Annotated in this window: 60 protein-coding genes, 1 tRNA gene and 1 pseudogene (1 of these 62 only partly in view); 22 read left to right on the top strand and 40 right to left on the bottom strand. The window is 60.6% G+C overall.

The window, feature by feature from the left end; all coding sequences use genetic code 11:
* Window positions 1–101 precede the first annotated feature (101 nt).
* The 7 genes from AC1DV9_RS19540 to AC1DV9_RS19570 all read right to left on the bottom strand — a co-directional run bounded on the left by AC1DV9_RS19540 (window position 102) and on the right by AC1DV9_RS19570 (window position 4,259).
* Window positions 102–497, bottom strand: a complete 396-nt coding sequence (locus AC1DV9_RS19540; RefSeq protein ID WP_477949741.1) for a hypothetical protein — start codon at window positions 495–497, stop codon at window positions 102–104.
* An 89-nt stretch (window positions 498–586) separates the two neighbouring features.
* The gene (locus AC1DV9_RS19545; RefSeq protein ID WP_477949742.1) at window positions 587–814 is read right to left on the bottom strand and encodes a hypothetical protein; all 228 of its coding nucleotides are present in this window, start codon (window positions 812–814) and stop codon (window positions 587–589) included.
* A gap of 205 nt (window positions 815–1,019) precedes the next feature.
* The gene (locus AC1DV9_RS19550) at window positions 1,020–1,538 is read right to left on the bottom strand and encodes a hypothetical protein (protein ID WP_477949743.1); all 519 of its coding nucleotides are present in this window, start codon (window positions 1,536–1,538) and stop codon (window positions 1,020–1,022) included.
* Window positions 1,538–2,014, bottom strand: coding sequence for a hypothetical protein (locus tag AC1DV9_RS19555; protein ID WP_477949744.1), 477 nt, complete (start codon window positions 2,012–2,014; stop codon window positions 1,538–1,540). The genes AC1DV9_RS19550 and AC1DV9_RS19555 overlap by 1 nt, the downstream gene beginning before the upstream one ends.
* Window positions 2,015–2,080: 66 nt before the next feature.
* On the bottom strand, window positions 2,081–3,580 hold the full coding sequence (locus AC1DV9_RS19560; RefSeq protein ID WP_477949745.1) for a hypothetical protein: 1,500 nt from the start codon (window positions 3,578–3,580) through the stop codon (window positions 2,081–2,083).
* Window positions 3,571–3,861: a hypothetical protein gene (locus AC1DV9_RS19565; RefSeq protein ID WP_477949746.1), complete on the bottom strand. Its 291-nt coding sequence runs from the start codon at window positions 3,859–3,861 to the stop codon at window positions 3,571–3,573. The genes AC1DV9_RS19560 and AC1DV9_RS19565 overlap by 10 nt, the downstream gene beginning before the upstream one ends.
* A complete protein-coding gene (locus tag AC1DV9_RS19570) occupies window positions 3,861–4,259 on the bottom strand; it encodes a hypothetical protein (RefSeq protein WP_477949747.1) in 399 nt (132 codons plus the stop codon). The genes AC1DV9_RS19565 and AC1DV9_RS19570 overlap by 1 nt, the downstream gene beginning before the upstream one ends.
* A gap of 80 nt (window positions 4,260–4,339) precedes the next feature.
* Between AC1DV9_RS19570 and AC1DV9_RS19575 the strand changes: the two genes are divergently transcribed.
* The 3 genes from AC1DV9_RS19575 to AC1DV9_RS19585 all read left to right on the top strand — a co-directional run bounded on the left by AC1DV9_RS19575 (window position 4,340) and on the right by AC1DV9_RS19585 (window position 5,565).
* Window positions 4,340–4,498 (top strand): hypothetical protein, encoded by a 159-nt coding sequence (locus AC1DV9_RS19575; protein ID WP_477949748.1) that lies wholly within the window; start codon window positions 4,340–4,342, stop codon window positions 4,496–4,498.
* A 354-nt stretch (window positions 4,499–4,852) separates the two neighbouring features.
* Entirely contained in the window at window positions 4,853–5,359 is a 507-nt protein-coding gene (locus tag AC1DV9_RS19580) for a hypothetical protein (protein WP_477949749.1), read from the top strand.
* Between the two features lie 2 nt (window positions 5,360–5,361).
* A complete protein-coding gene (locus tag AC1DV9_RS19585) occupies window positions 5,362–5,565 on the top strand; it encodes a hypothetical protein (protein ID WP_477949750.1) in 204 nt (67 codons plus the stop codon).
* 59 nt (window positions 5,566–5,624) lie between these two features.
* Here AC1DV9_RS19585 and AC1DV9_RS19590 read toward each other — a convergent pair whose 3' ends face one another.
* From AC1DV9_RS19590 to AC1DV9_RS19605, 4 genes are all read right to left on the bottom strand, one after another.
* Window positions 5,625–7,019 (bottom strand): primase-helicase family protein, encoded by a 1,395-nt coding sequence (locus tag AC1DV9_RS19590; protein WP_477949751.1) that lies wholly within the window; start codon window positions 7,017–7,019, stop codon window positions 5,625–5,627.
* Window positions 7,012–7,494, bottom strand: a complete 483-nt coding sequence (locus tag AC1DV9_RS19595) for a hypothetical protein (protein ID WP_477949752.1) — start codon at window positions 7,492–7,494, stop codon at window positions 7,012–7,014. The genes AC1DV9_RS19590 and AC1DV9_RS19595 overlap by 8 nt, the downstream gene beginning before the upstream one ends.
* Window positions 7,495–7,618: 124 nt before the next feature.
* On the bottom strand, window positions 7,619–7,813 hold the full coding sequence (locus AC1DV9_RS19600) for a helix-turn-helix transcriptional regulator (protein ID WP_477949753.1): 195 nt from the start codon (window positions 7,811–7,813) through the stop codon (window positions 7,619–7,621).
* A 197-nt stretch (window positions 7,814–8,010) separates the two neighbouring features.
* Window positions 8,011–9,309, bottom strand: coding sequence for a hypothetical protein (locus tag AC1DV9_RS19605; protein WP_477949754.1), 1,299 nt, complete (start codon window positions 9,307–9,309; stop codon window positions 8,011–8,013).
* 144 nt (window positions 9,310–9,453) lie between these two features.
* Here AC1DV9_RS19605 and AC1DV9_RS19610 point away from each other — a divergent pair, with 144 nt between their 5' ends.
* The 3 genes from AC1DV9_RS19610 to AC1DV9_RS19620 all read left to right on the top strand — a co-directional run bounded on the left by AC1DV9_RS19610 (window position 9,454) and on the right by AC1DV9_RS19620 (window position 11,246).
* Complete coding sequence (locus AC1DV9_RS19610) at window positions 9,454–10,707, top strand: O-antigen ligase family protein (RefSeq protein WP_477949891.1); 1,254 nt, start codon at window positions 9,454–9,456, stop codon at window positions 10,705–10,707.
* Between the two features lie 31 nt (window positions 10,708–10,738).
* Complete coding sequence (locus tag AC1DV9_RS19615) at window positions 10,739–11,032, top strand: helix-turn-helix transcriptional regulator (protein WP_310298331.1); 294 nt, start codon at window positions 10,739–10,741, stop codon at window positions 11,030–11,032.
* 64 nt (window positions 11,033–11,096) lie between these two features.
* A complete protein-coding gene (locus AC1DV9_RS19620; protein WP_477949755.1) occupies window positions 11,097–11,246 on the top strand; it encodes a hypothetical protein in 150 nt (49 codons plus the stop codon).
* Window positions 11,247–11,250: 4 nt separating this feature from the next.
* Here AC1DV9_RS19620 and AC1DV9_RS19625 read toward each other — a convergent pair whose 3' ends face one another.
* A complete protein-coding gene (locus AC1DV9_RS19625) occupies window positions 11,251–11,463 on the bottom strand; it encodes a hypothetical protein (protein WP_477328495.1) in 213 nt (70 codons plus the stop codon).
* Window positions 11,464–11,639: 176 nt separating this feature from the next.
* Here AC1DV9_RS19625 and AC1DV9_RS19630 point away from each other — a divergent pair, with 176 nt between their 5' ends.
* Complete coding sequence (locus AC1DV9_RS19630) at window positions 11,640–11,873, top strand: DUF982 domain-containing protein (RefSeq protein WP_310298322.1); 234 nt, start codon at window positions 11,640–11,642, stop codon at window positions 11,871–11,873.
* Window positions 11,874–11,886: 13 nt separating this feature from the next.
* Here AC1DV9_RS19630 and AC1DV9_RS19635 read toward each other — a convergent pair whose 3' ends face one another.
* The 9 genes from AC1DV9_RS19635 to bcsN all read right to left on the bottom strand — a co-directional run bounded on the left by AC1DV9_RS19635 (window position 11,887) and on the right by bcsN (window position 23,638).
* Window positions 11,887–12,108 (bottom strand): hypothetical protein, encoded by a 222-nt coding sequence (locus AC1DV9_RS19635; protein WP_477949756.1) that lies wholly within the window; start codon window positions 12,106–12,108, stop codon window positions 11,887–11,889.
* Between the two features lie 252 nt (window positions 12,109–12,360).
* Window positions 12,361–12,437 (bottom strand) — tRNA-Pro (locus AC1DV9_RS19640).
* An 87-nt stretch (window positions 12,438–12,524) separates the two neighbouring features.
* Window positions 12,525–13,139 carry an HAD family hydrolase gene (locus tag AC1DV9_RS19645; protein ID WP_405049642.1) on the bottom strand — a complete coding sequence of 205 codons (615 nt, stop codon included), beginning with the start codon at window positions 13,137–13,139 and terminating at the stop codon, window positions 12,525–12,527.
* A 96-nt stretch (window positions 13,140–13,235) separates the two neighbouring features.
* Window positions 13,236–14,276 carry a trans-3-hydroxy-L-proline dehydratase gene (locus tag AC1DV9_RS19650; RefSeq protein ID WP_477949757.1) on the bottom strand — a complete coding sequence of 347 codons (1,041 nt, stop codon included), beginning with the start codon at window positions 14,274–14,276 and terminating at the stop codon, window positions 13,236–13,238.
* Window positions 14,277–14,331: 55 nt separating this feature from the next.
* A complete protein-coding gene (locus AC1DV9_RS19655; RefSeq protein ID WP_477949892.1) occupies window positions 14,332–16,779 on the bottom strand; it encodes a cellulose synthase in 2,448 nt (815 codons plus the stop codon).
* Window positions 16,776–17,822: a family 8 glycosyl hydrolase gene (locus AC1DV9_RS19660; RefSeq protein ID WP_477949758.1), complete on the bottom strand. Its 1,047-nt coding sequence runs from the start codon at window positions 17,820–17,822 to the stop codon at window positions 16,776–16,778. The genes AC1DV9_RS19655 and AC1DV9_RS19660 overlap by 4 nt, the downstream gene beginning before the upstream one ends.
* Complete coding sequence (locus tag AC1DV9_RS19665) at window positions 17,819–20,386, bottom strand: cellulose biosynthesis cyclic di-GMP-binding regulatory protein BcsB (protein WP_477949759.1); 2,568 nt, start codon at window positions 20,384–20,386, stop codon at window positions 17,819–17,821. Before AC1DV9_RS19665 ends, AC1DV9_RS19660 begins: the two co-directional genes overlap by 4 nt.
* A complete protein-coding gene (gene bcsA / locus AC1DV9_RS19670) occupies window positions 20,386–22,584 on the bottom strand; it encodes a UDP-forming cellulose synthase catalytic subunit (protein ID WP_477942008.1) in 2,199 nt (732 codons plus the stop codon). Before bcsA ends, AC1DV9_RS19665 begins: the two co-directional genes overlap by 1 nt.
* A gap of 52 nt (window positions 22,585–22,636) precedes the next feature.
* On the bottom strand, window positions 22,637–23,638 hold the full coding sequence (bcsN, locus tag AC1DV9_RS19675) for a cellulose biosynthesis protein BcsN (protein WP_477949760.1): 1,002 nt from the start codon (window positions 23,636–23,638) through the stop codon (window positions 22,637–22,639).
* A gap of 306 nt (window positions 23,639–23,944) precedes the next feature.
* On the opposite strand from bcsN, the gene AC1DV9_RS19680 reads away from it, so the two are divergent.
* The gene (locus AC1DV9_RS19680; RefSeq protein ID WP_477949761.1) at window positions 23,945–24,166 is read left to right on the top strand and encodes a hypothetical protein; all 222 of its coding nucleotides are present in this window, start codon (window positions 23,945–23,947) and stop codon (window positions 24,164–24,166) included.
* A gap of 66 nt (window positions 24,167–24,232) precedes the next feature.
* Window positions 24,233–24,550 carry a DUF1236 domain-containing protein gene (locus AC1DV9_RS19685; protein ID WP_477949762.1) on the top strand — a complete coding sequence of 106 codons (318 nt, stop codon included), beginning with the start codon at window positions 24,233–24,235 and terminating at the stop codon, window positions 24,548–24,550.
* A gap of 85 nt (window positions 24,551–24,635) precedes the next feature.
* On the opposite strand, the gene AC1DV9_RS19690 is transcribed toward AC1DV9_RS19685, so the two are convergent.
* From AC1DV9_RS19690 to AC1DV9_RS19715, 6 genes and pseudogenes are all read right to left on the bottom strand, one after another.
* Window positions 24,636–25,226, bottom strand: a complete 591-nt coding sequence (locus AC1DV9_RS19690) for a MerR family transcriptional regulator (protein ID WP_112389606.1) — start codon at window positions 25,224–25,226, stop codon at window positions 24,636–24,638.
* A 110-nt stretch (window positions 25,227–25,336) separates the two neighbouring features.
* Window positions 25,337–25,675, bottom strand: a complete 339-nt coding sequence (locus AC1DV9_RS19695; protein WP_112389605.1) for an integration host factor subunit alpha — start codon at window positions 25,673–25,675, stop codon at window positions 25,337–25,339.
* A 110-nt stretch (window positions 25,676–25,785) separates the two neighbouring features.
* Window positions 25,786–26,757, bottom strand: coding sequence for a beta-ketoacyl-ACP synthase III (locus tag AC1DV9_RS19700; protein ID WP_112517011.1), 972 nt, complete (start codon window positions 26,755–26,757; stop codon window positions 25,786–25,788).
* A gap of 19 nt (window positions 26,758–26,776) precedes the next feature.
* Window positions 26,777–27,823, bottom strand: coding sequence for a phosphate acyltransferase PlsX (gene plsX, locus AC1DV9_RS19705; RefSeq protein ID WP_112389603.1), 1,047 nt, complete (start codon window positions 27,821–27,823; stop codon window positions 26,777–26,779).
* A 101-nt stretch (window positions 27,824–27,924) separates the two neighbouring features.
* Entirely contained in the window at window positions 27,925–28,479 is a 555-nt protein-coding gene (locus tag AC1DV9_RS19710; RefSeq protein WP_112537476.1) for a YceD family protein, read from the bottom strand.
* Window positions 28,480–28,489: 10 nt separating this feature from the next.
* Window positions 28,490–29,079: pseudogene (locus tag AC1DV9_RS19715) on the bottom strand (ubiquinol-cytochrome C chaperone family protein).
* Window positions 29,080–29,270: 191 nt separating this feature from the next.
* Here AC1DV9_RS19715 and AC1DV9_RS19720 point away from each other — a divergent pair.
* Complete coding sequence (locus AC1DV9_RS19720; RefSeq protein WP_112389600.1) at window positions 29,271–29,795, top strand: outer membrane protein assembly factor BamE; 525 nt, start codon at window positions 29,271–29,273, stop codon at window positions 29,793–29,795.
* A 78-nt stretch (window positions 29,796–29,873) separates the two neighbouring features.
* Here AC1DV9_RS19720 and AC1DV9_RS19725 read toward each other — a convergent pair whose 3' ends face one another.
* The 3 genes from AC1DV9_RS19725 to ribH form a co-directional block, all read right to left on the bottom strand.
* Window positions 29,874–32,015: a sodium-translocating pyrophosphatase gene (locus tag AC1DV9_RS19725; protein WP_112389599.1), complete on the bottom strand. Its 2,142-nt coding sequence runs from the start codon at window positions 32,013–32,015 to the stop codon at window positions 29,874–29,876.
* Between the two features lie 201 nt (window positions 32,016–32,216).
* Entirely contained in the window at window positions 32,217–32,699 is a 483-nt protein-coding gene (gene nusB, locus AC1DV9_RS19730; protein ID WP_112517016.1) for a transcription antitermination factor NusB, read from the bottom strand.
* Window positions 32,696–33,157, bottom strand: coding sequence for a 6,7-dimethyl-8-ribityllumazine synthase (gene ribH, locus AC1DV9_RS19735; protein WP_112389597.1), 462 nt, complete (start codon window positions 33,155–33,157; stop codon window positions 32,696–32,698). The genes nusB and ribH overlap by 4 nt, the downstream gene beginning before the upstream one ends.
* A 334-nt stretch (window positions 33,158–33,491) precedes the next feature.
* On the opposite strand from ribH, the gene AC1DV9_RS19740 reads away from it, so the two are divergent.
* From AC1DV9_RS19740 to AC1DV9_RS19750, 3 genes are all read left to right on the top strand, one after another.
* Window positions 33,492–33,851, top strand: a complete 360-nt coding sequence (locus AC1DV9_RS19740) for a hypothetical protein (protein WP_477949763.1) — start codon at window positions 33,492–33,494, stop codon at window positions 33,849–33,851.
* A 118-nt stretch (window positions 33,852–33,969) separates the two neighbouring features.
* Entirely contained in the window at window positions 33,970–34,473 is a 504-nt protein-coding gene (locus AC1DV9_RS19745) for a cupin domain-containing protein (protein WP_310298276.1), read from the top strand.
* Between the two features lie 19 nt (window positions 34,474–34,492).
* Window positions 34,493–35,026 (top strand): GNAT family N-acetyltransferase, encoded by a 534-nt coding sequence (locus AC1DV9_RS19750; RefSeq protein ID WP_477949764.1) that lies wholly within the window; start codon window positions 34,493–34,495, stop codon window positions 35,024–35,026.
* On the opposite strand, the gene AC1DV9_RS19755 is transcribed toward AC1DV9_RS19750, so the two are convergent.
* From AC1DV9_RS19755 to AC1DV9_RS19775, 5 genes are all read right to left on the bottom strand, one after another.
* Window positions 34,989–35,609: a riboflavin synthase gene (locus AC1DV9_RS19755; protein WP_112517018.1), complete on the bottom strand. Its 621-nt coding sequence runs from the start codon at window positions 35,607–35,609 to the stop codon at window positions 34,989–34,991. The two genes, AC1DV9_RS19750 and AC1DV9_RS19755, sit on opposite strands and share 38 nt — an antisense overlap.
* Entirely contained in the window at window positions 35,609–36,892 is a 1,284-nt protein-coding gene (ribD, locus tag AC1DV9_RS19760; protein WP_477949765.1) for a bifunctional diaminohydroxyphosphoribosylaminopyrimidine deaminase/5-amino-6-(5-phosphoribosylamino)uracil reductase RibD, read from the bottom strand. The genes AC1DV9_RS19755 and ribD overlap by 1 nt, the downstream gene beginning before the upstream one ends.
* 3 nt (window positions 36,893–36,895) lie before the next feature.
* Entirely contained in the window at window positions 36,896–37,372 is a 477-nt protein-coding gene (nrdR, locus tag AC1DV9_RS19765; RefSeq protein ID WP_112389591.1) for a transcriptional regulator NrdR, read from the bottom strand.
* Between the two features lie 9 nt (window positions 37,373–37,381).
* Window positions 37,382–38,680 carry a serine hydroxymethyltransferase gene (gene glyA, locus AC1DV9_RS19770; protein ID WP_112517020.1) on the bottom strand — a complete coding sequence of 433 codons (1,299 nt, stop codon included), beginning with the start codon at window positions 38,678–38,680 and terminating at the stop codon, window positions 37,382–37,384.
* A gap of 305 nt (window positions 38,681–38,985) precedes the next feature.
* On the bottom strand, window positions 38,986–40,293 hold the full coding sequence (locus tag AC1DV9_RS19775; RefSeq protein WP_112389589.1) for a L,D-transpeptidase family protein: 1,308 nt from the start codon (window positions 40,291–40,293) through the stop codon (window positions 38,986–38,988).
* A 632-nt stretch (window positions 40,294–40,925) separates the two neighbouring features.
* On the opposite strand from AC1DV9_RS19775, the gene AC1DV9_RS19780 reads away from it, so the two are divergent.
* The gene (locus AC1DV9_RS19780; protein ID WP_477949766.1) at window positions 40,926–41,195 is read left to right on the top strand and encodes a hypothetical protein; all 270 of its coding nucleotides are present in this window, start codon (window positions 40,926–40,928) and stop codon (window positions 41,193–41,195) included.
* Window positions 41,196–41,411: 216 nt separating this feature from the next.
* Here AC1DV9_RS19780 and ldtR read toward each other — a convergent pair whose 3' ends face one another.
* Both ldtR and AC1DV9_RS19790 read right to left on the bottom strand, forming a co-directional pair.
* Window positions 41,412–41,927, bottom strand: coding sequence for a transcriptional regulator LdtR (ldtR, locus tag AC1DV9_RS19785; protein ID WP_112389587.1), 516 nt, complete (start codon window positions 41,925–41,927; stop codon window positions 41,412–41,414).
* Window positions 41,928–42,057: 130 nt separating this feature from the next.
* Window positions 42,058–42,495, bottom strand: a complete 438-nt coding sequence (locus tag AC1DV9_RS19790) for a DUF6163 family protein (RefSeq protein WP_112389586.1) — start codon at window positions 42,493–42,495, stop codon at window positions 42,058–42,060.
* Between the two features lie 132 nt (window positions 42,496–42,627).
* Between AC1DV9_RS19790 and hemB the strand changes: the two genes are divergently transcribed.
* The 4 genes from hemB (at window position 42,628) to AC1DV9_RS19810 (ending at window position 45,438) form a co-directional block, all read left to right on the top strand.
* The gene (gene hemB / locus AC1DV9_RS19795) at window positions 42,628–43,641 is read left to right on the top strand and encodes a porphobilinogen synthase (protein WP_477949767.1); all 1,014 of its coding nucleotides are present in this window, start codon (window positions 42,628–42,630) and stop codon (window positions 43,639–43,641) included.
* A gap of 70 nt (window positions 43,642–43,711) precedes the next feature.
* Complete coding sequence (locus tag AC1DV9_RS19800; protein ID WP_112389585.1) at window positions 43,712–44,170, top strand: RDD family protein; 459 nt, start codon at window positions 43,712–43,714, stop codon at window positions 44,168–44,170.
* Window positions 44,171–44,337: 167 nt separating this feature from the next.
* Window positions 44,338–45,114: an arginyltransferase gene (locus tag AC1DV9_RS19805; RefSeq protein WP_477949768.1), complete on the top strand. Its 777-nt coding sequence runs from the start codon at window positions 44,338–44,340 to the stop codon at window positions 45,112–45,114.
* Window positions 45,115–45,186: 72 nt separating this feature from the next.
* Window positions 45,187–45,438 carry an AbrB/MazE/SpoVT family DNA-binding domain-containing protein gene (locus AC1DV9_RS19810; protein ID WP_477949769.1) on the top strand — a complete coding sequence of 84 codons (252 nt, stop codon included), beginning with the start codon at window positions 45,187–45,189 and terminating at the stop codon, window positions 45,436–45,438.
* Here AC1DV9_RS19810 and AC1DV9_RS19815 read toward each other — a convergent pair.
* Both AC1DV9_RS19815 and parC read right to left on the bottom strand, forming a co-directional pair.
* Entirely contained in the window at window positions 45,435–45,890 is a 456-nt protein-coding gene (locus AC1DV9_RS19815) for an SRPBCC family protein (RefSeq protein WP_477949770.1), read from the bottom strand. The two genes, AC1DV9_RS19810 and AC1DV9_RS19815, sit on opposite strands and share 4 nt — an antisense overlap.
* A gap of 161 nt (window positions 45,891–46,051) precedes the next feature.
* Window positions 46,052–48,310 carry a DNA topoisomerase IV subunit A gene (parC, locus tag AC1DV9_RS19820; protein WP_477949771.1) on the bottom strand — a complete coding sequence of 753 codons (2,259 nt, stop codon included), beginning with the start codon at window positions 48,308–48,310 and terminating at the stop codon, window positions 46,052–46,054.
* Window positions 48,311–48,526: 216 nt separating this feature from the next.
* Between parC and AC1DV9_RS19825 the strand changes: the two genes are divergently transcribed.
* Window positions 48,527–49,714 (top strand): hypothetical protein, encoded by a 1,188-nt coding sequence (locus AC1DV9_RS19825; protein ID WP_477949772.1) that lies wholly within the window; start codon window positions 48,527–48,529, stop codon window positions 49,712–49,714.
* A 138-nt stretch (window positions 49,715–49,852) separates the two neighbouring features.
* Here AC1DV9_RS19825 and aspS read toward each other — a convergent pair whose 3' ends face one another.
* Complete coding sequence (gene aspS, locus AC1DV9_RS19830; protein WP_112517028.1) at window positions 49,853–51,643, bottom strand: aspartate--tRNA ligase; 1,791 nt, start codon at window positions 51,641–51,643, stop codon at window positions 49,853–49,855.
* A 242-nt stretch (window positions 51,644–51,885) separates the two neighbouring features.
* On the opposite strand from aspS, the gene AC1DV9_RS19835 reads away from it, so the two are divergent.
* The 3 genes from AC1DV9_RS19835 to rnd form a co-directional block, all read left to right on the top strand.
* Window positions 51,886–53,277, top strand: a complete 1,392-nt coding sequence (locus AC1DV9_RS19835) for a multicopper oxidase family protein (protein ID WP_477949773.1) — start codon at window positions 51,886–51,888, stop codon at window positions 53,275–53,277.
* 287 nt (window positions 53,278–53,564) lie between these two features.
* Complete coding sequence (locus AC1DV9_RS19840) at window positions 53,565–53,690, top strand: hypothetical protein (protein WP_310298238.1); 126 nt, start codon at window positions 53,565–53,567, stop codon at window positions 53,688–53,690.
* Between the two features lie 99 nt (window positions 53,691–53,789).
* Window positions 53,790–54,126, top strand: the start of a protein-coding gene (gene rnd / locus AC1DV9_RS19845) for a ribonuclease D (protein ID WP_477949774.1). The gene runs 809 nt beyond the window's last position; only the first 337 of its 1,146 coding nucleotides appear in the window; it begins with the start codon at window positions 53,790–53,792; the stop codon falls past the right edge of the window.

Genomic DNA, 54,126 nt, shown 5'->3' on the forward strand with positions numbered 1-54,126 from the left:
GGCTTGTTAGGAAGAAGCGGCTGGATAATGCTCCATTCGAAATCAGTCAGGTCGAACCGGCGACGGGTCATCTGAGGCCTCCAAATCAAAGCCTCATTGAATCAAAGCCATGCCCGCGTGTGAACCCCGTTTATGAGTGCAGGGCCTAGGCGGATAGGATCATTCGTCGCTGCCTGTTGCGGCGTGGCAGTTTCAACGCGAGAAATCTGAAACGTACCGGCATTGCCATCGGCAAGGCTCCATCGCCCTAAAATGCTTCCCTGCTCGACAGTATCGAAGTGTACTGTCAGAATAACAGGTCCATTATTATTTCCGGTGATAACACGATTATCGCCAGCGGCAACCCCAGTTACATCGCCGGTCAGAACGGTCGCTGCGCCACCGCTCCCGAACCGAAGCGTTATTTCGTTACGACCACCCACGTCGGAAAACTCCACATAGAGATTCCCACGAATTGTTCCGAAAAGATCGCCGATCCAATTACCTGTTATTGCCATGATTTAGCCCCGTCGTTGCAGACAACCTGAAGTACAGGCATCGTCACGACAAGTTGGCGGCAACAAAAATTGCGAGATTTCAACTGGAATTATTTGGACCGCCGCAACGCGCTAAACTCCGCCCCCCAATCGGTCAGCGCCGTTTCAATTCTCCGACGCTCCTTGCGCACAAGCGTCAGGGTGTCCTTGACCTGATCAACCGTGGCGCCGAAACGCTGCCCGATCATTTCGACACGGTAACCCGCCAGATACAGGTCATAGATTTTCTCTCGCTGTTCATCGGTAAGCATATCTTCGGCGCGCTGTTTCTTGGCCATTTTGCTACTTCGTCCGGAAATGGGAACGCCCGGAGATGCGAAGCCCCCGGGCGTACCGACCTTAAAAACGTGGGTTCGTGAGCACGTTAGGTCGGATAGACGACGGGTGGTGGTCAACATGTCCAAACCACCGACCCGCCTCACGTGTGCCGCGCGTATCGCAAAAATGGGATCAACCACTTTTCGCGCGGCACGCTTCTGAATCTCAGTAGCTAACGTCGTTTCCCTCACGCAAGCGAGCGGCAAGCGCGGCGCGTTCGTCAGCGTCGTACGCGGCAGCGAGGCCGGACTCGCTAGGCTCTTCGGCGAGTTTAGCGAAGGCTTCACGCCTGGATTCGCCGGTCTTCTCGATACGGGTGCGGAGAAGACGCTCAAAGTTAGATTCATTGCTCATGTTGGCGGGTTCCTTTTCATGTGATTTTGAAATCGGTTCAATCTTCATCGCGGCGAGCATTGCCGCCGCGATGCGAGAGGTCGCAGCTTCGTCGCCCTTGAAGACCGGCTCTTCGGCCTTGGCGATAGCGACCCTGCTGAATTGATTGGCGCCCGCCGGGACGATGGAAAGTTCATCCAAACGGATGTTCACGAGCTTGGTGACCGGCTTGATCTGGTGACCGTCTGCCGACTTCATGATCCGGACCGTTGCTTCTTCGACAGCTGGCGTGCCAACCGCGCTGACTTCAGCCAGAACCAAATTCTTGATGATCTTCCGTTTCGGCGTCATTAGGCACCGCCTGTCAGGGCGCCAATGTACCGGGTATCAACCTCGTGCAACCTTTGGCCGCCGCGCGGCGACATTTCAGCGTAAGCGTGCAATCCTGCCGCAACGAATGAACCCTGCGTTACACGCCGGTGCTCGAAGATGTTTCCGAAGGCTTTTACGCCGGGGTGGTCCGGAGCGATCCGGCGGATTTCGCGGGACACCTCGACACGTTCGCGAAGCACGCGGAATAGCTCGTCGCAAAGATCATCTGCCCGTTTCGATACCGTCAGTAGGTGCGTCGCCTGTTCGGCAACACGGGCGTAGCGTTCGTCGCGGGCGGAGTTCTCGGCGGCGATGCGCTTTGCAGCCTCGTCAGCTTCGACCTTAGCAAGCTTTTCTTCAAGCTCCCCACGCCGATCCGTGTAAAACTTTTCGAGATTCTCAAGCTCAGACCGTACGTCCGGGTTACTTGACTTGCCAATGGTGGTGTTTTTCACGATGATGCTTCGCCTTTTCAACAATCATCGTGAAATTAAACGCCAGATACGCCATTGAATAGAGCATTACATTAAATGTCCGTAACCTAGATTGACAGGTGGCGACATATTATATTCGCTTACCGAATCTGTTCCGTCTTTTATCTTGATGAATTCCGGTGCAGCGAGCATCAGTGCAGGTGCTTGGGGCTTCACTGCTAGCAGCGCCGCACCACAGACAGACACAGCGACGTCGTCGTGACCGCCGGGCGGGTGGCCTATCTGATCACGTCCGCCGCGCGAAGTTCGACGTTCCAGAGCCGCAAGCTCACGGACAACGGTCGCACTTTCCGTGATGGCGATCGTCTTCGAATTGAACAGTGGCACGGCAGCATTGAAGATTTCGGACGCTGTCTTTTGCGATAGCCGATATTCTACACCCCGCTTCCGGAACTGTTCGCGCGGCCATTCCCCCGCATAGCGGTCGCCTGTGACATGCTTGATGCGGTAGAGCGCGAGAAGGTCACAAAAGTCGGAGACAACCGCTTCCGGGCTGAACGGTGGCTTACGCTCGCGAATGGCGTCAATGACGGCGACGGTCTTTTCGCCGTGTGCGATAGCCAGCGTAAAGCTGTCGTTCGAACCGCCCGACGGGTCAACGAACGCAACGTAGTTCTCACCATCTTCGGGCGGACGCTCGACCGTCCCGTGATCGATCGCAGCGTCGATAATGTCTGCCGTCAGAAGCTGTGAAATTCCGTCGCGGAACTCGGCGCCATATTCGGCGGCAGCGCGGAATGCATCCTTATCGTAAGCACGGTCAACGACGCGTTGCGGTAGGGTCGGATTGAACGTTCGTGACGGGCCTTTGGCGACAAGCACAGTCGGATCACCGTTCGGGCCGAAGTTCTTCCGGTAGGCGGTCCATAGCTCGCCACGCTTCGCCCATGGCGAGCTGTACATATACAAAAGACCACCAGTCGTTCCGAGTGCCGGGCGGGCAGCGTTCAGGATTTCGACGTCAGCGTTTGCGGAGTGCTCATCGTTGTACCATGTCGACACCTCGTCGGCGCATACGAGCGGACTGGTCAACCCCCGGATTGTGCGAAACGACGCCGTCCGCACGACCAGATCGCAGCGGTTTGAAAGCTTTATCGTCTCAGTATTTGACGTTTCGACCTGCTTCGATAGCAGGGGCGACTCTTCAATCACGCCCAATACGGCCTGAAATGAGTTTGCCGCCTGAATAGTCGAACCGGCAAGGATTGGGATCACCGCACGCTCACCGGCGGCAAGGTACGCGTGATCACATAAGCACGCCACAAAGGCCGCTAACGTCCCGGCTGAACGCGTTTTGCCAGCGCGACGGCCAAGCACCGCCACAAGCTCGTCAACCTGCTCCATTGGCTCGCGCTCGCGCCCTGTGATGGCGGTGAAGACGGTCCGTTCGGCGGCTGTCAGTTCTTCGCCCATCGCAGCGATAAGCAAGGCACGATGAGGCAACCACGTGTCACCGGGGAGCGCTTTACCTAGAAGGGCGTCGTCTTCCAAGGCTTCACGGATGGTGATCAGCTTCTTCAAGGGCATTGTGCAGCCTCCCGACGCTTGCGGGCTTGATACTCTTCAACTGCCATGCTTGCCGCCGAAGCGCTCGATTCATCGCACCACAGAAGCTCACGTTCGACGCGTTCTTCAATGAGCTTCAAGCGTCGCATCGCTTCGCCATGATGGCCGATTGATGCTGCCGACTTTGCCTCCTGAAGATGGACGTTTGACGCCCATAGCCCGGATGGATGGATCGTGTCGGCGTGCTGGTCGATTAGGGACGCGTATACCTCGATAGCGAAGTGGCTGTTCGTGACGGTCATTAGCGTTCGCCCCGCAGATAGTCGGTCAGCGTCAGTTCCTTGACGTTGCGCGTGAAGCCAAGCGTCTTCAGCATGCGAGTCACGCTGTTGCAGGCCGTGGTGTACGTGGCAATCTCCGGCACCATCTCACCAGCGGCAAGACGTGCCTCCACTGCCTCGCACCATACGGACAGGGACGCGGCACGGCGGACTAACTGCTTCTGTGTCTCGGTTAGGTCACCGCCAAGGTCTGCGCTGATGGCCCCGATAAGGTCACGGTAGCGTCGTCCTTGAGCGGTGCGCATGTCCGTGGGTTCAGCGAACAAGCGCGTTCCGTTGGCGACAGCCGAGCGCTGTGCCGCCGTTGTCGGAGCGTTGATGATGTCCACACCGGGCAAACCGCCCGCGAATTCCGTCATTTCAGTGCCTCACTGGTTACTGTTGGGCACTATTCTACGGAGAACATTGGGGATTGCCTATTGTTTACAGGTGTTTACCCATGTCCATCGGCGTTCAGCAAACGCCTTTCAAGAGCGTTGTCGGCGCGTACGGGCAGGAAGATCACGGCAGCGGTAAAAATGATCGGTTTGCGCTATATGTACAGGGTGGGCGAAACAACGGGCCGATTACCGTGAATCAACGGATGACCCGTACGTAAAGATATATACGTCTGAGACATGCGACCCCCCTCACCCCTCACTTTCCCCATGTCGTCTGTATTGCCGTATTTTCCCTATTTTATATTGTTCTCTGACTTAACCCATAGAGCAGGGGATAAGGGGTGAAATTGTCTCTTTATTCAACAAAGACATGACGTTGCCGCTTACCCCTTCTGCCGCAATGTGTGGGGTATTACGCGGGGAAAAGGGGTAAGTTATTCAATGACGGGACGATATACCCCCTCGCCCTACCCACTCACGACGGGAGTGAACTGTGAAAAGCATAATTTGCGGTTGTCGTTCTGCGCTGGTTCAAGCATATGTGCTGAACAACTTGAACGGGTTAATCGGACTTGAACGCTTTTACTGCAGCCAAAGCTAGGTATTCTCAAAATCGGTTCGACGCCTGTCATAAGGCTGTAGCGAACCTGCGATCACTACTTGGCGTCGAATTCCGTATCTCTGAACTTAGCCGCAGTTCGATTCAGGCGATTAATGATCAATGGGGAATTTCCCAATTTGATTGGCAGCAAATCCACGACAGCTACAGAGAGCCGGATTGCATTAAAATCGGAATATGGGTTGATGAGGCGTTGTGCGGAGCGTCGATCGGCACTACATCTGGCCAAACGCTGAAACTTCGTTTTGTCGAACGGGCGCCGCACGAAGACTGCCCCCTTAAGGGCTATGTGATTTTGATTGCATTGGAAGTCATGGCGCTTTATGGTCAGCTGAGAGGCAAGCGTGAGCTCGTCTTGGAACCAATTAACGAAAAGCTCATTGACTTGTACCAACATTCATATGGGTTTGAAGTGGTTCGTCCTGCAAAGGGAACTCCTTTTTGCAGAAAGGGGATTTAGAGATGGAAACCGTCAAGAAGCTGCAAGCTGCTGTTTCGCGTCGCCTATGGTTTGTACAGAAAGCTCTGCCTGAACCTGAGCCTACGTATGGAAAGTCGCGTCCTGCGACAGGCTTTTTCGCGAACCTTACTGACGATCAGAAAAAGCGCGCGCTAGCCTATCGCGGTGATGAAAACCACGGCGATCCTAGATTTGCGCGTGGGTGACGCGTTAAGTTACGTCGTGTTGAACAAAGCCCCAGCTTCCGCCGGGGCTTTTATTTTGCCTATACCGTCACGCCGGGAAGCCCTAGCAGTTTCGGCGGCAGAGCCGCCATTAAGTGCCCGATCGGATCATCGATTAAAGACCCGTTCTTTTCAGCTTCCCTTTTGATCTCCGGACCGCTCTTCATCTTCCAATGAGCGGCCATCTGATACGACGAGGCGTAGACTGTCAGCTTGTGTGACTTGTCACCCGTTTTGACCTCGATCCGGCCATCACCGCTCTTCACGACGAATGCCTTCTTGGTAAAGACGTTCTTGATACCCGAGAGCAAGTCAGGCGAGATCTTGCCACGAAGCTTGGCCGTGACCTGGGCGATCGTAAAGCACTTCCCTTCGAAACCCTCGATCACATCCATGACGGCCGATTCAAGGTCCGTCACGTGTGTCTGCATCATCGATTTCTTTGCATCGGTCTCAAGAGGCTGTTGCGGATCAAAGCCGCTGACGTTCATGGTCTGGAAGTGCTCGTAGAGCTCGCCAATCGCGCCCTGATCGCTGATTACGGTGTAAATGTCTTCGGCCAAGCCCGGTACGTTCTTGAGCTTGTCGCCGTTGGCGATGACCGTGAACCGACGATCATCGGCGGGCAAATACATCGCATCAGGATCATTCGTCGCCATCAGCGTCGAGAAAAACACACGCTTCTTCGCGCCGGTAACGCCTTTGCGGGTAACAGTTTTTGCGCTCGCTGCCGGGTCAACTATATCCTTTATGTGGGTGTAGATGTTCCGATTGTTCAGATGGCGCCCCGGCCCGGACTGAGCCGATAGCTCATCGATGCAGACGACAAGAAGTTCTTCCATCCATTCGTTGAATACCGACTGTGAGCTTGATCCGCAGAAAAGATCAAAGCCGATCGAACGGACATAATCTTCACCCATCAGTCGTTCCACGATCTTGAAGAGCGTACCGCGTCCAGTGCCTTGAATGTTGGCGGCGAGGAAAAGCACCGCAACCATTCGTTCGCCGGGATGTTGGACCTTGTACGCTAGCCATTTTTGAAACCAGACGCGTTCCTGATCGCCCGGTATCAAATGTCGAATGAAGCGCCGCCACACGTCCACGGCAGTTCCGTCACCGCGCGCGCTATGGACCGGCGGACGATAGGTGTTGAGCATTGACCCGCCGTGATCTCCGGGAAAGTAGCCGACCGGCTGATCAGGTCTGAGCGCGACACCCTCGATTTTGTGAGCGTTGGTGATCCAGTCTTCATAGAGCAGTCGGGTATTTCCGGAGTCCAGTCGAAACCGGTTCTGAATTGCGAGCTTGAAGTTTTGGACAGTCATACCGTCTGCGACGCTCCGCGCAGTGTGCGGCACAACCGGCTTGTTGCTGGACGGCAGGAACAGATAGCGGCCTCTTAGCCAATCGTAGGGCGATTGCTGTTGTTCAGTCATGGCGCGGCGCCTCCATACGGGTATAAAGAGACGCGTCGGCTAGGGATTCATCGGGGTCGCGATAGACCCATACAGCGTGATGACCGGGATTGAGTTGCGGCACAGAATCCGACGAACAATCGCCCTGAACGTATCGATCGACACCTTGGATCAGTGGGCGGAAATCCACTTCTGGCTCAACAAAGAAAGTCGTTGTTTCGCCAAGGTCCACAAACGTGTTGGTCCAGTCCCCGAGGAAAAAGCAGTGCGGCGGTGCGGACCGCCCGCCGGGGATCGTCGCGTGGAGCGCCGAAGGTTCGCCGGTCGCGAGCGCTCGCAAGAGGGTTAACGCGATATAGGCTACTTGCCCAGTTTCGGTGTGACGTATTTCGAGTTGACGAACCGAGACCGGCGCTGCTGGCAGGATCGCGGCGGCTTGGAACAATTGCACCACACTGGATACTTGACGTTCGCCTGAAACGTTATTACATGACATTTGAGTGTTTTTCCTTGATTTGCTCTGCGACCCGTTCCGGCTCCAATCGAAACGGGTCTTTTTCTTTCTCGTCTCCGTGAAGGTCTGACTTACGGCCACAGCCTGCGCTTGGCATCGATGATCTTCATGCCGCGCTCTTCTGTGCCTTGTCCCGTTGCGCCTTTTCCCAAGCCGCTATCGCTGAAAGCGGGATGACGACGCGTCGTCCGATGTGGAAATGCTCCGGCGCTTCGCCCCGCTCTTTGAGAAGGTAGAACGTCCCCCTCCCGATGCCGTAGCTTTTGCAAAAAGCTGATACCGAAACTGCCTGCTCAGTCATTTTCATGTTCCTTCGTCGTTGAACTGACACGAACGTAGGTGACGGTACTGAACATATCAAGTATCTGATTTTACAGCGTTTTTGTTGTCGCATGTCAACAGGCGCTCAATGTAAACAATCACGATAACACTATAAATGCCGCTGTTTATGCTATCGAAAATCTTGTTGGAACGGGCGGTTAACCCATCTAAATTTTCCTACGCAGCGACACTCACCGTCGCCGCCGCGATCATGTCGTCAGACGCATCAACGATGAAAGCCGCGTAGTGCTTGGCGATCATTGCAGGACTAGTGTCGTGGAGCGCGGCAACCATTGTCACAGGTAGACCCGCCTTCAGTTGGCGCACAATGGATGTGTGTCTGAACGCATAGGGGATGGTGTGCGACGGGATTCCGGCCCGCTTGATGATCTTCTTCCATACCCGATCAATCGCAGCCGCGCTCCCCCACGCCACACGTTCACCGGTGCGCCAAACCAAGGGCGCAATTTCAACGTTTTGTAAGCGCGACAGAAGTGGTGCGTTCGGCGCTACACCATCGCCGCGAATGATGTCGAAATCCGATTGGGCAACTATCCGCTTGATCGGCTTTGACGCAATCTTCTTTCGCCCTTTGCGGGAAGCTGGCACCATCAGCACATGGTCAGTCACAGCGCCGCGTAGCTGAAGTCGCGCGTCAGCGCCAGTCATTCTCGCAAGCTGCGAGAAACGCATGCCGGTCGCCGCGAGCGCCGTGAACATACGGTGCAGGTCGCCCGCCCACGCTTCTTCCTCATCAACGGCTTTGATCGTCGCCATCAACGCGGAAAGCTGATCCGGCGCCAGCACCTGAATCTCGCGGCTGTTTTCGACATCATCGCCGGTCTTCAGGCCGAGTGTCACCTCATCACGCCAATCCACCGGTAGCGCCTTCCGGTGCTTTTCCCATGCGAGCCGAAGCGCGGCCTTCAAATCCGCCAAAAGTCGCTTCTTGTTAGCCGGTTTGAGCACCAATCCATCCGAATAATCACGCAGGGTGTCAGCCGTGACTTTCCGTAGCAGCGTGTCCGAAAGCTCTTCGTCGGAAAGCACGTGCTTCGTCAGTCTTGTGTCAGCGTCGGAACGAACCTTTCGCCCTTTCACTTTCTCGTCGCGAGCGTTCCGGACGGCAATGTAATCCTCCACCGCGAGGCGGACAGTCACACGAACAAGCGCGGCGGATGCGGGCATCTTCGCAGCTTCGGCGTATGTTAACGCCCTTGCGATAGCTTGGCTAAACGACAGCGGTTCTGCGCTGGTAGCCGCAATCTCTGGATCATCGACATCCGCAAACACGGCCATCACATACGGGTTAGACGAAGTTGCTTTTGACGGATCAATGTAGCGAACGACCCACTTTCGCGATTCTGGTGACTTCCGATATCCCAGGAAGCGACCCGGCGCGACGCGTGTCCAATAGGGCTTCTTTGCCACGGGAAGCTTCGCGCGCTTTGCGGGTGAATCGATTTCATTCGCCATTTTCAGTTCCTCACAGTGCCCAAGAGTGCCCAAATTTGCCGGTCAACGCCGATGAACAACGACGAACATTTAAGCATAAAAACCCAATAAAATCAAATATATGGGCAAACACCAATGAACGCCGGTGAACAACAGATACGCCTATTGAGCGCGATCGAGGCGACATACGCGCGCGTGTCCGACCCGCAGCGCGTGACGCTGCGGCTGATAGGCTCGGCGATGGTTGCCTTCGGCGTGTTCCTCTCGGGCTTCGTCATCGACGAGCCGGCGCCCTATGAACTCTGGATGGCCGGGCTGACCGGCATCTGGTTCATCCTCGGCCTTCGCATTTCGCGCTACAGCGGCATCCTGCTCGCCCTGCTCCTCACCTTCAATGTCGGCGGCATGCTTTCGCTGACGCAGATGAAGGACATGACCGGCGGGCCGATGTATGTGGCGGTCTCCACCTTCCTGGCGCTGACCTCAGTCTTCTATGCGGCGATCATCGAGGACAATGCCAAGCGCCTTGTGCTGATCTTCAACGCTTGGGTCTTTGCCGCCGTCATCACCTCTGCGCTCGGCATTCTCGGCTATTTCCACGCCTTTCCCGGCTCTGAGGTGTTCACCCTCTACGACCGCGCCAAGGGCGCCTTCCAGGATCCGAACGTCTTCGGCCCCTTCCTCGTCGCCCCTTCCCTCTATCTCGTGCACGGGATGCTGACGCGCAGCCTCTTGAGCTCACCGATCCGCGCCTTCGCGCTGCTGATCCTGGCGCTCGGCGTCTTCCTGTCCTTTTCGCGCGCCGCCTGGGGCCTGTTCCTGCTGACGATCGTCATCCTGATCTTCGTGATGCTGCTGAAGGAGCGCACCGGCGCCTTCCGGCTGAAGATCCTGCTGATGTCGATGACCGCCGTCATCCTGATGGTCGCCGCCTTGGTGATCGCTTTGCAGATTCCGCAGGTGGCCGATCTCTTCAGCACCCGCGCGCAGCTCGTCCAGCAATATGACGGCGAATATCTCGGCCGTTTCGACCGCCATCGGATCGGCTTCCAGATGATGATGGAACGGCCGTTCGGCATCGGCCCGATGGTGTTCGGCACGATCTTTCCTGAAGACGAGCACAATATCTGGCTGAAATGCCTGACGACCTATGGCTGGCTCGGCTTCGTCACCTATGTGTCGATGCTGATCTGGACCATCTATCTCGGCTTCAAGAACCTCTTGAAGGACCGCCCCTGGCAGCCGTTCCTGATGATCGCCTGGATCTGCGTCATCGGCCACGCAACGATCGGCAACGTCATCGACATCGACCACTGGCGCCACGTCTATCTGCTGTTCGGGATCGTCTGGGGATGTTCAGCTCTGGAGCACCGCTACCAGCGTGAATTGTATGGCGATACCGGGGCCCGCGCCACTTGAGAAGCGCGCCGTCCGCGCTACAATTCCTCTGATGATCACAGGAACACAGATACGCGGCGCGCGCGCCATGACCGGCATGAGCATCGAGGAACTGGCCGATGCCGCCGGGCTCTCGACGCAGACGGTCTCCGCCCTCGAACATGGCACCGGCACCGGAGAGCCGCAGGCGTTTCTCGCCGCCAAGCATGCGCTCGAGGCTGCCGGCATCGTCTTCATAGCCAGCGGCAATCACGACGAAGGCGGCCCCGGCGTACGGCTGAAAGCTCGCCCGAACGGCGATGACGGGCTGAGGCCGGAAGAGCTTAACGCCACCAACGACGATTGAGACGGAACCAAACCAGTTCTCATGCGTTTTCCGCCGCGCAATCAACGCGTTGAGGGAAAACATCTTGAATCGTAGCAATGGACTTTATTTCGTCATCGGCGCTCTGCTGGTCGTCGTCGTCGGCCTAGGTGCCTATATTTACCGTGAAGAAAGCAAGCCTGAGGGCGTCGAGCTCAGCATCGGCCAGAACGGCATTTCAGTCGAACAGAAATAACCCTTCAGAGATAGGCCTTGGTCAGGGCGGCGAGCTTTGCGCCGTCCCTGACGCCCTGACGGTAGAGCTGGATCATCACGGCGCCGAGGCGCTCGGCTTCCTGCGTGCGGCGGCCGACGCCGCGATCTTCGCAGACTTCATCCAGAACATTCGAGATCACGTCGAGATCCTCCGAAAACAACGGCAGGTCGCGCGGATGGATGGGTGTGGCGAGCATCGCAGCAGCACTTCATGAAGGCCTGATGCGCGACATCCGCAACGGCACAAATGGATCGGGAACGCGCTCACTATGCGCGCCGATCTCACGCTTTGCAACTGCCGGAAATTTATCGGGAACAAAGCCAGCGGGCGGGCGTTTGCTGGCAGGTTCCGTTCAGTATCGAAGATCGTGTCATGAGTCAGAGAAATTTCCCCTCCCCCGTCCGCGTCAAATCCGCGACCGCAGACCTTATCATTTCCACCGCCTGGGAGGCTGTCGAATTCCTGAAGCGCTGGCCGGGCAAGCGCGGCCGCGAATACCGCATCGCCATGCAGCATTGCCTCGATGCGCTCGATGGGCTGATCAGCGCCGGAAAGGCGCGGCTGTCCTTCATCACCGCCGTTCGCTCGGCAGGACTGCTGGAATAGCTCCGATCACACTTTAGTGTTTGCGGATCGGGATCACCTCCGCCAGACGTGGATGCAGGGCGCCATCGGTGATCGCCTTGCCGCTGATCTCGATCAGATATTCCTCGGCAAGCTCGCACAGCGCGCGCGCCACATCGCCCTCACCCCAACCCGCGCGCACCGCCGCTTCGGACAAGGCCTGAAACGCTTCGGCAAGCTGCCCGCGCGGACTGTCATCAAATCTGCGATCGGTCATGGCCGTCCCCAGCGCGCCGCCATGGCGCATGGGTGGAAGAATACGGCCCGCAGCGGAGAAAAGGCGAGGACTATTCACAATTCGCCACGGCCAAATTTGGTGGGGTTGGCGCGGACGAAACCGCGCTGCGGTTGGTCCGCAGAAGCAGTCCAGCGGGAAACTGGCGGGACTTCCGTCGCCTTCCGTTCTCCTCTAGGTCCATGAAGACCCTTGGGGGAGAGAACGAAAACCCTTGTTGTTCAAGGATTTAAATGGTCGGGGCGACAGGACTTGAACCTGCGACCCCTTGACCCCCAGTCAAGTGCGCTACCGGGCTGCGCTACGCCCCGACCTGCCTAAACGGCTTGCATCGTTTAGTTTTTCGACGGCTTGAATGCAAGTGGAAAAAGGAGCCCCACCTGCAAAAAGCCGCGGCCTTATTTTGCCGTCGAGAGGACGAGTGCGCCGGGCTTGGCTTCGGCGCGGTAATCCACGTAGCTGTCGGTTTCGGCGTGCGGTGTTTCGAACGGCGTTGCGTGGGTGGTGGTGATGACCACGACATCGGCGCCGGCCGCCTCGCCTGCGAGGATCCCTGCGACGGCATCTTCGAACACGAGGCAGCGGGCCGGATCAACGCCGAGGCGCTTGGCGCCGAGGATATAGCATTCCGGGCTCGGCTTGCCGGCTGAGACTTCTTCGCCTGTGACCATCACCTTCGGCAGCGGAATGCCGGCCGCCTTCAGGCGCTTGTAGGCGAGCTCGGCAGGGGCGGACGTCACGATCGCCCAGCGGTCCTCGGGAAGGCTCTTGACGAAATCGATGGCGCCGGGGATTTCGATGATGCCCTCGACATCTTCCATCTCGGCATCGAGCAGCAGCTTTGCCTCATGGAACGGATCGACGCCCGGCAGGCCGAGATTGCGGACGGTGTCGGAGGCGCGCACGCCATGCACCGTCTTCATGAAGACCTCCGGCTCCAGGCCGTGGCGCTTTGCCCAGTCGCCCCAGACGCGCTCCACGACGGCGATCGAATTCACCAGCGTGCCGTCCATGTCGAACAGGAAGGCGTCATAGTCTTTGCCGAAGATATTGGAATTGGGCACTGCGTATTCCTTGTCTGCTAAATGAGTGGCGGGCCTTGGCGCGGTTCAGCCGCTTTGCTTTTCCATCGGCCAGGTATCGGACAGGCGGTATCCGGACGGATAGGGATCGGACGGATCGAGCATCAGCTGCTGCGTTCCGGTCACCCAGGCGCGGCCGGATATGATCGGCACGATGCCGGGCTTGCCGCCGATATCGGCTTCGGAATCGATCGAGCAATGGAACTCGGAGCCGATGATCGAGCGGCCGGTGAATTTGTCGCCGACCTTCATCTGACCCTTGGCATGGAGAACCGCCATGCGGGCCGAGCAGCCGGTGCCGGTCGGCGAACGGTCGATCTTGCCGGGGCGGATGGCGACGGCGTTGGCGCCGGTCAGGATGCCGTTCTCGACGACGACGGGGGCCGCGAACTGGCAGAAGGAGATGTGGTCCCAGCCGCTGTTGACGGGGTGGACGAAACCCAGCTGTTCGTTGGCCGCCTTGGTGATCTTCATGCCGAGCTCGGCGAGATCGCGGGCCTCATGCGGGGCGATCGCAAAACCCAGAGCATGGGCGTCGACGATGACGAAGCTGTCGCCGCCATAGGCGGTATCGACGGTGAGCGTGCCGAGCCCCTCGACCTCGAGCTTCGCATCGAGCTTGTCGGCGAAGGAGGTGACGTTCTTGACGCTGATGCGCTCGGCTTTGCCGTTGCGGCAGGTAGCGGTCACCTCGATGAGGCCGGCCGGCGGCTCGAGGATCATCTTCGTCTCCGGCTCCTGCATAGGGATGATGCCGGTATCGAGAAGGACGGTGGAGACGCAGATGGAATTCGAGCCGGACATCGGCGGCGTGTCGGCCGGCTCCATGATGATCCAGCCCATCTGTGCCTTCGGGTTCTTCGGCGGCACCAGCAAATTCACATGGCGGAAGACGCCGCCGCGCGGCTCGTTGAGCACGAAGTTGCGCAGCGTCTCGTCGCTGGCGATGAAGCGGGACTGGTCCCAGACGGTCTCGCCCGGCGGCGGCGCGACGCCACCGACGATCACATCCCCCACCTCGCCTTCGGCATGGCAGGTAACGACATGGATGACCTTGGATGTTCTCATCGCGCGAGTCCCTCTTGCGGAACCTGTCTATCCGCGGCAGGCGCGATTGCCAAGGTCAGTAAACGGTATCGGGGTGCGTTGCGTTGCGGACATCGGCCAGACCGCGATTGGCATCCTTGCTGCCGGTCGCAGCAGCCGCCTCGAAGACGCGCGTGGCGTCGCCATACATCTTGAGGTTCAGGTAGCAGTAGCCGCGCAGCACCATCAGGTCGATAGTTTCCTGCTTCAGCTGGGCGCGCTGGTCGAGGAAGATCAGCGTCTCGCGGTAGCGCTTGGCGCCATAGGCCGAAAGCGCCCGGTCGGCGAGGATGGCGACCTGGAGCTCGGCGGCGCGCTGGCGGTTCTGCGGTGCGCGGGTTGCGGCTACGGCAGCGTTGTTGGAAAGGCCGGCGCGCAGATAGGCAAGGCTCTGGCCGTAGGCGGCATCTTCGCGGTTCTGGCGAACCGGGCTCTTCAGCGCTGTCTCGAAGGCGCCGATCGCCTCCATCGGGCGGTTGAGGTCCATCAGGCACCAGCCACGGTTCAGCGCATCGCCCGGGTTCAGCATATCGGCGTCAACGGTCGTGGAGCAGCCGCGCGGCTGGCGGCCGCCGCGTTCGACATTGCGCGTCTGCAGCTGCGGCTCGGCATAATCGGCCACCGGGGCGCGCGGGCGAAGTGCAGCCTGCTGCTGCTGTTGAACGGGCTGCTGCTGGTATTGCTGAACCGGCTGATACTGCTGGTATTGTTGCGGCTGTGCCTGCACCGGCTGCATCTGTTGCTGCATCGGCTGTGCTGCCTGTTGCTGAACAGGTGCGACCGCGGCAGGAGCGCCGGTCTGCGGTGCCTGGCCGGGCCCCGGAAGCGGTTGCGATGTGTTCGGCGTCAGCGACGAGGTATCGTCGAGCGTTGCGATACGCTGCGAATGACCGGCCCAGAGACGCTGCACTTCGGCAACGCCTTTGCGGTCGTTCAGCTGCTCGCGGGTGATCGCCAGGCCGTAGGCAGACGGCTCGTCATCCGGCTTCCAGCGCAGCGCCGTCTCGAACCAGCGGGCAGCTGTCTGCGGCTGGTTCAGCGAGCGCGCATACCAGCCGAACTGCTGGGCGGTCGGGACATATTTCTGGGCGATGATTTCGGCGGCCATGCGGCCCAGCACATCCTCGCTGAGATTGGCGGGCGGCTGAAGCGCCATGACGTTGGCGGTCGCGGCCAGATAGGTGTCCATGGCGTCCTTGGAGTCCGTGCGCCATTTATACATGACGTCTTCGGCTTCCTGCGGCGCCTTTCTGTCGATGAGGGCCAGCGCCAGACCTTCGGACGCGGATGCGCTGTCTTCCTTGGTGCGGGCGGCGCGGAACCACTTCTCGGCGTCCTCGGCATTCTGGCGGCGCAGCTGATACCAGCCGAGCAACAGCGCATCGGCCGGCTGGCCCTGCGCTTCGGCAAGCCGCTCGACCCGGGAAATATAATCGGGCGCCACCATCAGCTTGTCGTCGGCATTGCCTTCGGCGAGGAAACGGCGGGCCAGATCATCACGGATGGCATCGAATTCGCGGGCGCCGCTGACGGCAGGCTGCTCGAGAGCGAGCAGCGACTGCATCGGCTGGTAAGGCAGAACGGACGCCGCCTTCTGGATCGTCGCCAGACGCTCCTGCGGATTGGTGCAGTTCTTCAGGATGTAGCTATAGGCATCGACGCCGCGCTGCTGGCGGTCGCTGCTGACGAAGGCTTCGGCAACGCGCCAGAGAACGTCGATATCGCTGCAGGTCAGCAGGCTCGGGGTTGCCGAGCCAATATCGATGACCGTCGCGTATTGCTTGAGATCAGAGGCATTGACCAGCCGGGCCCGCGCTTCGGCAACGTCGAGGCGGTCGAGCAGGTCTGCGGGCGGTTGCCAAGCTGCCTCGGCCGTCTGCCGGTCGGCGATCGCCTTGCGAAGCTCCGCGTAGCGGCCTTCGGAATAGAGCTGCCACATGGTTTCGAGCTGCCTGTCGCCGCTTTGCGGAACGGCGAGCGGATCGGCAGGTGGCGTCCAGTTCGGATAGAGCGCCTGGAGACGCGAGATTTCGGCCTGCAGACGCACCTTGTCGCCGCGGCTGGCGAAATAGCGCAGCGCGCTCTCATCGACCTTCGGCTGCGCCTGCGATTGCGGTGCGGATGTCTGCGGCTGGACGGGCTGCGGCGGCGTTTGCTGGGCGGTCTCGACCGGCGTCATCGCTGCGCTGGCGGGCGGCTGAGGCTGAGGCTGAGGCTGCTGGGTTGCGATAACGGGGGCTGGCGCCTGCGCCTGCGCCGTGAGGACGGGTGCTGCGGCCTGCAGACGATCGGTGATTGCCTGGACGTCGATCTTCGGATCGGCCGGCGCATCCGGCCCCTTGATCCGCTCCATCAGCATCAGGTTCGGAGCCTTCTCCTCTTCGCCCATCCCGAAACGCTGCTGAAGCGCCGCACGATCCTTCAGGCCGGTGATGACACCAGCCACCACGACCGCGGCGGAAATTGCAACGAGAGAGGACTTCACAGACACTCCGGATGTTTCTCCCCGACAAAGGCCAGCCCGAGCAGCTGGAGGGTGGACGGATAGTAGAGCGCTGGCGAGAACTGCAAGGCTGATTCTGGCAGCCTTGTGCCATTCACTACACAGGCCACAACATCGTTAACAATTCGATAACCAGCATCGGAAAGCGCGGCTTTCGGTTTACCTGTCGTCAGGTCGATGGTCGCTGGAGCACCGTTGAAGGTCATCCCCTCCTGCAGCCGGGAGAGCAGCGCCTTGTCGGCAATGCCGGCGCGGGCGAGATAAAGCGGGATGCGAACCGAGTTATAGGCAAACTCGGCATCGAAGCCTTCGGCCGGGGCCGGCATGCGCGCCAGGCTCACCCATTCGGCGGGCAGTTTGCGCGGGCCGAACTGCATAGAGCGCAGCAGCGCCAGCCCGTCATCCGTCAGTTTCTGCCACTGATCGGATGGTGCCAGCAGCGCCATCACCGGCAGGGCCTCATAGATCCAGTAGGACGGGTTGATGACGGGGCCGTCCTTGCGGCCCGGCGGCATGAAGCCTTCGACGCCCGGCATCAGCAGCGTCCGCCCGCCCGATTGCACGACCGCCTCGGTCAGCAGCGAATGCGCCATCTTGGCGGCCGCCTCGATATAATCAGGTTTGCTCCAGGCCGTGCCTGCCAGCGCCAGGGCATAGGCGATCAAGAGATCGCCGTCGGATGCGTTGTTGGTGTCGGTGACATGCGGCTTGGAGGCAGGGTCCCATTTCCAAACTGCCAGCCCGTCATTGCGCAGCAGCAGTTCAGTGCGGGTGAAATACCAGATCTGCTCGAAATCGGACGGGCTGTTCGCCAGATAGGAAAGCAGCAGGCCATAGCCCTGCCCTTCGCTATGGCTGATATTGCCGTTACCGTTGTCGATGACGCGGCCGGTCTGATCGACGAACTGCGTCTTGTAGGCGGCCCAGGCCTGCGGGGCGACGAGCACCTGCTGAGCGGCCACCGGCTGCCACAGCACGGTGAGCGCGACGGCGCCTGCCATCAGCCGTGCCGCGAGCGCCCTCATTTTCCGCGCCCCAGCCTGCCGAGCATGCTCGATGTGGTAACGCCGATCAGGATAGACAGGACGACGAGGAGGAAGGCGTAGGACAGGATGTTGGTCGACAGCCAGTTGGCGGCGATCAGCCGGTAGTTGGCGATCGTGCCGGTCTGCGAGGGAACGAAATCGAAGCGCGTCACCGGCACGCTTTCGACCTTGCCGGTCTTCGACGAATAGGTGGTGATATGGCCGGAGATTTGCGGCCAGTTTGCCTGCGAGGTCAGTGCTTCGGCGCCTTCCCGCAGATCCTTGGCGGATGGCGCGGTGACCAGCGTCCAGGTGCCGCCGCCTTCGGGGCTCGCTCCCTGAGCGACCATCATGGTCGCCACATTCGACGGCGCGAAGACTTCTTCCGCGCCGGGCACGAACTGCAGCGAGCTCAGCGAGATGTCGAAGTTGCGGCGCATCCATTCCTGGAAGGCGGTCACCTGGCCGCTCCAGGCGCCACCGCTGACCTTCGAGCGCCACTCGTCGAAGGCAGCATTGGTATCCGTCTGCGCTGCCTGGGTGTCGGGCACCGGGCGCCACGACGCCTGGCTCGCGGTCGCCACATTGACCTGTGACAGCGCCGTCGCCGGAAGCTGCGAGATCGAGCCGATGAAGATCGCGTCGCGATCGCCGATCGTGCTTGGCGACGCCGAGGTTTCGATATCGATCGGGTGACCGGCGACGCTTGCCATCTGGCCAAGCAGCGTGGCGGTCGCCGACAGCGTATCGGCATCGGCGCGGTCGATGAACAGCGGCATCGGTCCGGTCAGCCGTCCGTAGGGATAGGCGGTGCCAGCCATTGCCGCGAGATTGGGCCGCTGGCCGACGCGGGCGAAATCCGGCATGTGGAATTCGGTGGTATCGAACAGGGCGAAACGCGGCGTGCTGGCGGCCGTCGAGCCCGGCACGCAGGCGGCGTCGTCCTTGGTCTGCAGGATCGCCTCGAGAGCCAGCTCGTTCAGGCCCGGCTTGAAGTGCCGCATGGTCACGCGGATCGGCAGATGGCGCAGGATGCCGCCGCCGGTCGAGGTGATCGGCACGGTCGAGGCGATGTTGCCGTTCACATATATATCGATATGGCTGCCGGGCAGCACATTCTCCGTATAGGCGGCATCGAGCAGCACCGTCGCCTCGCCATAGGCATTGGCGTAGAAATCGGCGGGAACGGCGACGTTGAAATCGGTCCTGAACCGGCGGCCGGAGAATTCGGTGGTCTTGACGCCGAGTTGCTGGAAGCTGAGGCGGGTATCCTCGAACAGCAGCGGCGCATCCGGCGCCGTCCAGCGCTGCGTCGTCAGTACGTCGCGGCGCACGGCCGGCGAACGGTCGGTCGGCGACACGATCGTATCGATCGCCGCCGAGATTGCCGGCCAGGACGGGCCGCTGATAACCAGCACGGTCGCACCGGTCCGCGGATCGGTGGCGAAGGTGGCAAGCGGGGCAGCCTGAACGGCTGGAGGCAGTGCCGGGAAGTAAGGCGCAAGCTCGGCCGGCGTCCCGACAAGAACACTGAGCTTTCCGGCCCCACCTGCAGGCACCCGGTCGGTGCTGAACGAGAAGGTCTGGTTCGGCATTCCGCTCAGCACAGAGAGGCCCTGCGTCAGGCGTAGCAGCGGCTTGGTTGTGCCCGGCTGCTCAAGCGCCGGGACCAGCAGGTCGAATTCGGTCTTGCCGGCGCCATCGACACCGATCGCGCGGATCGCATCGGTGCTCGAAAGTTTGGCGGCATCCTGTCCGGCGAAGCTGAAATAGGTCTGCGACGGATCGATGTTCGACCAGAGTTCATAGGTAGACTGGATGCTGCAATCGGTGCGGTGGCGCTGATTGGTCTCGAATGTCAGGAGATTGGCGCCTGGCTGCAAGAGACCGCGCGGCACATCGAAACTGACGGAGGACTGGCTGTCGGGCGAGCCGACCTGCTGCTGGCCGACCGGCCGGTTGTTGATCAGCACCGTCAGCTGCGAGGCCTCGGGGGCGACGACGATCGAGTTCTGATAGGCGAAATTGAACTTTGCCGGTGCCGCCGCCTGCTCCGGCGTCAGATAGACGGTCCAGGACTTGCGGTCGTACTCGCCTTCAAGACCAAACTTCGCTGCCGGTACGACGTAACGCACGACATTTCCGGCGGCACGCGCAGCCGAGGCCGCATCCGGCGCTGCCGCTTGCTGGGCGGAGGGCGCCTGCGGCGCGGGTTGCTGGACATTGACCGGCACGGCAGGAACAGGCGCTGCCGGGACCGGCGCCGGCGCTGCGGCCGGTTGCGAAAAGACCGGCGGCGTTGCCGGAACGGCGGCCGTTGGCGCGGGTTGCGGGGGTGTTGCCGGGATGGGTGCGGCGGAGACAGGGGCCGCGGGAACGGGTGCCGGCTGTGGCGGAATGGCGGCTGGCTGCTGGGCGGGAAGCGTCAGCCGCGGCACCATCGGCTGCAGCCCGGTCGGGCGTTCACCGGACATGTCGAAAGGTGCAGGCGCCTGGGCGGTCTGCGCATAGGCGTTCGCCGAGGCGCTGAGAAGCAGAGCGGAGGCAGCGGCAAGCTTCTTCATCAGCTGTTCGCCTTTGCCGTCTGTTGCTGCTGCTGCGCCTGCTCGCGCTCCGGCCGCATGCTACGGAAGAAGTAAACCAGGCCGCGGCTCGTCTGGTAGAGCGACAGGCCGAGGAACCAGATGGTGCCGCGGATCAGCCCCGGATTGCGGCGGCGGCCCTGCTGGAACTGCGTCCACTGATCGGAATTGGCAAACATCAGGTCGGCGATCAGCCGGTGATCGAGCGCGCTCTTCGGAATGTACTGGCAGCCGACCGCGGTGATATCGCCCGAGGGCTCGATGTTGCGGACGATGAGCGGCAGGGTTTCGAGATCGGCACCGCTATAGGGACGGAAGCGGATCTCGCCTTCGGCGCCGATCGCCATCAGATCGAGCTGCTTGTTGAACACATGCAGGCGGGCGCCATGGACCGAAACGTCCTCGATCGAGGCGGTGTACCATTTGCCGTTGACGCCGAGTTCGCAGCGCCGATTGACGCGCACGCGCCGCGACGAGGAACGCTCGCCACGCTCGGAGACCACACCCAGCGCACAGCCGGCCATGATCAGGTTGATGATGTTCCAGCCGCCGACGACGAGCGTCACGTCGGCCTTATAGGGCTCGGCATAGATGCGATAGATGGTGATGATCAACGCGATGATCTGCACCGCGAAAATCACGAAGAACGGACGGCTGATTTCCGACAGGCGGCTGACGGCGATCGATTCGTCCTTCGCCGTCACCTTGAAGGTCGGCTTGCGTGGATTGAGCATGACCGAGACGACAGCGGGCAGCAGGTGCACGGTCTGCACATACTCGTAGAGCTCGGAAATCCATGGCCAGCGGAACGAACCATAGAGATAGTTCTGCATCATCAGGTTCACGAGCATGTAGGCCAGCGTATAGGCCAGGAACTCGCCGCCCGATGCGGTGAAGATTTCGAGATCGAAGAACAGGTAGAAGAGCGGCGCGAAGAGGAAGATCGTGCGCGGGAACGGGAAGAGCCAGAACAGCGTCGAGGACATGTAGCAGAGGCGCTGCGGGATCGTCAGGCCGCGCTTCAGGAGCGGGAAGCGGAAGCGCAGGATCTGCATCATGCCCTGCGCCCAGCGGCTGCGCTGGCCGATGAAGCTGGCGAAGGTGGCAGGCTGCAGGCCGGCGATCAACGGCTTGTCGACATAGATCGAGTTCCAGCCGGTGCCGTGCAGCGCCAGCGCCGTTTCGCAGTCCTCGGTGATGCTGATACCGGAGAAGCCGCCCTGGCTTTCCAGCGCCCGGCGGCTGAGAACCGCAGCCGAGCCGCAGAAGAAGGCGGCATTCCACTTGTCGAGGCCGCGCTGGATGATGCCGTAGAACATCTCGTTCTCGCTAGGCATATTGTCGAAGGTGCGCAGGTTGCGCTCGAGGGGATCCGGGTTGATGAAGAAGTGCGGCGTCTGGACCAGGAAGAGCTTCGGGTCGTCGTCGAAATAGCCGACCGTTTCCAGCAGGAAGTCGCGCGCCGGGGCGTGGTCGGCATCGAAGACGGCGATCAGCTCGCCGGTCGAGTGCTTCATGCCATTGTTCAGATTGCCGGCCTTGGCATGCTCGTTGCGCTCGCGGGTCAGGTATTTGACGTCGAGGTCTTCGCAAAGCTGCTTCAACTCATTGTGCCGCGCGGCGGCTGCCTGGGCTTCGACAAGCTTGTTGGAATTGCGCTTCTGCAGCGTACCGCCGTCGTCGAGCAGCCAGACATGCAGCTTGTCGGCCGGATAATCCATCGCCTTGGCGGCCGCCAGCGTATTGGCCAGCAGATGCGCGTCCTCGTTATAGGACGGGACGAAGACATCGACATGCGGGTGGCGGTCGTTGCGGGCGGCGCGCGACGGGCGCGACGGCAGAGGGGTGGCGACGATGAAGAGGCTGAGCGCCAGCATGGCGACCGAATACATTTCGGCCAGATAGAGAAGCAGACCGGGAATGAAGTTTTCGAGCTGATTGACCGGCGGCAGGGTGTTCGTCGTGCGCCAATAGACATAGCGCAGAACGATAGAGGTACCGAAGGCGAGCGCGATCAGGCGCCATGTCCCCTCGCCCTTCATCACCTTGATGATCGCCATGATGGTGACCACGGTGATGCTGGCGATGAGCTGCGTCTGCAGATTCACCGGCAGAGTGATCAATGCGATCACGCAGAGCGAGACAACCGCCCATATGAGGATGCTTCGGGCCTTATGCATCGACGTCCCTTCGAAATAACAAAACCGGGCCTGATGGCCCGTGCATGCCCGTCTATCTCCGGCAGGCGGCCGTCATGGCCGCATCGCCTATGCAGTCTGGCGAGGGGACGGCGACACCGCCTGCCCGCGCGGATTGTTGTGCGGGAGCCGCAGGCTGCGCCGGAGCGCCCGGGACGACCACCTGCGAGCTCTGCGCCGGCGCATCCGGAAGCGGCACGCGCGGCCCGACCGGCGCCAGCTGCTGCACCACGGTCTGCGGCGCCGTGGCCGGCTGAGCCGCCACGACGGTGCGCCGCACGGCAACGCGGTTGACGGCCGGTGGTGCGGGCTCATAGCCCAGCGGCATCGACATCTGGCGATAACCGCCATCATCTGGATAGATCGGGCTGCCGGTCCGGCCGAGCGTCGGATCGGCGCCGCGGACATCGCCGTAGGGGTTCCAGATTTCGCCGTTCAGCGTACCGGTGATCGTATAGCCATACATGACGGCTAGCAGCTGCCGCTCGCTGGCGCGGGCGTCACACAGCCGGAGCTTGACCTGGATCATGCCGAAATTGCGCGCCTGAGTATGCGCCGCATGGCTGGACCGGATCTGCTGCCAGCCATAGATGCAGGTATCGCCGCCGCGGCTGCGGCCGGACGCGTAGGAGAACGGTCCGTAGCTGTTTTGCAGGAATGTCGTGTTGCGTGCCATCGCGACACCGGGGACCGCACCAAAGGCTTCACGCGACATCGCGGTTTCGCCGAGCATCTTGTAGCCGGCGCCGCCGGTATCCGGATTGGAACCGCTGGCGCCGAGAAACTGGACCTTGAGGAAGTTCTGACCGGGAACGGAAGACGAGGTGAAGAGCGCCAGCGTCTGCTCGACACCGTTTCCGCGCTTCGTCTCGATGACGCTGACGATCGACGGGCCACCCGGCGGCGGCAGAACAAGCGCCTTCTCGCTGGCCACGGCCTCGGGCGCCGACGGCTGCTTGACGCTGCCGCTCGTCGAGGTACAGCCGGACATGACGCCCGCGACCGCAACGATCGATATCAGATTCAGCAAACGCATGTCAGGGAGCCGCCGTTATCGTCTTTCCTGTTCCCCAGACGGGGAGATTCGCGCGACGGTTTCTCGAATCAACGAGCCGCCCGCATTCAGGATGGAATAAACGACGCTTATGGTTAATCACTTATTAATGGGATACGCAGACTTCGCATGGAGAGAAGTTACCCTGGCGATTTCGGACAGCGCCAAGCTGCGGACGAATAATGTTTTTTAGTAACGCCTCAATTACCATTGCCGCGCTTGCTGGTTGAAATGCGCCGTCGCCGCACGCACATTGACCTATATGCAGGAGGAGATGCGGAGGTTTCCATGAACGCGATCACAGAACGCGCGATGCACGATCCGGTCGCCCCTGACGAGGTCGATGTGCTGCAGGGCGTCTTCGATGCCATCATTGCGGAACGGCGCCTCAACAAGCAGAGCGTCGATGCGCTTCAGGTCGCCCGCGATGTGATCCGCTTCTACTTCGACGGCATTCACGACCATGAGACGCTGCTGGACATGGTGCGCGCGGAGCAAGCGGCGGGCTGAGTGTGGGGAACAACGAATATCCAGCGGCGTTTTGATCTCAGCTGGGTAGGAAAAGGAGTTCACACCATGCGCAAGACCATGCTGGCCACGGCCGCCGTACTTCTGACGGTCAGTTCTGCCGCGTTCGCGCAGAGCACTGTCATCGTCACCGATCCCGCACCGACAGGCGCAATCGTCCTTCCGGGACAAGTCCGCACCTATGTGATGGAGCAGCAGGTGCCGTCGGTCGTCTATGACGGCGATGTCGTCGTCGGCACGACTCTGCCTGACACCGTCGAAGTCCACACCGTTCCGGATGCAGATGGTTACGCCTACACGGTGATCAACGATCGCCGCGTGGTCGTGGAGCCACAGACGCACCGCGTCATCCAGGTTCTCGAATAACGCCTGCAGAATTCTCGAATAACGCCTGCAGAAAAAGCGCGGGAGCAGATGCTTCCGCGCTTTCGACTTACGTGGATTGAAATGATTAGCGGACCTGATCGAGCAGGCGCTTGCATTCCAGGAGATCGTAGAGTGCTTCCTGAAGCAGGGCCCGGTCTTCCTTGCCGACGCTGGATTTGCCGATCGATACGTCGGCCTGTTCGTCCTCGCCGCTGACGAAATTGAAGAAGCGGCGCGTAATTGGCGCTTTGGCGCGCCCGACCAACTGATCCTCGTCGGCCATGCTGACCCTCGGCTCGGACGAGGCCCCTGCTCCATCCTTGGAACTCGCAGCCAGCGCCTCGACGCTCGCCAGATCGCCATGGGCGACCGAGACCACGAACTTGTTGCCATTGGTCTTCAGGAGTTTCTGCACACCCTTGATCGTATAGCCATGATCGTAAAGCAGGTGCCGGATGCCCTTCAGCAGATCGACATCCTCAGGACGATAATAGCGGCGTCCACCGCCGCGCTTCATCGGCTTTATCTGCGGAAAACGGGTTTCCCAGAAGCGCAAGACGTGCTGCGGCAGATCAAGGTCATCCGCAACTTCGCTGATGGTTCGAAAAGCATCAGGGCTCTTGTCCAACGTCCTACTCCCTACGCGACCTCGGTGGCGGTCCAATCCGCGACTCATCATATTTCAACGGTTTGAAGCGTCGAATTCAAGTCACGTCTTCGCGTTCCCACAGATCGCGGGCAATGACATCAATGATTTATTGATTATGCACAGTGCCCGGGATGGGCTCAGGAGGCCGGATTGACGGGCTTCTGCTTCACCTTGCGAAGCGTATGCGCCTTGAGAATCCGGGTCTTCAGGACGTTTGACGCCTTAAAGGTCATGACGCGGCGGGGTGAAATCGGCACCTCTTCGCCGGTCTTCGGATTGCGGCCGATGCGCTCGTTCTTGTCGCGGACCTGGAATGTCGCGAAGGACGAAAGCTTGACGGTCTCGCCGCGGACGATGGCGTTGCAGATCTCGTCGATCACGGTTTCGACAAGCTCGGCGGATTCCGTTCGCGAGAGGCCTACCTTCCGGAAAACCGATTCCGCCAGGTCTGCTCGCGTCACTGTCTTTCCGGTCATGGTTTCCCCGCCCAAACTACAAAATATCTTATGAAAGCGAACAAAGACTATTTGTCTTGTGCCTTACGGTCAAGCTCTTGTTCGTCGCCAGTTTTTCGCGATTTATGCCGTTACCAGCGCAGCAATACGGCGCCCCATGTGAAGCCGCCGCCCATGGCCTCCAGCATCACCAGATCGCCCTTCTTGATACGGCCGTCACCGGCCGCAACGGCGAGCGCCAGCGGAATGGAAGCCGCCGAGGTGTTGCCATGGAGATCGACGGTAACGACGACTTTTTCTGGGGCAATGTTGAGCTTCTTGGCCGAACCGTCGATGATGCGCCGATTTGCCTGGTGGGGGACCAGCCAATCGAGATCGTCAGACGTGGTGCCGGTCGCCTCGAAGGCTGCGGTAATGACGTCGGTGATCATGCCGACAGCATATTTAAAGACCTCGCGGCCTTCCATGCGCAGTTTGCCGACAGTGCCGGTGCTCGACGGGCCGCCATCGACGAAAAGCTTGTCCTTGTGGGAGCCGTCGGAGCGCAGATGCGCGGTCAGAACGCCGCGGTCCGAGGTCTTGCCCTCGCCTTCTGAGGCCTCCAGCACGATCGCGCCGGCACCATCGCCGAACAGAACGCAGGTGGTGCGATCGTTCCAATCGAGAATGCGGGAGAAGGTTTCGGCGCCAATGACCAGCACACGCTTAGCAAGGCCGCCACGGATATAGGCGTCCGCCGTCGTCACCGCATAAACAAAGCCGGTGCAGACAGCCTGAACGTCGAAAGCGAAGCCATGGCTCATGCCGAGACGGTTCTGGATGTTGACGGCGGTCGCGGGAAACGTGTTGTCCGGCGTCGAGGTGGCACAGATGATGAGATCGATGTCGGCGGGCGTCAGGCCTGCATTGTCAAGCGCAGCACGGGCTGCGGCCTCGCCGAGCGACGAGGTCGTCTCGCCCTCGCCCGCAACGTAGCGCTGGCGGATGCCGGTGCGCTGGACGATCCACTCGTCCGACGTATCGACAACGTCCTCCATGTCACGATTGGTCATTACGCGTTTCGGAAGTGCGGATCCGAACCCGCGAACCACTGAACGGATCATACTTGCTAAACCCCGTCGCTCACGCAGCTTCCGGCCCGATCGGGGGCAGCCGCTTGGCGTGATATTTCTTAAGATCGTTTTCTATTTTCTGATTGAGGCCATTCTTGGCCATGTCGTAACCGACTTCGATCGCGGCAGCGATGCCTTCGGCATTGGCGCCGCCATGGCTCTTGATGACGATGCCGTTGAGGCCGAGAAACACACCGCCATTGACCTTGCTCGGGTCCATCTTTTCGCGAAGCAGATCGAAGGCGCTCTTGGCAAGCAGATAGCCGATCCTGGCCATCAGCGTGCGCGACATCGCCTCGCGCAACAGCGTGCTGATCTGCTTGGCGGTGCCTTCCGCCGTCTTAAGGGCGATATTGCCGGAGAAACCCTCGGTGACAACAACGTCGACCGTGCCCTTACCAATATCGTTGCCCTCGACGAAGCCCGAATATTCGAGCGACTCGATGCCCGCTTCGCGAAGCAGGCGGCCGGCTTCCTTGACTTCGTCCTGACCCTTGACCTCTTCAACGCCGACATTCAGCAGACCGACCGTCGGGCGTTCGAGATCGAAGAGCGCACGCGCCATGGCGCCGCCCATCAGAGCGAAATCCATCAGCTGCTGCGCGTCCGCGCCGATCGTGGCACCCACATCGAGAACGATGCTTTCGCCGCGCAGCGTCGGCCAGATCGCGGCAATCGCCGGACGCTCGATATTTGCCATCGTCCGCAGACAGAATTTCGACATGGCCATCAGCGCGCCGGTATTGCCGGCCGAAACCGCAACATCGGCCTCACCGGTCTTTACGGCCTCGATGGACCGCCACATTGTCGAGACATAGCGGCCGCGGCGCAGCGCCTGGCTGGGCTTCTCGTCCATGCGGACGGCAAGCTCGCAGTCATGGAAAACAGATTTGTCGCGGAGTTTGGGAAAATTCGCCAGAACCGGATCGCACTGCTCTTTCAACCCGTAGAAAGCGAAGGAGATATCCGGATGCCGCTCCAATGCCTTTGCGGCACCTGGGATGACAACCTGGGGACCAAAGTCGCCACCCATGAGGTCGAGAGAAATTCTAATCACGCGTCCCTGATCCTTCTTTTCGCCGGGGAGGCGAAATTTCGGCCAAAATACCGGTTTTCGTAACGCTTACAACTCAAATATGTCAAATACCCAACGGGTATTCAGTCCTTCTTCCAGTCTTTCAGCGCAGCGAACGGCGAAGGCTTCTTGTCCTTCTGGCCGTCATCTTCGATGTGTCCGGAAAACTCGATGCCAGCCTTGCGGGGATAGGGATCGATTGCCAGGGCGGCAAATTCTGTCACCACGGCGCCTGCATCGATACTGTCGCCGACGAAGGCTTCAGGCAGATCGGGACCATCCGGATCCAGCACCATCTCGCCGGCATCATTGGCCGGGCGGCGGGCCAGCTTGGAATTTTCAGGCACGAAGATCTGCTCGAACTGCTCGTCGATATCAGAGGGCACCGGTTCGAGCGTGACGACGCAGGCCTGAACGATCTTGGCACGCACCCTGCCCTTGACGCGGATGCCGTCTTTTTTCCAGCGGTTGATCTGCAGCTCGGCACGCAGCTCGTCGACCGCCAGGATATCCCAGCTTTCGGCCAGCGCCTTGCGCTCCTTCTCGTCCGCCTCAAGGCGAACCTCGACGGGGTTGGCCGAGACATGACCAACCTTCACGAGGTAGGAAAAGGGAATGGCGTCATCTTGATGCTTCATTACGTCCTCCTCAGACCGCTTCCGGCAGCGTTGCTGAACCGGTGGCGATCTGATCTTCGGATTGTCCGGACAGAGCAGCTTCGGCCTTGAACATCCAGCCGCTCAGTGCGCTCATATCTGCAGGTGCTTCCGCCTTCGGGTGGATATTGCGGGACAATGCCGTGGCAAGCTCCTCGCTATTTCCTGCATCCATCGCCTTCGAATAGGCTTCGAGACGGCCATAGAACATGCCGGCGAGTTTTTTCATGCGCTTCGGCACGCTGTTGTCGCCGATACCGAGCTCGCGGATCGAATAGTCGATATCCTGAAAGAAGGCATCGACGATCTCCTGGGCGATCTCCTGACCGCTGGTTCCCGATGCCCGGGTGCGGCGGAAGAACAGGATCATCACCAGCGACAGCATCTCGAAACGGCCCATGACCGTGTCGGGCACATTCATCGTCTCATAGAATTCGGGCATACGGGCCGCAGCCGTCAGCGTCGAATACTGCCGTTCGACGATCGCCTGATTGTTGTTTTTCTTACGAAAGAGCCCGAAGATCATTGTTTTTTCCGGAAATGCCTCATTCTTCACGCGGAGTTGCGTGGGCCGTGTTGCATGAATTCGAAAGCTGGTTTACCGAAGCAGGCGCGAATTGCAATGCCGAAGGTGGCCACTTTCGGGACAGCGCCCTTTCAGGGCTGCGACGCGGCGAATTGGGAGAATTCGACCCCGGAAAGGCCACAAAGGTTTTGCATCAGCGGTGCTCAAGCATGGCCCAAAGCCGCCTACCGATACTCAAGGGGAGTAGATGTCGTTGAAGAAACGGTATTTCAAGTCTGACGTAAAGTTCTTCAGCAGCGCGGCCATTGCGATCATGATTGCTTCAGCGGGACTGACAGGTTGCCAGACCGGCACCGTGCTGAACGGCGGCTATGTCGTCGATGCGGAGTCGCTCAACCTCGTCCCCGAGGGCTCTAGCCGCGAGCAGGTCCTGCTTTCGCTCGGCACGCCTTCGACGACCGCTACCTTCGACAACGAAGTCTTCTATTATATCTCGCAGCGCCGCACGCGCTCCGTCGCCTTCCAGAAGCTGAAGGTGGTGGACCAGACCGTTCTCGCCATCTATTTCGACAAGGACGGCGTCGTGGCGCGGCGCGCCAACTACACGCTCCAGGACGGCAAGGTGTTCGACACGATCTCGCGCGTCACGCCGACCGGCGGCCGCGAACTCACCTTCCTGCAGCAGGTTCTCTCGGGCGGCGCAGGCAGCGCGGCAAAGAGCCTGTTCGGCACACCGGACGGCAATCCTCAGAACCCGGCAAGCATCAAGTAAGACTGCGATTGCAGGAACAATGAAGAAACCCGCCGGATCGCTCCGGCGGGTTTCTTCGTTTCAGGCTATCGCCTCCCCTTACATGCCGGCGAGGATCGCAAGCAGCAGAAGTGCGACGATATTGGTGATCTTGATCGCCGGGTTGACGGCCGGGCCAGCGGTGTCCTTGTAGGGGTCGCCGACGGTATCGCCAGTGACGGATGCCTTGTGGGCTTCCGAACCCTTCATGTGACGGTTGCCGTCCTTGTCGACGAAGCCGTCTTCGAAGGACTTCTTGGCGTTGTCCCATGCGCCGCCGCCCGAAGTCATCGAGATGGCGACGAAGAGGCCGTTGATGATCACGCCGAGCAGAGAGGCGCCGAGCGCCGCAAAGGCCGAGGCCTTGGAGCCGGAGATCAAGAGAACGCCGAAGTAGACGACGATGGGCGCCAGAACCGGCAGCAGCGAGGGGATGATCATCTCGCGGATTGCCGCCTTGGTCAGAAGGTCAACGGCGCGGCCGTAATCCGGCTTTTCCGTGCCCTGCATGATGCCCGGCTTTTCGCGGAACTGCTTGCGCACTTCCTCGACGATGGCGCCCGCCGCGCGGCCGACGGCCGTCATGGCGATACCGCCGAACAGATAGGGGATCAGACCACCGAACAGCAGACCGGCGACAACGTAGGGGTTCGACAGATCGAAGGAGATCGTGCCGATGCCTGCGAAATACGGATACTGGTCGCCATGGGCGGCGAAGTATTGCAGGTCGTTGGCATAGGCGGCGAACAGCACCAGCGCACCGAGACCGGCAGAACCGATCGCGTAGCCCTTGGTGACGGCCTTCGTCGTATTGCCGACGGCGTCGAGCGCGTCGGTCGACTTGCGCACTTCGGGCGGCAGATGCGCCATTTCGGCGATGCCGCCGGCATTGTCGGTGACCGGACCGAAGGCATCGAGCGCCACGATCATACCGGCAAGGCCGAGCATCGAGGTGACCGCGATACCGGTGCCGAACAGGCCGCCGAACTGGTAGGTCGCCAGGATACCGCCAACGATGACGATGGCGGGAAGCGCTGTCGATTCCAGCGAGACTGCGAGACCCTGGATGACGTTGGTGCCGTGACCGGTCACCGATGCCTGGGCGATCGAGACGACGGGGCGCTTGCCTGTGCCTGTGTAGTACTCGGTGATAACGACGATCAACGCCGTGACCACAAGACCGACAAGACCGCAGATGAAGAGGTTCGTGCCGGTGATCTCATGTCCGGCAACGGTGCCGAGCGAGCCCCAGCCGACGGTCAGCGATGTGGCAATACCGAGACCGACGATCGACAGCAGGCCGGTGACGATCAGACCCTTGTAGAGAGCGCCCATGATCGAACCGTTCGAGCCGAGCTTGACGAAGAAGGTGCCGATGATCGAGGTGATGATGCAAACGCCGCAGATCGCCAGCGGATAGATCATCGCCGACTGCAGGATGGGCGCACCGGCAAAGAAAATGGCGGCAAGCACCATGGTTGCGACGACCGAGACAGCATAGGTCTCGAACAGGTCGGCAGCCATGCCTGCGCAGTCACCGACATTGTCGCCGACGTTATCGGCGATCGTGGCCGGGTTGCGCGGATCATCTTCCGGAATACCCGCTTCCACTTTACCGACGAGGTCGCCGCCGACGTCGGCACCCTTGGTGAAGATGCCGCCGCCCAGACGGGCGAAGATCGAGATCAGCGATGCACCGAAGCCGAGCGACACAAGCGCATCGATGACCTCGCGCGATCCGGATTCGTGACCGAGAATGCCTGTCAGGACGTAATAATAGATCGACACGCCGAGCAGCGCGAGACCGGCAACGAGCATACCCGTGATGGCGCCGGACTTGAAGGCGATATCGAGGCCAGCCGCGAGGCTGTGGGAGGCGGCCTGAGCCGTGCGCACGTTGGCGCGGACGGAAACGTGCATGCCGATGAAACCGGCAGCGCCTGAAAGCACGGCGCCGATCAGAAAGCCGATCGCGGCCGTCCCGGAGAGAAGCAGCCATGCTGCAATGAAAACAACGATACCGACGACCGAAATCGCCTTGTACTGACGCGTGAGATAGGCCTGTGCGCCCTCGCGGATATAGCCCGCGATTTCTTGCATGCGGCTATTACCCTGATCGGCGGCCAGCACCGAACGGGTCGTCCAGATGGCGTAGACCACCGAGAGCAGACCGCATGCGATTACGCATAAAAGAATGTTCATTTCGCTCTTTCCTCCAAAAGTGCTGCCGGTGCACTTCTCCGCCCCGACCACGAACGCAGCCGAATCGTCTTCTCTCCTCAGAAACGCTCTAGCTTTGCGTGCGGAGATTGCTTGGTGGAAAACACGACGTCAAGACCGCAGAGGCTAAAACCCTTGCAGCACAATGGATTGAGCGATTTGGTCCGATAAGAAGCGCGAAGTCTATTTCCGCGTGTCGCCGCGTACCTGCTTGGCGATGCGGTCGAGGACGGCGTTGACGAGCTTGGGCTCATCATCCTCGAAGAACGCCTGGGCGATCTCCATATATTCGGTGACGATGACGGCGACGGGAACGTCCTTGCGGTCGGTCAGCTCGAAAACGCCGGCGCGCAGGATTGCACGCACAGTGCTGTCGAGGCGCGAAAGCGCCCAGTCGTCCTGCAGCGCGGACGCGATCAGCGGGTCGAGGCGCAGCTGTTCACGCACGACGCCCGAGACGATGGAGCGGAACCACGACGGATCGGCCTTGAGATAGGTTTCGCCGTCGATTTCCTGGCCGAGGCGATGCGCCTCGTATTCGGCGACGATTTCCAGAACGCCGGTACCGCCGATATCCATCTGATAGAGCGCCTGAACGGCAGCAAGACGCGCAGCGCCCCGCTGGTTTGCCGCCTTTACCTGACGCTCCGGAGTTTCATTGCTCATTCAAGCCCACCCAGTTTCTTCTTCAGCTCGATCATCGTGAGAGCTGCACGGGCGGCAAAGCCGCCCTTGTCCTTGTCGGAGCGGCGGACGCGTGCCCAAGCCTGCTCGTCGTTTTCAACCGTCAGAATGCCGTTGCCGATGGCAAGCGACTCGCTGACGGCGAGATCCATCAATGCGCGCGACGACTCATTGGAGACGATATCGAAATGATAGGTTTCGCCGCGAATGACCATGCCGAGGGCGACAAAGCCGTCATACAGCACGCCGCCATTATCTGCGCCGTCGAGCGCCATGGCAATCGCCGCCGGAATTTCCAGCGCACCGGGAACCGTCACCACGTCGAAGGTCGCGCCGGCTTCCTTCAGCGCGAAGCTCGCACCTTCGAGGAGTGCGTCAGCCATGTCGTCGTAGAAGCGTGCTTCAACGATCAAAATGTGGGGAGCATCGGCCCGCGCCATGTGTCACCTTCGGTTTTAGAGAACTCGCCATGCGGCAGGCCGCGGTCAAAACATGCCTTCGCGCGAATGGCAAGCAAATTCCGATCATGGCTGAAATGCAAAACCTGAAATCCTTGCAAGTGCATAGAACAAAGCCATGCTGCAGCGCATCAACATACACTTTCCACCGCCCCGAATAAGGCATAAAAAAGGCAAGGAAGATGAAGAATAATTAACGCAATTTCAGTGACTTAGGCCATTGAAGCAACGGCTTTGGCGCCCCAATTCCTTTCTCGTAACGCCGACGATCCCCTGCACGACAGCCGACCGTCCGGGCAGATGAAAGGATACTACCATGAACCGCGTTGCCAAACTCGCCATCGTTTCCGCCCTCTCTTCCCTCGCCTTCGTTGGCGTCAGCCGTGCGGAAAGCCTTGGCATGAACTCCGCCTCCGGGATTGAACAGACCTTGCGCAACTTCCACGGCAACTTCGCCGTCCAGCAGTACGAAGACTGGCGCAATATCGACAGCATGGACCAGTTCGGCCCGCGCTCCGCTCCGATCCGCGATGCGCAAGAAGTCCATCAGATCCAGGCCTCGATCGACGCCAACAAGAGCCTTACCCGCCAGCTCGCGGATCAGGGCGTCAGCGTCAGCAATGTCATCAATGCCGAACAGGCGGCCGATGGCAGCCTGACGATCTTCACCGATTGACATCAACCACGACCAGGGAAAGGCGGCGTGCTGAGTGCCGCCTTTCCCTATATCTCTATTCCCGCTCTTGAAAACCACTGCCGAATGATGGTCTGTTGCCCGCCAAGGGAGACAAAACATGCCATCAGAAAAGACGACACCGGTCATCAACCCGGCCACCCTCGAACTCGATCATTGGACACAAGGCACACTTTACGAAAGCACCGATATTTCCTTCGGCAAGCTTCTCGGCCTTTCCAATCTCGGCATCAGCTACAACGAAGTGCCGCCGGGCAAATCGGGTTGCCCCTTCCACAATCACCATGTCGAAGATGAGCTGTTCATCGTTCTCTCAGGAAGCGGCGAATACCGCTTCGGAGCGGAAAGGCATGCGATCTCCAAGGGATCGGTGCTCGGCGCGCCTGCCGGCGGCCCCGAGACGGCACATCAGATCCTCAATACCGGGACCGAACCGCTGATCTACATGGGCGTCTCGACGATGTCGCCGACGGAGATCGTCGAATATCCCGACTCCGGCAAGTTCCTGGCCAAGACCCGCAAGGATGGCGGCTACCCGAGCTTCCGGGTCATCGGCCGCACCGATGAAAGCCTGGACTACTGGCATAACGAGCCTGGCGCATAAAAACAGAAAGCGATTTTCGATGTTGAATATTCCGACGATCGAGACGGAGCGCCTGATCCTGCGCCCGCACCGCAAGACCGATTTCGAAGCCTATGTCACCTTCTGGGCTGACGAGGACGTGGTGCGCCACATCACCGGCGTGCCGAGCACACGCGAACAGACCTGGGCGCGGCTGCTGCGCGCCACCGGCATGTGGCACCATATGGGCTTCGGCTTCCTGGCCATCGAGGAAAAGGAAAGCGGCCGCTTCGTCGGCGAATGCGGCTTTCTCGAAACCCGCCGCGAGATGACGCCGTCGATCGAGGGCACGCTGGAGACCGGCTGGGCGCTCTCGCCGAACTTCCATGGCCGCGGCTATGCGAGCGAAGCGCTGCAGGCGATGATCGCTTGGGCCGAGCAGCGCTTTCAGGACATGGAGATGACCTGCATCATCTCGCCGGAAAACGCGCCGTCGATCCGACTTGCGGGAAAACTCGGTTTCCGCGAAGTGACGCGTACCGATTACAACGGTGAGATCATTCTGTTTTCGCGGACGGGAACTCTGCCAGCCTAGCGGCGTAGCGGGCCATGGTATCGACTTCGAAATTGACGAAGTCGCCCGCCTTGCGCTCGCCCCAGGTGGTCACTTCGAGCGTGTGGCGGATCAGCAGCACGTCGAAATCGGTGCCATCGACGGCATTGACGGTCAGCGACGTGCCGTCGAGGGCGATCGAACCCTTGGGAGCGACAAATTTCGCCAGATGTTCGGGTGCCCGCAGGCGATAGCGGGTGGCGTCACCTTCTGCCGTCACCGAGAGGATTTCGGCCTTGCCATCGACATGGCCGGAAACGATATGGCCGCCGAGTTCATCGCCGATCTTCAGCGAGCGCTCGAGATTGACCCGGCTGCCTTCCTTCCAGGTGGCGATCGTCGTCAGCCTCAACGCCTCTTCCCAGGCCTCGACCTCGAACCAGCGGCCGTTGCTGCCTTCGGCGGGCAGTCCCGTGACCGTCAGGCAGACGCCGGAATGCGAGATGGACGCGCCCATGTCGATGGTCGCCGGATCGTAGCTGGTGGCGACGCGCAGCTTGACGCCCTCGTTCATCGCGGAAACGGATTCTATCCTGCCCATATCGGTAACAATGCCGGTGAACATCAAAGCTCTCTTTCGTATTCGTCCATTCGGTCAGGCCCGAATGCAAATGTGCCCCTCAGGGCGAAACCGGATGGCATATCGGTCTTCGTCACCGGCGATTCAATACCATCGGCGCCGATCACCACATCGCCCTGGTAGAGCTGGATGCGATCGACGAGGCCGGCGTCGAGGAAAAGCCTTGCGGTCCTGGCGCCGCCCTCGACGATCAGCGAGGAGATGCCGCGGGATGCCAGCGCCGGGAGCAGGACTTCCGGGTGGTAGGGATTGCAGTAGAGGATTTCGATGCCGAGCGCTTCGAGGGCGGTGCGGCGGGAGTCCAATTCGCTGGTGTCCGTGGTTGGGTTACCCCCCTCTGCCCTGCCGGGCATCTCCCCCTCAAGGGGGGAGATTGGCTGGGGGCGGCCGCTCGTTCCAGTTTCGCTTGTTTGGGGAGATGCTATCCGTGAGTCGATCTCCCCCCTTGAGGGGGAGATGTCCGGCAGGACAGAGGGGGGTGATCCCTCAACATCCGCCAAATCGGATAGCTCTTCCCTCGCCACCACAATCACCGGCACATCCCGCGCGGTCCCCGCCAGCTTGCCGGTCACCGGCAGCGACAGCATCGGATCCAGCACGATACGAACCGGCGAGCGGGTCTCCTGCCCGGCGATCCGCACCGTCAGTTCCGGATCGTCGGCAATCGCCGTGCCGATGCCGATCAATATCGCATCCGACTCCGCCCTGAGCTTCTGAACCTCGGCGCGCGCTAGCGGCCCGGTGATCGCCACCTGCCCCGCGCCCTGGCGGCCGATCATGCCGTCGGCGGAAACCGCAAGCTTGAGAGTCACATAGGGCCGCTTCTTCGTCTGGCGTGTGAGATAGGCACCGAGCGAGCGCCTGCCCTCCTCTTCCAGAACGCCAGTATCGACGGTGATCCCGGCATCCTCAAGCATCGCAATGCCGCGGCCGGACACGCGCTCGTCGGGATCGGTGACGCTGATCACCACACGGGAGACGCCCGCCGCAATCAGCGAATTGGCGCAAGGCGGTGTCTTGCCAAAATGCGAGCAGGGTTCGAGCGTCACATAGGCGGTGGCGCCCTCGGCGCGGCTGCCTGCCTCGGCCAGCGCCTGCGGCTCGGCATGCGGGCGGCCGCCGATGGCCGTTACGCCGCGCCCGACAATCTCGCCATCCTTGACGACGACGCAGCCGACCGACGGGTTGGTCGCGGTCTGGCCAAGATGCAAAAGGCCGAGGCGGATCGCCTCGGCCATATAGCGTTCGTCATCTGTCGAAGTGCTCATCGCTCAGCTATCCAGCGTATCGCGGCCGATCTTGGCGTTGATCTCCGAGATGACCTTTTCGAAATCCTCGGCATGCGAGAAATCGCGGTAGACGGATGCATAGCGGACGAAGCCGACGTCATCGAGGCTCTTCAGCGCTTCCAGCACCTGCAGGCCGATGGCCTCGGAGCTGATTTCCACTTCGCCCGAACTTTCGAGACGGCGGACGATTCCGGAGACGGCCCGCTCGATCCGGTCACGATCGACCGGGCGCTTGCGCAGCGCGATCTCGAAGGAGCGAACCAGCTTGTCGCGGTCGAAAGGCACCTTGCGGCCGGTCTTCTTGACCACCATCAGCTCGCGCAGCTGCACGCGCTCGAAGGTCGTGAAGCGGCCGCCGCAATCGGGACAGATACGCCTGCGGCGGATGGACGTGTTGTCCTCCGCCGGGCGTGAATCCTTGACCTGTGTGTCTTCCGATCCGCAGAATGGGCAGCGCATGCGCTATCCTTAGCCGATGTAATCGTACATTGGGAAGCGGTTGGTGAGGTTCATCACCTTATCCCGCACGGCGGCTTCGACACCGGCATTGCCTTCGTCGGAATTGGCGGCCTTCAGGCCATCGAGAACCTCGACGATCAGCTTGCCGATTTCCTTGAATTCCGCTTCCTTGAAGCCGCGGGTCGTACCGGCAGGCGCGCCGAGGCGCACGCCAGAGGTGACGAAGGGCTTTTCAGGGTCGAACGGAATGCCGTTCTTGTTGCAGGTGATGAAGGCGCGGCCGAGCGCCTGTTCGGCGCGCTTGCCCGTCGCGTTCTTCTTGCGAAGGTCGACCAGCATCAGGTGGTTGTCGGTGCCGCCGGAAACGACATCGAGGCCGCCGGCGATGAGCGTTTCGGCAAGCGCCTTGGCGTTCTTGACGATCTGCGCCGCGTAATCCTTGAACTCGGGCTGCAGCGCTTCGCCGAAGGCAACGGCCTTGGCAGCGATGATGTGCATCAGCGGACCGCCCTGGAGACCCGGGAAGACGGCCGAATTGAACTTCTTCGCCAGATCCTCGTCATTGGTGAGGATCACGCCGCCGCGCGGGCCGCGCAGCGACTTGTGAGTCGTGGTCGTGGCAACGTGGCAATGCGGGAACGGCGACGGATGCTGGCCACCGGCAACGAGACCGGCGATGTGGGCCATGTCGACCATCAGATAGGCGCCAACGCTGTCGGCGATCTCGCGGAAACGCTTCCAGTCCCAGATGCGGGAGTAAGCGGTGCCGCCGGCGATGATCAGCTTCGGCTTGGTTTCCTCGGCCTTGCGGGCAACTTCGTCCATGTCGAGCAGGTTGTCGCCTTCGCGCACGCCGTAGGACACGACGTTGAACCACTTGCCGGACATGTTGACAGGCGAACCATGCGTCAGGTGACCGCCCGAATTGAGGTCGAGACCCATGAAGGTGTCACCCGGCTGCAGCAGCGCCAGAAACACGGCCTGGTTCATCTGCGAACCGGAGTTCGGCTGAACGTTGGCAAAGTTGACGCCGAAGAGCTTCTTGGCGCGTTCGATCGCCAGTTCTTCGGCGATGTCCACATACTGGCAGCCGCCGTAGTAACGCTTGCCCGGATAACCTTCGGCGTACTTGTTGGTCATGATCGAGCCCTGGGCTTCCAGAACCGCACGGGAAACGATGTTTTCCGAGGCGATGAGTTCGATCTCATGGCGCTGGCGGCCGAGCTCCTTGCCGATCGCGCCGAAGATCTCAGGATCGGTATCGGCGAGCGAACGATTGAAGAAGGTCTGTGTGGAAGCATTGGTCATGGCGGGCTCCTCAACTTGAATGGCCGCAGCTTTAGCCTTCCGTTTGCGCCAGAGCAATACGAAGAACGACATTTGCTGGGCAATCTACGCGCGGGATCGCCGACCTCCCTCATTCCTGTGCTCGTCACAGGAATCCAGTGCGACCAAGTCCTTGGGCGCGGGAGAATCCTATGCCCCGCATGCGTCATTCACCGCGCAGACGCGCGGTGGGTGACAAGCACAGGGATGAGGGAAGAGATGTAGGCGACCAAACAAAAAAGCCGCGCACGAGGCGCGGCTTTCTCAAACTCTATAAACACCAGCCCTTACTGAACCGGCTGTTCCGTCGTTGCCGTCGTGTCCAGCGCCAGTTCGGCATTGCCGTCCATCTGGTAGATGTCGTCGCGGAACTGGACGACGCCGTCGGGCATGCCCCAGGCTGAGATGTAGACGAAGTAGACCGGGACCTCTTCAGAGAGCTTGATCGGCGTGTTGACGCGGCTGGCGATGACCTGCTCCATCTGCTGGCGCGGCCAGCCCGGGGTCTCGCCGAGCAGCCAGGTCGTCAGGTCGCGGACGTTCTGAACGCGGACGCAGCCGGAGGATTCGAAGCGCATCAGCTTGTTGAACAGGCCCTGCTGCGGCGTGTCGTGCATGTACTCGCCGTTCTTGTTGTAGAAGTTGATCTTCGTCGAGGCCATGGCGTTGATCTTGCCCGGGTCCTGACGGAACATCAGGTTCGGGGCCTTCTCGGCGTTCCAGTCGATGGTTTCAGGCGCCACTTCGGTGCCCTTGCCATCGATCAGGCGAATGTTGTTGCGCGTCAGATAAGTCGGGTCCTTGCGCATCAGCGGCACGATGTCCTTTTCGACGATCGAGCGCGGCGCGGTCCAGTAAGGATTGAGAATGACCTCGTAGATCTTCGAATTGACGAGATGCGTCGGGCGGCTCAGGCGGCCGACGATCGCGTTGTGGCGGGTGGCGACGGCGCCATCCTGGACGGCTTCGACGTAAGCTGCCGGAATATTGACCATGACGTGACGGCGGCCGAGCTCTTCCGGGAAGGTCTGCAGGCGGATCAGGTTGGTGTTCAGCTGCTGCAGACGCACATCGACCGGGATGTTCATCGCCTTCAGCGTGAACTCGCCGATGACGCCATCGGACGGCAGGCCGTGGCGGGCCTGGAAGCGCTTGACGGCACCATCGACATAAGAGTCGAACGAGGACGACATGCCGGCTTCCTGCGGAAGGTCACCGGTGGCGAAGAGCCGCTGGCGCAGCGCCTGGACCGACTGATCGGTGACACCGAGCTGCAGGCGCTGGTCGGCAGGCGGATTGACGGTCGGCCAGCCGCCGGCAGATGCGATCTGCTGGTACTGGGCGATCGCCTGCTGCATGCTGGAAACGGATTGGGGCCCGAGGATCGGGGTATTCGAAACGATGGCGTTGGCGGTGCGCGATGCGGCCTTGGCATCGAACTGATCGTCCCAGTCGCCGCGGCGCGGCGCGTTGATCAGCGCGTCGACGGCCGTCTGCGCCAATGCCGGGGCGGCCAAGGCGCTGACGCCGAACGTGGCCGCGGAGGCCAGAAATGCGCGGCGCGAGAGAGCTTCAATTCCGTTTTTCTTCGACATAGTCCCAACCAATGAATGCCGCAGGCTTGAGAGGAAACCGCGGGCTTTGCGAGTCACTGCGCGATAACGCAGACCACTATCATTCCGTTCTCCGGCGCATCACAAAATTTCCGCCACCGGGCATCACAAGATTGCGAGCCGGAAACGTGAAGGCGTGAAATGCTGTCTGAGGGCGCCGTCTACCGTCTTTCCGCTGCCATACCAATATGGCCAATTCGTGTCGCCTGCCCTTTCGAAGACCTACCGGCGGTAGGCTCAAGGCGGGTGAACGGCACGGACCAAACCATATCAATGCGTAAACGGTGCTGGTTAATAACGGCTAAAAAACGGCCTGAATACAGGCGATTACGCTTGGGTGGGATGCGTTGCAAAGATGACACGCTGGTGGTGAGTGGGGTTAACTAAGACAAAATCCGGCCCTACGTGGATCCGTCGCCCTGCGACCCACCAAGACCGACGGAGGCAAGCGCCAATGCGATGTCCGATTGTCATGCTCCCAATCCAATAACCAAAACGCGAGCAACCGCAGATTATTCGTACCTGAAAGGCAGCGGTACCCCCCAAGTTTTGCGATGGCGACGTTCGGCAAAGGCCGATAGCGTCTTCACGATTCGGTGCCACAGGAGCTGACAATGGTTGAACGGAAATACGTTGTGACTGCTGAAATCTTTTCTCGCGAAGAGGACGGCACGAGCTATGAAGACGGCTCGCGGGTCTACAAATCCTACCTGAGCAGGGAAACTTGGTCTTTCCCCGAGACCGCCACTCTCGGCGAAATCATGAAGGCAGTTGATGACGCCAGCGGATATGCGCATAGCGTCACCATCACGCCTGATCGCTATTCCCATAAGCTGCACCTTGAAGAGCGTCATGCAGCGCTGAAGGCGAGAGATAGAGACTAGGGTTCTGCCCCGACGCGCCGCAGAAACCCTCGCAAACTCGGCCTGATATTGAGCCAGTGGCCGGGGTGCAGGGCCGACAGGACCCACGCGGCTCCGTTTTTACGGGCGCGCAATTGACTCACAAACGGACGTAACGGGGCGCCTTCTCTCGCCCCGTTACGTCCGTTTTGCCACTTTGAATTGTTACCCAGCCATCGGGAATAACGGCTCAGGAACTTACAGGCGGTACATGATCGAGTCGTTCCAGAAGCGGTCGAGGCGCTGCAGGAGCTTGTTCATCTGGGTGAACTCGTCGGTGCCAATGCCGCCGACCTTGTCGATCGAGGTGATGTGGCGTTCGTAGAGCTTGGCGACCGTCTCGGCGATCTCGGTGCCGGTTTCCGTCAGGCTGATGCGGACGGAGCGGCGGTCGATGCGCGAGCGCTGGTGGTTGATGAAGCCGAGGTCGACGAGCTTCTTGACGTTGTAGGAAACGTTGGAGCCCAGGTAGTAACCGCGCGAGCGCAGCTCGCCGGCGGTCAGTTCCGAGTTGCCGATGTTGAAGAGCAGGAGCGCCTGGATGGCGTTGACGTCGCTGCGGCCCTGACGGTCGAACTCGTCCTTGATGACATCCAGAAGACGGCGGTGAAGACGTTCAACAAGATGAAGGGATTCCATGTAAAGATCACGGATGTCCTGGTCCTGCTGGTCACGGAAGTTCGATACCGCCTGCGGCTTGATTTTCGTGTTCATGATGACTGCCTCACTGTTTGTTTGGCGGTGTTGGTTTTCTTCCCGCCTTGAGACAGACCCTATCGAATACAAATAAAATTCTACTTAAACTGCAGGCTTAACAGCACCTTACCGGAAACCTCCCATTGTATCAGGGTAAATCAACGCTTACCTGACGGCGCTGCCTGCGCTTCTCGAACCACAATGCGATACGGAAAGCCAGGTACATCAGGGCCACCAATCCATGTGTCAAAACAATGAGTTTGTTGGAGCCGAAGATCTCCGGCAGGACGCCATGCATCAGCACCTGCAGGCCTGCGGCGAGCACCCAGACGACCGGCCCCCAGGAGACCGTCAGCCATAGGCCAAGCGAGGCGACGGGGAAGACGACGGCCAGCGTCGTGGCGCAAACCTTCCAGGGCAGGCTGAGCAGATCGAAGCGGCCGGCACCGACCAGCGAGTAGCCGACCAGCATCCCCCAATATTGCAGGCCGAACCAGAAACAGGTGATCGCCACCAGCCTCAGGAAGAGGATGAACATCAGGTCGGTCAGCGTGCGTTTCGGCAGGGCCGGAGAATCATTTTCCATGGGGCGGACTTTATGTTTGCCTTCTGCACTTCGCCAGACGGGATCAGGCGGCGCGGCCAATCGTCCGGTTTGGATTTCGAAGATGGCATGATAATGAGCGCGCCAGCAAATGGAATGGCCAGGGACAAGACAATGCAGGACAAGACCCACCTCGTCGACGACATTACCGGACACCGCCGCATGCGCCGCAACCGCAAGGCCGACTGGACGCGCCGCCTGGTGCAGGAAAACCGGCTGACGGTGGACGACCTGATCTGGCCGGTCTTCGTCGTGCCCGGCAGCGGCATCGTCGAGCCGATCCCGGCAATGCCAGGCGTCAACAGGATGAGCGTCGACAGGCTGGTGGAAGCAGCGAAGGAAGCGGCCGATCTCGGCGTTCCCGCGATCGCCACTTTCCCGAATATCGAGATGGAGCTGCGCGACGCCACCGGCTCGAACAGTCTCGAGGTCAACAACCTGATCAACCAGGCGACGATCGCGCTGAAGAAGCATGTGCCCACTATCGGCGTCATCACCGATGTGGCGCTCGATCCGTTCACCAGCCATGGCCATGACGGCATTCTGCGCGACGGCGAGATCGTCAACGACGAGACGGTCGATCAGGTGGCGCGTGCAGCGGTGATGCAGGCCGATGCCGGTTCCGACATCATCTCGCCCTCCGAAATGATGGACGGACGCATCGGCGCCATCCGCTACGCGCTGGATGCGGCCGGCCACCAGAATGTCGGCATCATGAGCTATGCGACGAAATTCGCCTCCGCCTTCTACGGCCCCTACCGCGAGGCGATCTCGACCGGCGGCCTGCTGAAGGGCGACAAGAAGACCTATTATATCGACCCCGCCAACGGCACGGAGGCGATCCGCGATGCCGCACTCGACGTCGAGGAAGGCGCCGACATGCTGATGGTCAAGCCCGGCCTGCCCTATCTCGACATCTGCTGGCGGATGAAGGAAGCCTTCGGCCTGCCGACCTTCGCCTATCAGGTGTCGGGCGAATATTCGCAGATCAAGGCGGCGGCGGCGAACGGCTGGATCGATGGCGACCGGGCGATGATGGAGACGCTGCTCGCCTTCAAGCGCGCCGGCTGCGACGGGATCCTGACCTATTTCGCGATCGAGGTCGCCCGCAAGCTCGCCAAAGGCTGAAAATCGCGCATCATTGCATCTCCAGCCGCCGACACCATATCAGTGGCATCGTTTTTCAAAGGAGACCTCGATGAGCCTGAACCCCAATCCCGTCTACGCCGCACCGGACGACTGGCGCGCCTATAGCGGGACGCTCAGCCGGCGGGTCTTTGCGTTCATCCTGGATTACATCATCGTGCTGCTGCTGTGCATTCCGGCAGCGGTCGTGCTGTTCTTCCTGTCGATCGTGACGCTCGGCCTCGGTTTCTTCCTCTATCCGGCGCTCTTCGTGCTGGTGGCGGGCATCTATTTCGGCCTGACGGTCGGCGGCCCCGCGCAGGCCTCGCTCGGCATGCGGGCGATGGGCATCCAGATGATGCGCGTCGACGGGCGTCCGCTCGATTTCCTGACGGCGATCGTTCACCTGGCGCTGTTCTGGATCCTGAACTCGGTGCTGACGCCGCTGATTCTTCTGGTCGGTCTTTTCACCGAGCGCAGCCGGATGATCCACGACTTCCTGGTCGGCACCGTGACGGTGCGCACCAACTGATTGCGGAAATAAAGTCCCCGGCTGGCCTTTGCGTGCCAGTTCGGGGCGCCATATCAAATATCTACGACAAAATGATAGCGCGGAGAAACCGGCCGCGCTGTTGACGTTTTTTATTCTTAAGTCATGCTGTCAAGATTGACGGTCACCGAAGGAACCATCCGCGTCAGATGAATACGCAGACCACGCCATCCCCTCAGTTTTATCTGACGGCACCGGCTGCATGCCCGTATCTGCCGCAGGAGATGGAGCGCAAGGTCTTTACGCATCTGGTCGGCCCGCGTGCGGCCGAGATGAACGATATCCTGACGCAAGGCGGTTTCCGCCGTTCCCAGAACATCGCCTACCGCCCGGCCTGCGAAGCCTGTCGCGCCTGCGTCTCCGTGCGCATCCTGGCGCAGGAATTCCAGCCGACGAAATCGATGACGCGGGTGATGGGCAACAACAGCGATCTGATCGCCACCGAATTTCCGGCCCAGCCGTCCAGTGAGCAATATTCGCTCTTCCGCCGCTATCTCGACTACCGACACCAGCAGGGCGGCATGTCCGACATGACGGTGCTCGACTATGCGATCATGGTGGAGGACACCCACGTCAACACGCGCATCATCGAATACCGCAAGCGGGAGGAAGGCTCCGGCCTCGAGAGCCGGCCGCGCGGCGAGCTGATCGCGGCTGCATTGACGGATACGATGAGCGACGGCCTGTCGATGGTCTATTCCTATTTCAACCCCGACTACGACCGCCGCTCGCTCGGCACCTACATGATCCTCGACCATGTGAAGCGCACCAAGGCGCTCGGCCTTCCGCATGTCTATCTCGGCTACTGGGTCCAGGGATCGCGGAAGATGGATTACAAGACCCGCTTCCAGCCGCAGGAACATCTGACGCCACGCGGATGGGAACGTTTCGATCCATCGGTGCTTGCTGAAGGCGGCACGGATTAAGACATTCCCCAAAAGATGAGCCTTGCGATCGCTTCCGCCCCATGAGATTGTTTCTCGCCACGAGGTACAACTATGCGTGTAAAGCTCGAAACGAACGGCGCCGACATCTACGTCATCTTGCCACGGGATTTTCTCGATCGTCACGGATTGAAAGTTGGCGATTCCGTCGCCCTTACAGCGCTCGTGGAACCGCGCCTCTCACCGACTGAGGAACCGGTCCATCTCTCCCCCGAAGAAGAAGCGGATTTCGAAGAGCAGCTGGAAGCAGCGCGGATCGGCATGCAGAAATACAAAACCGCGCTGAACCGTTTGGCCGACAGCTAGCTCGCTAGCCGGTCGACCTGATCGACTTCCCGCTCCAGACCTTCCATCACATGCGCCCAGCCCTGACGGGTCTTTTCCTCATGGGCGGCCCATTCCGAGCACATCTCATGTGTCAGCGTCAGGCGGCAGCCGCTGCCCAGCTGTTCGAAATCGATCTGGACGCGGTCGGTGCAATGGTCGTGATCTTCGACGGAGAAGCTGAAGACCATGCGTTTCGGGCGGTGCAATTCAAGAAAGATGCCGCTGTGGCAGGCATCGCCGGTCGGGCGGCGGTCAACGACGAGGAAGCGGCCGCCGACATGGGCGTCGATTTCAGCGCGGATGACATGGCCGTCATTAGTGGCGAAGAGGAAGCGCCTGGCTATCGCCGGGTTGAGCCAGGAATCATAGACCACCGACGGCGGCGCTCTATAGGTATGCGTAACGGTGAGTTTGATCTTCTCTGCGGACATCGATTTTCCTCCGTGTAACAGGCCCAATGCACGCCGCAGGTTCTCTGCGGGGCCATTCCGTCCGCCTTCGGAATGGAGCCGTTCCCAGTTTTTTGGTGACAGGACTGAGATAGAGGAGGCAAACCGCTCGCCAAGAGCGGCTCGCCAAAATGTTACCGGTGTCAGCCGGCGAATTTGCCGCTACGCGGGAAGCCCTTCGGGACGGTGCGTCCGGCTGTGGCGCGGTCGGCCAGCCATTCGGCCAGCTCGTCCTTGTTCTTGTTGAACATGCGGCCTGCGCTGTCCTCCCAGGAGAGGCCAGCGTCGATCGCGAAGCAGCGGACATCGGAGATGCCGCCATCCTTGTAGCGCTGCAGGCGAACGCCCTTGCCACGGCCCATTTCGGGGACCTGCGCCAGCGGGAAGACCAGCATCTTGCGGTTCTCGCCGACGACAGCAACGTGGTCACCGCTGACTGGGACCAGCAGCTTGGTCTCGTCCGGCATCGAGACATTCATGATCTGCTTGCCCTTGCGGGTATTGGCAGCCATTTCCGATTCCGCGACGACGAAGCCGTTGCCGGCCGTCGAGACGATCAGCTGCTTGCGCGAGGGATCGTGGACGAAGGCGGTCAGCACGTCCTGGTCGTTGTCCATGTCGATCATGATGCGCAGCGGCTCGCCATGGCCACGGCCACCGGGCAGCTTGTCGCCGCCCAGCGTAAAGGCCTTGCCGCCGGTGGTGACGATCAGGATCTTGTCCGTTGTCTGCGCCGGGAATGCGACCTTCAGCGCGTCGCCTTCCTTGAAGGTCAGCGAGGCCGTATCCGAAATATGGCCCTTGAGAGCGCGGATCCAGCCCTTTTCGGAGACGACGACGGTGATCGGTTCCTTCTCGATCATCGCCTGCTGGATGGCATCTTCATCGGCTTCTGGCGCATCGGCAAACTGGGTGCGGCGACGGCCGAGCTCGGTCGCTTTCGCGAATTTCTTCTTCACCTCGCCGATTTCCCAGGCAACCGTCTGCCACTGCTTCTCGTCGGAGGCGAGCAGCGCTTCGATGCCGGCCTTCTCGGCGGTCAGTTCGTCGAACTCCTTGCGGATCTCGAATTCCTCGAGCTTGCGCAGCGAGCGCAGCCGCATGTTGAGGATCGCCTCGACCTGATTGTCCGTCAGGTCCCAGCGGGCGATCATCACAGGCTTCGGCTCGTCTTCCTCGCGAATGATGCGGATGACTTCATCGATATTCAGGTAGGCGATCAACAGACCGCCGAGGATTTCAATGCGCCGTTCGATGGCGGCAAGGCGGAAGCGCGAGCGGCGCTGCAGCACGTCGCGGCGGTGATCCAGCCATTCCTTCAGCACTTCGTTCAACGCCATGACGCGCGGAACGCGGCCCATCGACAGCACGTTCATATTCAGCGGGAAGCGGCTTTCGAGCTCCGTCAACTTGAACATCGATTCCATCAGGATCGTCGGATCGACGGTGCGGTTCTTCGGCACCAGGACGACGCGCACGTCTTCGGCGGACTCGTCGCGGATATCTTCGAGAAGCGGCAGCTTGCGGGCGATCAGCAGCTCGGCGATCTTTTCGATCAGGCGCGACTTCTGAACCTGGAACGGGATTTCGGTGACGACGATCTGGTAGCCGCCGCGGCCGAGATCCTCCGTCTCCCACTTGGCGCGCGTGCGGAAACCGCCGCGGCCGGTCTTGTAGGCTTCGATGATGCTGGCGCGGCTATCGATGATGATGCCGCCGGTCGGGAAGTCGGGGCCGGGAATGAAGGATTCCACCAGCGTCTCGACCGTGGCATCCGGATGCTTGATCAGATGCAATGCTGCGTCGCAGAGCTCGTGCGCATTATGCGAGGGAATGGACGTCGCCATGCCGACTGCGATGCCGGACGAGCCGTTGGCGAGCAGGTTCGGGAAGGAACCCGGCAGAACCGTCGGTTCCTCGTCTTCCTCGTTATAGGTCAGACGAAAATCGACGGCGTCCTGCTCGATGCCATCGAGCAGCAGCGCGGTGACCTCGGTCATGCGGGCTTCGGTGTAACGATAGGCAGCCGCATTGTCGCCGTCGATATTGCCGAAGTTCCCCTGCCCGTCCACCAGCGGATAGCGCTGCGAGAAGTCCTGCGCCAGGCGCACCAGCGCGTCATAAACCGACTGGTCGCCATGCGGGTGGAACTTACCGATGACGTCACCGACGATACGGGCGCATTTCTTGAAGGCGGCGTTGGGGCGGATGCCCATCTCGCTCATCGCGTGAATGATGCGCCGGTGCACCGGCTTCAGGCCGTCGCGCACATCCGGAAGAGCGCGGTGCATGATGGTCGACAGCGCATAGGCCAAGTAACGCTCTTCGAGCGCGGCTTTGAGGTCAACCGGAAGAATGCTGTCGTCGTCCCCGCCGGAAGGCGGCAAAATCTCTTGTCCCATAGGCCTTGCCTAGCCTAGAAGGCTCTCCACGGCAAGGAATCGAGGGGCTTGCGCCTGTGGATGACATGCCAGAATGACATCATGTGGCCATCAAGCATCGCCACGTCATTTGGACTTCGTTTGCTTTGCGTATCAACTAAAATTTAGAGTTCGCACAAATATAACGCGCCTCGACCCCGCAATAGACTAGCCCAACCGCCACCAGAGGATTTCGTCATGACATTTTACCGGACCACCCGGCTTATGCTTTCCGGCGCGGCACTCCTGTCGCTCACCTCAAACGCGTTCGCGCTCGACGGCCAGGATCTGCTGAAGAAGCTGAACGCTGCCTATATCGCGCAGGGCGGCACGATCGTTGCCGATGGCGTCGATGTCAACGACACAACGGTGACGCTGAAGAATGCCGGCTTCAAGCCTGCCGCCGGCGAAGCGCTGAAGATCGGCGACATCACGCTGACGGGCGTCGAAGAAGACGAAGACGGCGGCTACTACATCGAGGAAGCCACCTTCCCCGACATCAACGTCACCGAAGACGGTGCGACCGTCAGCGCCAGCGACATGAAGCTCGGCGGCATCTCCATCCCGGCTGATGCGACGGGCGACGGCATCGATTCCATGCTGCTCTACGAGACGGCGCATACCGGCCCGTTCAAGGTCACCAAGGACGGCAAGGACGTGTTCTCGCTGGCCGAGACCGACATGAACCTGACGGTTCGCGAAGACGAGTCCGGCTTCGACTTCGACGGCGCCTTCAAGAGCATGAAGGCCGATCTCAGCAACGCTCCTGACCCGCAGTCAAAGGAAGCGATCGAGAAGCTCGCGCTCGAGCATGTCAATGGCGACATCACCATGAAGGGCGCCTGGGATCTGGCTCCCGGCACGATCGACATTTCCGAATTCGCCTTCGACGTCACCAATGTCGGCCGCCTGAACCTTGCCTTCAAGATTTCGGGCTACACGCCTGCCTTCATGAAGTCGCTGCAGGAAGCCGCCAAGGCCTCCGAAGCCAACCCGAACAAGGAAGAAGCCCAGCAGGCTCTCGGCCTTGCCATGCTTGGCCTGCTGCAGCAGCTGTCCTTCAACAGCGCCGAAATCCGCTTCGACGACGCCTCGATCACCAAGCGTGCGCTCGACTATGCCGGTTCCAAGCAGAACATGACCGGCAAGCAGATGGGCGACGCACTGAAGGCCATGGCACCGCTGGCTGTTGCACAGCTCAACGTTCCCGAACTGCAGAACGCCATCTCCGCAGCCGTGAACACCTATCTCGACGACCCGAAGAGCTTCGTTGTCAGCGCAGAACCGGCCCAGGCCGTGCCGTTCCCGACGATCATGGGTGCTGCCATGGGCGCTCCGAACACGCTGCCGAACGTTCTCGGTGTGAAGATCAACGCGAACCAGTAAGATCAGGCAAATCCGACCTGCATTCTGATGACCCGGCCGCTCAGCGGCCGGGTTTTTCTTTGCCGCCGCAACCCCCAAAAGAAAGAGCCGCCTTCGCGTGACGAAGGCGGCTCTTTGAAATGAGTGAAGGAGCTAGGCTCAGTCCTTCTTCGGCTGCGGCATGACACGCAGTGACAGCTCCATCAGCTGCTTCGGCGTGGCCGGAGAAGGCGCGTTCATCAGCAGATCCTGGGCCTGCTGGTTCATCGGGAACAGCGTGATTTCGCGCAGGTTCTTGGCGCCGAGCAGCAGCATGACGATACGGTCGATACCGAATGCGCAGCCGCCATGCGGAGGCGCGCCGTACTGGAAGGCGCGGTACATGCCGCCGAAGCGCTCTTCGACATCCGTCTGGCTGAGACCGACCAGTTCGAAGGCCTTGACCATGGCTTCTGGAGACTGGTTACGGATCGAGCCCGAAGCGATTTCGAAGCCGTTGCAGACGGCGTCGTACTGGTAGGCCTTGAGCGACAATGGCTCCTTGGTCTGCAGCGCCTCGAGACCGCCCTGCGGCATCGAGAAGGGGTTATGCGCGAAGTCAACCTTCTTGTCTTCCTCGCTCCATTCGTAGAACGGGAAGTCGATGATCCAGCACAGCTCGAAGCGGTCGCGATCGACGAGGTTCAGGTCTTCACCAGCCTTGGTGCGGGCTTCGCCTGCGAACTTGTAGAACTTGGCAGGTTCCCCGGCGACGAAGAAGGCGGCGTCGCCTGCTTCAAGGCCGAGCTGAACGCGGAGCGCCTCGGTGCGCTCTTCGCCGATGTTCTTGGCGAGCGGGCCGGAGCCGCCGACCTTGCCGTCCTCTTCCTTCCAGAAGATGTAGCCGAGGCCCGGCTGTCCCAGCGACTGAGCCCAGGCATTCATGCGGTCGCAGAATGCGCGGGAGCCACCGGTCTTCGCCGGGATCGCCCAGACTTCGACCTTCGGGTTTGCGGCGATCATGCCGGCGAAAACCTTGAAGCCGGAGCCGTCGAAATGTTCGGTGACGGCCTGCATCTCGATCGGGTTGCGCAGGTCCGGCTTGTCGGAGCCGTATTTGCGGATCGCGACGTCGTAGGGGATGCGCGGCCATTCCTTGGTGACCGGCTTGCCTTCGGCGAACTGCTCGAACACGTTGGTGACGATCGGAGCCATCGTATCCCAGACGTCTTCCTGGGTGACGAAGCTCATTTCGACGTCGAGCTGGTAGAATTCGCCCGGCAGACGGTCGGCGCGCGGATCTTCGTCACGGAAGCACGGCGCGATCTGGAAGTAGCGGTCGAAACCGGCAACCATCAGCAGCTGCTTGTACTGCTGCGGCGCCTGCGGCAGGGCGAAGAACTGGCCGGGATGGATACGGCTCGGAACGAGGAAGTCGCGCGCGCCTTCCGGCGACGAAGCTGTCAGGATCGGGGTCGTGTATTCGCCGAAGCCGGCCGAGGCCATGCGGTTGCGGATATCGGAGATGATCTGCGTGCGCTTGACGATGTTCTTGTGCAGCGTATCGCGGCGAAGGTCGAGGAAGCGGTACTTGAGGCGAACGTCTTCAGGATAATCAGGCTCGCCGAAGACCGGGAGCGGCAGTTCCTTGGCAACCGCCAGGACTTCGATCTCCTGGGCGTAGAGTTCGATCTCGCCGGTCGCCATGGTCTTGTTGACGGTGTCTTCCGTACGGGCCTTCACCAGACCATCGATGCGGATGACCCACTCGCCGCGCACAACTTCCGCGGTCTTGAAAGCCGGACTATCCGGATCGGCAACGACCTGGGTGATGCCGTAATGATCGCGAAGGTCGATGAAGAGCACGCCGCCATGGTCACGAACGCGGTGAACCCAGCCGGAAATCCGGACGGTCGAGCCGACGTCCGACTTGCGGAGGGCGGCACAGGTGTGGCTGCGGTAGCGATGCATAATCTCAATTCCCGGTATCTGCTGAGACGGCTGCAAGGGCAAATTCCACCCTCAAGCGCCGACAAGAAAATCGGGCGGAAAAGCGCATGGACGGTCTGATTTGTCAAGGCTTAGCGGACATTCGCGCCGGTTAGACGCCGGTTTATTGCGGAGGCGGCTGCGGCAGTTTGGCTGGCACTTGCTTATTGATGAAACCGCCAGTCAACTTTAAAGATGGCGCATCCCTGCCCCCGGAGCGTTCCATGCCTCTCCTCACCCGCCGTAACCTTCTGAAAGCTTCCGCAGTCGCAGGCGCCTATGGCGTCGGGATCGGCGCCGCCGGCAAATTCGGCTTTGCCGAGGCGGCGCCCGAGCCGCAGGTGCTGAAGGCGGTGAAGACGCAGGCGGCGCTGACCGAGTTCGGGCCGACAAAGGACATCATGACCTGGGGAGACCAGGGCATGCCGCCGGTGCTGCGCATGGCACGCGGCAAACCCTATGCGGCGAAGCTGACGAACACGCTCGACGAGCCGACGACAATCCACTGGCACGGCCTGCGGATCGACAACCGGATGGACGGCGTGCCGTTCATGACGCAGCCTTATGTCTACACGAACGACAGCTTCGACTATAACTTCACACCGCCGGATGCCGGGACCTTCTGGTATCACCCGCATTGCAACACGCTGACACAGATGGGCCACGGGATGACCGGCGTCATCGTCGTCGAGGATCCGGCCGATCCGGTCTTCGACACCGAAGTGGTGCTCAATCTGCGCGACTGGCGGCTTGGCGGCGACGGCCAGTTCATTGCCCCGTTCCGGCCGCGCGATGCGGCCAAGACCGGCACCTACGGCACGGTGCGCACCGCCAACTGGCATCAGGAGCCGCAATATGATGTGCCCTCAGGCGGTCTCGTGCGCCTGCGCATCGCAGTAACCGACGTCACCCGCATCTATTCGCTGAAAATGGAAGGTGCCGAAGCTACCGTGATCGCCATCGACGGCAGCCCGGTGCCGAAGCGCTTTCCGCTCGAACTGCTGCAGATCGGCCCCGGACAGCGGCTGGATCTCGCGGTTCGCATGCCCGATAGCGAAGGCGAGATCGCGACGCTCGAGGATATTCGCGGCACGAACCCGAAGACGCTTGCGAGCCTGCGCGCCACGGGGAAATCGCTGAAGCGGAATGCCGGAGATCTCGGGGCGCTTGCTGCCAATCCCGTTCCGGAGGCCGATCTCTCGTCCGCCGAGAAGATCCCGCTGCTGCTTAGCGCCACGGCCGAGAATGCGCCTGCCGACAGCATCTGCGGAACGCTTGGCTACAGTTTCTGGGCGATCAACAAGGTTCCATGGCCCGGCGACACGCCGGATCCGACGGCGCCGCTTGCGGAGCTCAAGCTGGGCAAGAGCTACATCTTCCAGCTCGAAAACGTCACCCCTCACCTGCACCCGATCCATCTGCACGGCATGAGCTTCAAGGTGATCTCCTCCTCGACCCGAGAGGTGATGCCCGTCGTCTCCGACACCTATCTGATCCAGCCCGACGAGAAAGTGCAGCTCGCCTTCGTCGCCGACAATCCGGGCGACTGGCTGCTCCATTGCCATATCATCGAGCATCAGAAGACGGGCATGACGAGCTACGTCAGGGTCGTTTGAGGTGATTGCGCAATGAACGCTTAGATTGTATAAAAGTGTGTGACATCCATATTGGAACAGTCTGCACCGTGAGCCTTGTCCACAATGAGCGGACCAAACTGACCGCTACTTACATTAATGGCGTTGCGATCGCGGTTTTCGCCGTTGGCTCATTTGCAACCCGCAATCGCTAGTCTGAATAACACCAGCAGTTTGCTATCCGTGGGCAACCTCGTAGTCGTGATTTGCTTAGGAGCTTCCGGCGCACTACATTTCCTTGCACGGAGAACTCTGAAAGGCCTTTCGCCATGACCATTGATCAATTTCTGAATATGTTGATCGTGCCGGTAGGTGGCCTTGTGCTCGGCTTGACCGTGTTCCTCGCGACCAGAGGCGATCGCAAGCACAACGAGAAGCCTCATCCCGGCGAATAGCCCACATCCGTATGGCAAGCAGCGCCTTCAACGTATTGACATATCACTTCGAAAGGAGAAGGAAGGTTAAACGTCCTTTTTCCTTGTGAATGAATTGATATGATCGAAACAACCGCCGAATTGGCGGCCGCCTGCAAAGAGCTGGCCAAGTCCGACTTCATCACGATCGACACCGAGTTTCTGCGTGAAACGACCTTCTGGCCGGAGCTCTGCCTGATCCAGATGGCGAGCCCGACGACCGAAGTCATTGTCGATCCGTTGGCCAAGGGCATCGATCTGGCGCCGTTCTTCGAGCTGATGGCCAATACGGCGGTTCTGAAGGTGTTCCATGCCGCGCGGCAGGACATCGAAATCATTTTCAACCGCGGCGGGCTGATCCCGCATCCGATCTTCGACACGCAGGTCGCCGCTATGGTCTGCGGCTTCGGCGACAGCG

The sequence above is a fragment of the Rhizobium sp. 01L410 genome (assembly GCF_056400165.1).

What these genes read in the sequence shown, in the direction of transcription:
- AC1DV9_RS19540 (WP_477949741.1), bottom strand. Translation starts at nt 497, where the DNA reads ATGGCAATAACAGGTAATTGGATCGGCGATCTTTTCGGAACAATTCGT.
- AC1DV9_RS19545 (WP_477949742.1), bottom strand. Translation starts at nt 814, where the DNA reads ATGGCCAAGAAACAGCGCGCCGAAGATATGCTTACCGATGAACAGCGA.
- AC1DV9_RS19550 (WP_477949743.1), bottom strand. Translation starts at nt 1,538, where the DNA reads ATGACGCCGAAACGGAAGATCATCAAGAATTTGGTTCTGGCTGAAGTC.
- AC1DV9_RS19560 (WP_477949745.1), bottom strand. Translation starts at nt 3,580, where the DNA reads ATGCCCTTGAAGAAGCTGATCACCATCCGTGAAGCCTTGGAAGACGAC.
- AC1DV9_RS19565 (WP_477949746.1), bottom strand. Translation starts at nt 3,861, where the DNA reads ATGACCGTCACGAACAGCCACTTCGCTATCGAGGTATACGCGTCCCTA.
- AC1DV9_RS19570 (WP_477949747.1), bottom strand. Translation starts at nt 4,259, where the DNA reads ATGACGGAATTCGCGGGCGGTTTGCCCGGTGTGGACATCATCAACGCT.
- AC1DV9_RS19575 (WP_477949748.1), top strand. Translation starts at nt 4,340, where the DNA reads ATGTCCATCGGCGTTCAGCAAACGCCTTTCAAGAGCGTTGTCGGCGCG.
- AC1DV9_RS19585 (WP_477949750.1), top strand. Translation starts at nt 5,362, where the DNA reads ATGGAAACCGTCAAGAAGCTGCAAGCTGCTGTTTCGCGTCGCCTATGG.
- AC1DV9_RS19590 (WP_477949751.1), bottom strand. Translation starts at nt 7,019, where the DNA reads ATGACTGAACAACAGCAATCGCCCTACGATTGGCTAAGAGGCCGCTAT.
- AC1DV9_RS19595 (WP_477949752.1), bottom strand. Translation starts at nt 7,494, where the DNA reads ATGTCATGTAATAACGTTTCAGGCGAACGTCAAGTATCCAGTGTGGTG.
- AC1DV9_RS19600 (WP_477949753.1), bottom strand. Translation starts at nt 7,813, where the DNA reads ATGACTGAGCAGGCAGTTTCGGTATCAGCTTTTTGCAAAAGCTACGGC.
- AC1DV9_RS19605 (WP_477949754.1), bottom strand. Translation starts at nt 9,309, where the DNA reads ATGGCGAATGAAATCGATTCACCCGCAAAGCGCGCGAAGCTTCCCGTG.
- AC1DV9_RS19615 (WP_310298331.1), top strand. Translation starts at nt 10,739, where the DNA reads ATGATCACAGGAACACAGATACGCGGCGCGCGCGCCATGACCGGCATG.
- AC1DV9_RS19625 (WP_477328495.1), bottom strand. Translation starts at nt 11,463, where the DNA reads ATGCTCGCCACACCCATCCATCCGCGCGACCTGCCGTTGTTTTCGGAG.
- AC1DV9_RS19630 (WP_310298322.1), top strand. Translation starts at nt 11,640, where the DNA reads ATGAGTCAGAGAAATTTCCCCTCCCCCGTCCGCGTCAAATCCGCGACC.
- AC1DV9_RS19635 (WP_477949756.1), bottom strand. Translation starts at nt 12,108, where the DNA reads ATGACCGATCGCAGATTTGATGACAGTCCGCGCGGGCAGCTTGCCGAA.
- AC1DV9_RS19645 (WP_405049642.1), bottom strand. Translation starts at nt 13,139, where the DNA reads ATGGACGGCACGCTGGTGAATTCGATCGCCGTCGTGGAGCGCGTCTGG.
- AC1DV9_RS19650 (WP_477949757.1), bottom strand. Translation starts at nt 14,276, where the DNA reads ATGAGAACATCCAAGGTCATCCATGTCGTTACCTGCCATGCCGAAGGC.
- AC1DV9_RS19660 (WP_477949758.1), bottom strand. Translation starts at nt 17,822, where the DNA reads ATGAGGGCGCTCGCGGCACGGCTGATGGCAGGCGCCGTCGCGCTCACC.
- AC1DV9_RS19665 (WP_477949759.1), bottom strand. Translation starts at nt 20,386, where the DNA reads ATGAAGAAGCTTGCCGCTGCCTCCGCTCTGCTTCTCAGCGCCTCGGCG.
- bcsA (WP_477942008.1), bottom strand. Translation starts at nt 22,584, where the DNA reads ATGCATAAGGCCCGAAGCATCCTCATATGGGCGGTTGTCTCGCTCTGC.
- bcsN (WP_477949760.1), bottom strand. Translation starts at nt 23,638, where the DNA reads ATGCGTTTGCTGAATCTGATATCGATCGTTGCGGTCGCGGGCGTCATG.
- AC1DV9_RS19680 (WP_477949761.1), top strand. Translation starts at nt 23,945, where the DNA reads ATGAACGCGATCACAGAACGCGCGATGCACGATCCGGTCGCCCCTGAC.
- AC1DV9_RS19685 (WP_477949762.1), top strand. Translation starts at nt 24,233, where the DNA reads ATGCGCAAGACCATGCTGGCCACGGCCGCCGTACTTCTGACGGTCAGT.
- AC1DV9_RS19690 (WP_112389606.1), bottom strand. Translation starts at nt 25,226, where the DNA reads ATGAGTCGCGGATTGGACCGCCACCGAGGTCGCGTAGGGAGTAGGACG.
- AC1DV9_RS19695 (WP_112389605.1), bottom strand. Translation starts at nt 25,675, where the DNA reads ATGACCGGAAAGACAGTGACGCGAGCAGACCTGGCGGAATCGGTTTTC.
- AC1DV9_RS19700 (WP_112517011.1), bottom strand. Translation starts at nt 26,757, where the DNA reads ATGATCCGTTCAGTGGTTCGCGGGTTCGGATCCGCACTTCCGAAACGC.
- AC1DV9_RS19710 (WP_112537476.1), bottom strand. Translation starts at nt 28,479, where the DNA reads ATGAAGCATCAAGATGACGCCATTCCCTTTTCCTACCTCGTGAAGGTT.
- AC1DV9_RS19720 (WP_112389600.1), top strand. Translation starts at nt 29,271, where the DNA reads ATGTCGTTGAAGAAACGGTATTTCAAGTCTGACGTAAAGTTCTTCAGC.
- AC1DV9_RS19725 (WP_112389599.1), bottom strand. Translation starts at nt 32,015, where the DNA reads ATGAACATTCTTTTATGCGTAATCGCATGCGGTCTGCTCTCGGTGGTC.
- nusB (WP_112517016.1), bottom strand. Translation starts at nt 32,699, where the DNA reads ATGAGCAATGAAACTCCGGAGCGTCAGGTAAAGGCGGCAAACCAGCGG.
- ribH (WP_112389597.1), bottom strand. Translation starts at nt 33,157, where the DNA reads ATGGCGCGGGCCGATGCTCCCCACATTTTGATCGTTGAAGCACGCTTC.
- AC1DV9_RS19740 (WP_477949763.1), top strand. Translation starts at nt 33,492, where the DNA reads ATGAACCGCGTTGCCAAACTCGCCATCGTTTCCGCCCTCTCTTCCCTC.
- AC1DV9_RS19745 (WP_310298276.1), top strand. Translation starts at nt 33,970, where the DNA reads ATGCCATCAGAAAAGACGACACCGGTCATCAACCCGGCCACCCTCGAA.
- AC1DV9_RS19750 (WP_477949764.1), top strand. Translation starts at nt 34,493, where the DNA reads ATGTTGAATATTCCGACGATCGAGACGGAGCGCCTGATCCTGCGCCCG.
- AC1DV9_RS19755 (WP_112517018.1), bottom strand. Translation starts at nt 35,609, where the DNA reads ATGTTCACCGGCATTGTTACCGATATGGGCAGGATAGAATCCGTTTCC.
- ribD (WP_477949765.1), bottom strand. Translation starts at nt 36,892, where the DNA reads ATGAGCACTTCGACAGATGACGAACGCTATATGGCCGAGGCGATCCGC.
- nrdR (WP_112389591.1), bottom strand. Translation starts at nt 37,372, where the DNA reads ATGCGCTGCCCATTCTGCGGATCGGAAGACACACAGGTCAAGGATTCA.
- glyA (WP_112517020.1), bottom strand. Translation starts at nt 38,680, where the DNA reads ATGACCAATGCTTCCACACAGACCTTCTTCAATCGTTCGCTCGCCGAT.
- AC1DV9_RS19775 (WP_112389589.1), bottom strand. Translation starts at nt 40,293, where the DNA reads ATGTCGAAGAAAAACGGAATTGAAGCTCTCTCGCGCCGCGCATTTCTG.
- AC1DV9_RS19780 (WP_477949766.1), top strand. Translation starts at nt 40,926, where the DNA reads ATGGTTGAACGGAAATACGTTGTGACTGCTGAAATCTTTTCTCGCGAA.
- ldtR (WP_112389587.1), bottom strand. Translation starts at nt 41,927, where the DNA reads ATGAACACGAAAATCAAGCCGCAGGCGGTATCGAACTTCCGTGACCAG.
- AC1DV9_RS19790 (WP_112389586.1), bottom strand. Translation starts at nt 42,495, where the DNA reads ATGGAAAATGATTCTCCGGCCCTGCCGAAACGCACGCTGACCGACCTG.
- hemB (WP_477949767.1), top strand. Translation starts at nt 42,628, where the DNA reads ATGCAGGACAAGACCCACCTCGTCGACGACATTACCGGACACCGCCGC.
- AC1DV9_RS19800 (WP_112389585.1), top strand. Translation starts at nt 43,712, where the DNA reads ATGAGCCTGAACCCCAATCCCGTCTACGCCGCACCGGACGACTGGCGC.
- AC1DV9_RS19805 (WP_477949768.1), top strand. Translation starts at nt 44,338, where the DNA reads ATGAATACGCAGACCACGCCATCCCCTCAGTTTTATCTGACGGCACCG.
- AC1DV9_RS19810 (WP_477949769.1), top strand. Translation starts at nt 45,187, where the DNA reads ATGCGTGTAAAGCTCGAAACGAACGGCGCCGACATCTACGTCATCTTG.
- AC1DV9_RS19815 (WP_477949770.1), bottom strand. Translation starts at nt 45,890, where the DNA reads ATGTCCGCAGAGAAGATCAAACTCACCGTTACGCATACCTATAGAGCG.
- parC (WP_477949771.1), bottom strand. Translation starts at nt 48,310, where the DNA reads ATGGGACAAGAGATTTTGCCGCCTTCCGGCGGGGACGACGACAGCATT.
- AC1DV9_RS19825 (WP_477949772.1), top strand. Translation starts at nt 48,527, where the DNA reads ATGACATTTTACCGGACCACCCGGCTTATGCTTTCCGGCGCGGCACTC.
- aspS (WP_112517028.1), bottom strand. Translation starts at nt 51,643, where the DNA reads ATGCATCGCTACCGCAGCCACACCTGTGCCGCCCTCCGCAAGTCGGAC.
- AC1DV9_RS19835 (WP_477949773.1), top strand. Translation starts at nt 51,886, where the DNA reads ATGCCTCTCCTCACCCGCCGTAACCTTCTGAAAGCTTCCGCAGTCGCA.
- AC1DV9_RS19840 (WP_310298238.1), top strand. Translation starts at nt 53,565, where the DNA reads ATGACCATTGATCAATTTCTGAATATGTTGATCGTGCCGGTAGGTGGC.